General features: G+C 67.3%; 49 protein-coding genes and 2 pseudogenes (2 of these 51 running past the window's edge). 25 read left to right on the forward strand and 26 right to left on the reverse strand.

From position 1 onward, the window contains the following. The 3 genes from ACW175_RS06295 to ACW175_RS06305 form a co-directional block, all read right to left on the reverse strand. A protein-coding gene (locus ACW175_RS06295) for a UdgX family uracil-DNA binding protein (RefSeq protein WP_492103750.1) crosses the window boundary here: on the reverse strand, positions 1-830 show its 5' portion. The gene continues 604 nt to the left of window position 1, outside the view; 830 of the gene's 1,434 nt are visible here — the first part of the coding sequence; its start codon is at positions 828-830; the stop codon falls past the left edge of the window. Then, on the reverse strand, positions 830-2,059 hold the full coding sequence (locus ACW175_RS06300; protein ID WP_492103751.1) for a putative DNA modification/repair radical SAM protein: 1,230 nt from the start codon (positions 2,057-2,059) through the stop codon (positions 830-832). The genes ACW175_RS06295 and ACW175_RS06300 overlap by 1 nt, the downstream gene beginning before the upstream one ends. Positions 2,060-2,178: 119 nt before the next feature. Continuing rightward, the gene (locus ACW175_RS06305) at positions 2,179-2,460 is read right to left on the reverse strand and encodes an HU family DNA-binding protein (RefSeq protein ID WP_047409209.1); all 282 of its coding nucleotides are present in this window, start codon (positions 2,458-2,460) and stop codon (positions 2,179-2,181) included. Between the two features lie 330 nt (positions 2,461-2,790). Between ACW175_RS06305 and ACW175_RS06310 the strand changes: the two genes are divergently transcribed. The 3 genes from ACW175_RS06310 to ACW175_RS06320 all read left to right on the forward strand — a co-directional run bounded on the left by ACW175_RS06310 (position 2,791) and on the right by ACW175_RS06320 (position 6,250). After that, entirely contained in the window at positions 2,791-3,060 is a 270-nt protein-coding gene (locus ACW175_RS06310) for a hypothetical protein (RefSeq protein WP_492103752.1), read from the forward strand. A gap of 5 nt (positions 3,061-3,065) precedes the next feature. After that, positions 3,066-5,744: a DNA ligase D gene (gene ligD, locus ACW175_RS06315; protein ID WP_492103753.1), complete on the forward strand. Its 2,679-nt coding sequence runs from the start codon at positions 3,066-3,068 to the stop codon at positions 5,742-5,744. A gap of 80 nt (positions 5,745-5,824) precedes the next feature. Then, positions 5,825-6,250: a nuclear transport factor 2-like protein gene (locus ACW175_RS06320; protein ID WP_492103754.1), complete on the forward strand. Its 426-nt coding sequence runs from the start codon at positions 5,825-5,827 to the stop codon at positions 6,248-6,250. On the opposite strand, the gene ku is transcribed toward ACW175_RS06320, so the two are convergent. The 3 genes from ku to ACW175_RS06335 form a co-directional block, all read right to left on the reverse strand. Beyond that, the gene (gene ku / locus ACW175_RS06325; protein WP_492103755.1) at positions 6,247-7,098 is read right to left on the reverse strand and encodes a non-homologous end joining protein Ku; all 852 of its coding nucleotides are present in this window, start codon (positions 7,096-7,098) and stop codon (positions 6,247-6,249) included. The genes ACW175_RS06320 and ku overlap by 4 nt on opposite strands. Positions 7,099-7,151: 53 nt before the next feature. Then, positions 7,152-8,183, reverse strand: coding sequence for a DNA topoisomerase IB (locus tag ACW175_RS06330; RefSeq protein ID WP_492103756.1), 1,032 nt, complete (start codon positions 8,181-8,183; stop codon positions 7,152-7,154). A 126-nt stretch (positions 8,184-8,309) separates the two neighbouring features. Next, positions 8,310-8,717 (reverse strand): helix-turn-helix domain-containing protein, encoded by a 408-nt coding sequence (locus ACW175_RS06335; RefSeq protein WP_099576434.1) that lies wholly within the window; start codon positions 8,715-8,717, stop codon positions 8,310-8,312. A gap of 217 nt (positions 8,718-8,934) precedes the next feature. On the opposite strand from ACW175_RS06335, the gene ACW175_RS06340 reads away from it, so the two are divergent. Further along, positions 8,935-9,945, forward strand: coding sequence for an NAD(P)/FAD-dependent oxidoreductase (locus ACW175_RS06340; RefSeq protein WP_492103757.1), 1,011 nt, complete (start codon positions 8,935-8,937; stop codon positions 9,943-9,945). Between the two features lie 21 nt (positions 9,946-9,966). After that, complete coding sequence (locus ACW175_RS06345) at positions 9,967-11,130, forward strand: acyl-CoA dehydrogenase family protein (RefSeq protein ID WP_492103758.1); 1,164 nt, start codon at positions 9,967-9,969, stop codon at positions 11,128-11,130. A 122-nt stretch (positions 11,131-11,252) separates the two neighbouring features. Here ACW175_RS06345 and ACW175_RS06350 read toward each other — a convergent pair whose 3' ends face one another. Beyond that, complete coding sequence (locus tag ACW175_RS06350) at positions 11,253-11,969, reverse strand: energy transducer TonB (protein ID WP_492103759.1); 717 nt, start codon at positions 11,967-11,969, stop codon at positions 11,253-11,255. 193 nt (positions 11,970-12,162) lie between these two features. Between ACW175_RS06350 and ACW175_RS06355 the strand changes: the two genes are divergently transcribed. Then, a complete protein-coding gene (locus ACW175_RS06355) occupies positions 12,163-13,035 on the forward strand; it encodes a lytic transglycosylase domain-containing protein (RefSeq protein ID WP_492103760.1) in 873 nt (290 codons plus the stop codon). On the opposite strand, the gene ACW175_RS06360 is transcribed toward ACW175_RS06355, so the two are convergent. Both ACW175_RS06360 and ACW175_RS06365 read right to left on the reverse strand, forming a co-directional pair. Then, positions 13,022-14,212 carry a CaiB/BaiF CoA transferase family protein gene (locus tag ACW175_RS06360; protein WP_492103761.1) on the reverse strand — a complete coding sequence of 397 codons (1,191 nt, stop codon included), beginning with the start codon at positions 14,210-14,212 and terminating at the stop codon, positions 13,022-13,024. The genes ACW175_RS06355 and ACW175_RS06360 overlap by 14 nt on opposite strands. 80 nt (positions 14,213-14,292) lie before the next feature. Further along, positions 14,293-16,080 carry a hybrid sensor histidine kinase/response regulator gene (locus ACW175_RS06365; RefSeq protein ID WP_492103762.1) on the reverse strand — a complete coding sequence of 596 codons (1,788 nt, stop codon included), beginning with the start codon at positions 16,078-16,080 and terminating at the stop codon, positions 14,293-14,295. Between the two features lie 153 nt (positions 16,081-16,233). Here ACW175_RS06365 and spbR point away from each other — a divergent pair, with 153 nt between their 5' ends. Then, entirely contained in the window at positions 16,234-17,385 is a 1,152-nt protein-coding gene (gene spbR / locus ACW175_RS06370) for a pole-localized protein SpbR (RefSeq protein ID WP_492103763.1), read from the forward strand. 60 nt (positions 17,386-17,445) lie between these two features. Further along, positions 17,446-18,210 (forward strand): NUDIX hydrolase, encoded by a 765-nt coding sequence (locus ACW175_RS06375; protein WP_492103764.1) that lies wholly within the window; start codon positions 17,446-17,448, stop codon positions 18,208-18,210. Positions 18,211-18,219: 9 nt separating this feature from the next. Here ACW175_RS06375 and ACW175_RS06380 read toward each other — a convergent pair whose 3' ends face one another. The 4 genes and pseudogenes from ACW175_RS06380 to ACW175_RS06395 form a co-directional block, all read right to left on the reverse strand. Next, positions 18,220-18,849 carry an ABC-type transport auxiliary lipoprotein family protein gene (locus tag ACW175_RS06380; protein WP_492104912.1) on the reverse strand — a complete coding sequence of 210 codons (630 nt, stop codon included), beginning with the start codon at positions 18,847-18,849 and terminating at the stop codon, positions 18,220-18,222. Between the two features lie 5 nt (positions 18,850-18,854). After that, on the reverse strand, positions 18,855-19,793 hold the full coding sequence (locus ACW175_RS06385) for an MlaD family protein (protein ID WP_492103765.1): 939 nt from the start codon (positions 19,791-19,793) through the stop codon (positions 18,855-18,857). Beyond that, a pseudogene (locus ACW175_RS06390) lies at positions 19,792-20,605 on the reverse strand (ABC transporter ATP-binding protein); the annotation flags it as partial. The pseudogene ACW175_RS06390 and the gene ACW175_RS06385, both read right to left, overlap by 2 nt. Before the next feature lie 47 nt (positions 20,606-20,652). Beyond that, positions 20,653-21,768, reverse strand: coding sequence for an MlaE family ABC transporter permease (locus tag ACW175_RS06395; RefSeq protein ID WP_492103766.1), 1,116 nt, complete (start codon positions 21,766-21,768; stop codon positions 20,653-20,655). Positions 21,769-22,013: 245 nt separating this feature from the next. On the opposite strand from ACW175_RS06395, the gene ACW175_RS06400 reads away from it, so the two are divergent. Beyond that, entirely contained in the window at positions 22,014-23,570 is a 1,557-nt protein-coding gene (locus tag ACW175_RS06400) for a methyl-accepting chemotaxis protein (protein WP_492103767.1), read from the forward strand. A gap of 15 nt (positions 23,571-23,585) precedes the next feature. Here the strand turns inward: ACW175_RS06400 and ACW175_RS06405 are convergent, their stop codons facing one another. Then, positions 23,586-24,638 (reverse strand): LacI family DNA-binding transcriptional regulator, encoded by a 1,053-nt coding sequence (locus tag ACW175_RS06405; RefSeq protein ID WP_492103768.1) that lies wholly within the window; start codon positions 24,636-24,638, stop codon positions 23,586-23,588. Between the two features lie 214 nt (positions 24,639-24,852). On the opposite strand from ACW175_RS06405, the gene ACW175_RS06410 reads away from it, so the two are divergent. Genes ACW175_RS06410 through ACW175_RS06420 form a run of 3 tightly spaced genes read left to right on the forward strand, consistent with a single transcriptional unit; the run spans position 24,853 to position 27,968 of the window. Then, positions 24,853-26,109, forward strand: a complete 1,257-nt coding sequence (locus ACW175_RS06410; protein WP_492103769.1) for an MFS transporter — start codon at positions 24,853-24,855, stop codon at positions 26,107-26,109. 18 nt (positions 26,110-26,127) lie between these two features. Then, entirely contained in the window at positions 26,128-26,934 is an 807-nt protein-coding gene (locus ACW175_RS06415; protein ID WP_492103770.1) for a TrmH family RNA methyltransferase, read from the forward strand. A gap of 59 nt (positions 26,935-26,993) precedes the next feature. Next, positions 26,994-27,968 (forward strand): alpha/beta hydrolase, encoded by a 975-nt coding sequence (locus ACW175_RS06420; RefSeq protein ID WP_492103771.1) that lies wholly within the window; start codon positions 26,994-26,996, stop codon positions 27,966-27,968. Here ACW175_RS06420 and ACW175_RS06425 read toward each other — a convergent pair. Continuing rightward, entirely contained in the window at positions 27,965-28,684 is a 720-nt protein-coding gene (locus ACW175_RS06425; protein WP_492103772.1) for a helix-turn-helix transcriptional regulator, read from the reverse strand. The genes ACW175_RS06420 and ACW175_RS06425 overlap by 4 nt on opposite strands. Before the next feature lie 93 nt (positions 28,685-28,777). On the opposite strand from ACW175_RS06425, the gene ACW175_RS06430 reads away from it, so the two are divergent. Together ACW175_RS06430 and ACW175_RS06435 are read left to right on the forward strand one after the other, a co-directional pair. After that, positions 28,778-29,506 carry a glutathione S-transferase family protein gene (locus tag ACW175_RS06430; protein ID WP_492103773.1) on the forward strand — a complete coding sequence of 243 codons (729 nt, stop codon included), beginning with the start codon at positions 28,778-28,780 and terminating at the stop codon, positions 29,504-29,506. A 352-nt stretch (positions 29,507-29,858) separates the two neighbouring features. Next, positions 29,859-30,623, forward strand: a complete 765-nt coding sequence (locus ACW175_RS06435; RefSeq protein ID WP_492103774.1) for a FadR/GntR family transcriptional regulator — start codon at positions 29,859-29,861, stop codon at positions 30,621-30,623. A 118-nt stretch (positions 30,624-30,741) separates the two neighbouring features. Here ACW175_RS06435 and ACW175_RS06440 read toward each other — a convergent pair whose 3' ends face one another. Then, a complete protein-coding gene (locus ACW175_RS06440) occupies positions 30,742-33,135 on the reverse strand; it encodes a TonB-dependent receptor (RefSeq protein ID WP_492103775.1) in 2,394 nt (797 codons plus the stop codon). A 351-nt stretch (positions 33,136-33,486) separates the two neighbouring features. Here ACW175_RS06440 and kduI point away from each other — a divergent pair, with 351 nt between their 5' ends. The 4 genes from kduI to ACW175_RS06460 all read left to right on the forward strand — a co-directional run bounded on the left by kduI (position 33,487) and on the right by ACW175_RS06460 (position 36,833). After that, a complete protein-coding gene (kduI, locus tag ACW175_RS06445; protein ID WP_492103776.1) occupies positions 33,487-34,335 on the forward strand; it encodes a 5-dehydro-4-deoxy-D-glucuronate isomerase in 849 nt (282 codons plus the stop codon). A gap of 51 nt (positions 34,336-34,386) precedes the next feature. Further along, complete coding sequence (locus tag ACW175_RS06450; protein ID WP_492103777.1) at positions 34,387-35,610, forward strand: glycoside hydrolase family 88/105 protein; 1,224 nt, start codon at positions 34,387-34,389, stop codon at positions 35,608-35,610. A 30-nt stretch (positions 35,611-35,640) separates the two neighbouring features. Continuing rightward, positions 35,641-36,393, forward strand: a complete 753-nt coding sequence (locus ACW175_RS06455) for a FadR/GntR family transcriptional regulator (protein WP_492103778.1) — start codon at positions 35,641-35,643, stop codon at positions 36,391-36,393. A gap of 113 nt (positions 36,394-36,506) precedes the next feature. Then, positions 36,507-36,833, forward strand: coding sequence for a DUF8776 family protein (locus ACW175_RS06460; RefSeq protein ID WP_492103779.1), 327 nt, complete (start codon positions 36,507-36,509; stop codon positions 36,831-36,833). 25 nt (positions 36,834-36,858) lie between these two features. Here ACW175_RS06460 and ACW175_RS06465 read toward each other — a convergent pair whose 3' ends face one another. The 7 genes from ACW175_RS06465 to rhmD form a co-directional block, all read right to left on the reverse strand. Then, complete coding sequence (locus ACW175_RS06465; protein WP_492103780.1) at positions 36,859-37,284, reverse strand: VOC family protein; 426 nt, start codon at positions 37,282-37,284, stop codon at positions 36,859-36,861. Positions 37,285-37,367: 83 nt separating this feature from the next. Then, positions 37,368-38,462 (reverse strand): L-rhamnose/proton symporter RhaT, encoded by a 1,095-nt coding sequence (rhaT, locus tag ACW175_RS06470; protein ID WP_492103781.1) that lies wholly within the window; start codon positions 38,460-38,462, stop codon positions 37,368-37,370. Between the two features lie 34 nt (positions 38,463-38,496). Then, positions 38,497-38,811 carry an L-rhamnose mutarotase gene (locus ACW175_RS06475; RefSeq protein ID WP_492103782.1) on the reverse strand — a complete coding sequence of 105 codons (315 nt, stop codon included), beginning with the start codon at positions 38,809-38,811 and terminating at the stop codon, positions 38,497-38,499. Next, a complete protein-coding gene (locus ACW175_RS06480; protein WP_492103783.1) occupies positions 38,811-39,719 on the reverse strand; it encodes an amidohydrolase family protein in 909 nt (302 codons plus the stop codon). Before ACW175_RS06480 ends, ACW175_RS06475 begins: the two co-directional genes overlap by 1 nt. 47 nt (positions 39,720-39,766) lie before the next feature. Then, positions 39,767-40,519, reverse strand: coding sequence for an SDR family NAD(P)-dependent oxidoreductase (locus tag ACW175_RS06485; RefSeq protein WP_492103784.1), 753 nt, complete (start codon positions 40,517-40,519; stop codon positions 39,767-39,769). Next, positions 40,516-41,379, reverse strand: coding sequence for a 2,4-didehydro-3-deoxy-L-rhamnonate hydrolase (locus ACW175_RS06490; RefSeq protein ID WP_492103785.1), 864 nt, complete (start codon positions 41,377-41,379; stop codon positions 40,516-40,518). Before ACW175_RS06490 ends, ACW175_RS06485 begins: the two co-directional genes overlap by 4 nt. Before the next feature lie 21 nt (positions 41,380-41,400). Next, positions 41,401-42,579: an L-rhamnonate dehydratase gene (gene rhmD, locus ACW175_RS06495; RefSeq protein WP_492103786.1), complete on the reverse strand. Its 1,179-nt coding sequence runs from the start codon at positions 42,577-42,579 to the stop codon at positions 41,401-41,403. A gap of 161 nt (positions 42,580-42,740) precedes the next feature. Here rhmD and ACW175_RS06500 point away from each other — a divergent pair, with 161 nt between their 5' ends. The 5 genes and pseudogenes from ACW175_RS06500 to ACW175_RS06520 form a co-directional block, all read left to right on the forward strand. Then, positions 42,741-43,544, forward strand: a complete 804-nt coding sequence (locus ACW175_RS06500; protein ID WP_492103787.1) for an IclR family transcriptional regulator — start codon at positions 42,741-42,743, stop codon at positions 43,542-43,544. A gap of 33 nt (positions 43,545-43,577) precedes the next feature. Then, a complete protein-coding gene (gene lra1, locus ACW175_RS06505; protein WP_492103788.1) occupies positions 43,578-44,339 on the forward strand; it encodes an L-rhamnose 1-dehydrogenase Lra1 in 762 nt (253 codons plus the stop codon). A gap of 2 nt (positions 44,340-44,341) precedes the next feature. Then, positions 44,342-45,475 (forward strand): FMN-dependent L-lactate dehydrogenase LldD, encoded by a 1,134-nt coding sequence (gene lldD / locus ACW175_RS06510; RefSeq protein WP_492103789.1) that lies wholly within the window; start codon positions 44,342-44,344, stop codon positions 45,473-45,475. A 34-nt stretch (positions 45,476-45,509) separates the two neighbouring features. Further along, positions 45,510-47,780, forward strand: coding sequence for a hypothetical protein (locus ACW175_RS06515; RefSeq protein ID WP_492103790.1), 2,271 nt, complete (start codon positions 45,510-45,512; stop codon positions 47,778-47,780). Beyond that, positions 47,777-47,882: pseudogene (locus tag ACW175_RS06520) on the forward strand (hypothetical protein); the annotation flags it as partial. The gene ACW175_RS06515 and the pseudogene ACW175_RS06520, both read left to right, overlap by 4 nt. Before the next feature lie 12 nt (positions 47,883-47,894). On the opposite strand, the gene ACW175_RS06525 reads toward ACW175_RS06520, so the two are convergent. Next, complete coding sequence (locus tag ACW175_RS06525) at positions 47,895-49,337, reverse strand: pectate lyase (RefSeq protein ID WP_492103791.1); 1,443 nt, start codon at positions 49,335-49,337, stop codon at positions 47,895-47,897. Between the two features lie 174 nt (positions 49,338-49,511). Here ACW175_RS06525 and ACW175_RS06530 point away from each other — a divergent pair, with 174 nt between their 5' ends. Both ACW175_RS06530 and ACW175_RS06535 read left to right on the forward strand, forming a co-directional pair. Beyond that, positions 49,512-52,199, forward strand: a complete 2,688-nt coding sequence (locus ACW175_RS06530) for a TonB-dependent receptor (protein WP_492103792.1) — start codon at positions 49,512-49,514, stop codon at positions 52,197-52,199. An 83-nt stretch (positions 52,200-52,282) separates the two neighbouring features. Next, positions 52,283-53,623 (forward strand): oligogalacturonate lyase family protein, encoded by a 1,341-nt coding sequence (locus ACW175_RS06535; protein ID WP_492103793.1) that lies wholly within the window; start codon positions 52,283-52,285, stop codon positions 53,621-53,623. A 41-nt stretch (positions 53,624-53,664) separates the two neighbouring features. Here the strand turns inward: ACW175_RS06535 and ACW175_RS06540 are convergent, their stop codons facing one another. Both ACW175_RS06540 and ACW175_RS06545 read right to left on the reverse strand, forming a co-directional pair. After that, the gene (locus ACW175_RS06540) at positions 53,665-55,026 is read right to left on the reverse strand and encodes a glycoside hydrolase family 28 protein (RefSeq protein WP_492103794.1); all 1,362 of its coding nucleotides are present in this window, start codon (positions 55,024-55,026) and stop codon (positions 53,665-53,667) included. An 8-nt stretch (positions 55,027-55,034) separates the two neighbouring features. Next, a protein-coding gene (locus ACW175_RS06545; RefSeq protein ID WP_492103795.1) for an alpha-L-rhamnosidase crosses the window boundary here: on the reverse strand, positions 55,035-56,457 show its 3' end. 1,670 nt of this gene lie beyond the right edge of the window; 1,423 of the gene's 3,093 nt are visible here — the last part of the coding sequence; its start codon lies beyond the right edge, outside the window; its stop codon occupies positions 55,035-55,037.

The raw sequence follows: 56,457 nt of genomic DNA on the forward strand, positions 1-56,457 counted from the left end.
TCATACGAGGCGTCGCGCGCATGGAGCAGGGCGGCCTTCAGCTTGCGTTCGGTCGGCTTGGCGGGCTGGGCGGCGACCATGGCGGTGGCGCGGTCCTGGGCGGTTTCGATCAGCTCCGGAATGAGCGCCGCCTCGGGCAGGTTCCGCCAGTAGCGCTTGGGCATTTCCTGACGCATCTGTCTGGGGTTCAGGCGGGCCGGATTGAAGATCGAGGCGTAGTAGGTGCGCCAGAGCTCCTCCTGGGTGTCCTCGGACGGCGCGTCGGCCGGATCGGCGCCCTCGGACACCAACAGCCGCTCGCGATCCCAGGCCACGCAGGCGTCGGGCGTCAGGATCGTCCAGTCCATGTTGGTGAAGCGACGCACGAAGAACGGGGCGGTGGCCTCGGTCACCCGATGGGCGGGCTCGAACCAGGCGGCATAGGTTTCGGTGGCGGCCCCCTCGACCAGGCGGAAGCGGACAAAGGCCTTCATCTTGTGCGCCGCGCGGCTGACAGCCTTGGCCATGTCGCGAGCGCGGGCCATGTCGGGATCGGCCGGATTGTCGATCAGCCGAGGCTCTCGCTCCAGCCGCCAGAGGATGCGGTAGAGCAGGGCGAAGCGGTCGGCCGCGCGGTTCTGGATCACCTGCTCGGCCAGTTCGACGAAGACGGCGGGAACGGTGAAGTTGGCTGGCTTGTCGGATGGGGCTGGCTCGGCGTCGAGGCCGAACAGTTCCCGCTCCACGGTCCATACGACAGCCCGCGGCTCCATACCCTCGGCCCGCAGCGTCCTCGCGGCCGTGCGCCAGCCGGCGAAGTCGATCTCGGAGGCCAGCCGCACGACCCGCATCAGAAAAGGCTCAGCTGCTGGGGCTTCACCAGGGCGGCTTTCAGGTTCTCGCCGTCGGTCAAGGCGCCCGGCGTCCAGTCGGCGGTGACCACGAAGGCCCTGGCGCGCTTCAGGACGCCCCCCACGCGCTTGAGGTCATCCAGGGTCAGGCGCGTCACCTTGCGGGCCGTCAGGATGCGTCCCACGGCCTTGGCGCCGAGGCCGGGCACGCGCAGCAGTGTCTCCCTGTCGGCGGTCTGGACGTGGACCGGGAAAGAGGCCCGGTTGCGCAGCGCCCAACTGGTCTTGGGATCGACGGTCAGGTCCAGGTCCTCGCCCTCCGCGACGATTTCCGGGCGCTCGAAGCCGTAGAACCGCATCAGCCAGTCGGCCTGATACAGGCGATGCTCGCGCAGCAGAGGCGGCCGGGCCAGGGGCAGGCGATGGCTGGCGTCTGGGATCGGGCTGAAGGCCGAATAGTACACCCGGCTCAGGCGATAGGCGCCGTAGAGGCTGGCGCTGCGGGCCAGGATGTCGCCGTCCTTGGCCGCGTCGGCGCCGACGATCAGCTGGGTCGACTGGCTGCGGGCGAACGCGCGCCTCCCAGCCTTCTTGGCGGGCTCGGCGTGGTCGTCGATGGCCAGCCGCATGCGGCCCATGGCGCGCTTGATGTCGGTGGAGCTCTTTTCGGGCGCGAGTTTGGCCAGATCGTCGTCGCGCGGCAGCTCGATATTGATTGACACCCGGTCGGCATAGAGCCCCGCCTCGGCCGCCAGTTCCGGCGAAGCCTCGGGGATCAGCTTCAGGTGGATGTAGCCCCGGAAGTCGTGATCGAGCCGCAGCGACTTCGCCACCCGGACCATCTCCTCCATCGTGTAGTCACCCGTGCGGATGACGCCCGAGGACAGGAACAGCCCCTCGATATAGTTGCGCTTGTAGAAGTTCAGGGTGAGGTCGACGACCTCCTTCACCGTGAACCGCGCCCGAGGCGTGTTCGACGACACGCGGTTGATGCAATAGGCGCAGTCGTAGATGCAGAAGTTGGTCAGCAGGATCTTCAGCAGGCTGATGCAGCGCCCGTCTGGGGCATAGGCGTGGCAGATGCCCATCCCCTCGGTCGAGCCGATCCCCTGGCCGCCAACGGAGTTCCGCTTCTCCGCGCCGGACGACGCGCAGGACGCGTCGTACTTGGCGGCGTCGGCGAGGATAGCGAGTTTATGTCTGAGATCGAGAACGGCCATGCGAAGCACGTTATCGTTCTTATTTTGTTCTAGATAGTCTTCACGCGCGACAAGGGCGTGGAGCACAATGTCGCGCGTGAATAGCAACGTCGGGGAGCAGACTTTGCGGCGTGCTCCCCGCTGAAGGCTTAGCCGTTGACGGCGTCCTTCAGTTGCTTGGCCGGCGTGAAGGCGACCTTCTTGCTGGCGGCGATTTCGATGGTCGCGCCCGTGGCCGGGTTGCGGCCGGTGCGGGCCGGCTTGGCCTGGACCTTGAACTTGCCGAAGCCCGGGATCGAGACTTCTTCACCCTTTACGGCCGCATCCGAGATCGCCTTGAAGACGCCGTCGATGATGGCCTTGGCTTGGGTCTTGGTCAGCTTGTCGTCAGCGGCGACAGCGGCGTCGACCAGATCGGAAACGTTCGTCATCTCTAAGCTCATTCCTGTGAATCAGGGAAATGCGAGCCTGACGAGACGGATCGCGTTTGTCACCCGTTAGGGAAGGTTAAAACGCCGATTCATGGGGGCAAAACGCCCGTGGGACGGGGATTTTTTCGGAATCGTCGCCTCCGGAACGGTCAAGTTTGGGGCAAAGCGCTTAATGATGGTCTCGCAAGTAGACCATGTGGCGACTCGCGCACTCGGTGATTCCGCACGGGAAACGGGGTGGAAGCCCGCCGCTGCCCGCAACCGCACGGCGCGATTCCGGAACGGCGTTGGTCCAAAACCATTTCTCCTGCAGGCACAGGAGAGACAGCCATGACCGACATCGACAACGGCTATGACGAGCAGGACGGCGCGGAGGCCATGGACGATGACGTCATCGGCAAGGACGGCGAGTTCCGCACCTTCGAGGAACTGCCCGACGTGCTGGACGTCACCCAGGCCGAGGGCGACGAGGATGACGACGACGCCTTGATCGGCGAAGACCTCGACGACGAAGAGATCATCGACCTCGAGGACGAGGCCGACGCGGGCGATGGCGTCGACAAGGACGATGTGCGTCCGCAAGTCTTCGACGGCGAATAGCCGCCATGGCCGCGCCTAAGCTGGCCGCCTATCAGGCCAAACGCGACTTCAAGCTCACGGCCGAGCCCTCGGGTGAAGCCGAGGTCGCGGCTTCGGCGCGGGCGCGGTTCGTCATCCAGAAGCACGACGCCACCCGGCTGCACTACGACCTGCGGCTGGAGCACGAGGGCGTCTTTCTCTCATGGGCGGTGACCCGGGGGCCGTCGCGCGATCCGCACGACAAGCGCCTGGCCGTCCATGTCGAGGACCATCCGCTGGCCTATGGCGACTTCGAGGGCACGATCCCCGCGGGCCAGTATGGCGGCGGCACGGTGATGCTGTGGGATCGCGGCTGGTGGGCGCCCGAGCCGGGCTTCGACCTGGAGAAGGGGCTCAAGAAGGGTGAGATCAAGCTGGTCTTCGCCGGCGAGCGGATGAAGGGCGGCTGGGTCCTGGTCAGGATCAACAACGACAAGTTCGCCAAGGGGAAGTCTGGGGGCGGCAAGCGCGAGAACTGGTTGCTGATCAAGCATCGCGACGCCTTCGCCATGGAAGGCGACCCCGATTTCCTGGAGGACACGTCCTTCTCGATCGCCTCGGGTCGCAGGATGGAAGACATCGCGGCGGGCAAGGGCAAGGCTCCGACCCCGTTCATGACCAAGGCCGGCCCGACGCCGGACGCGGTCTGGAGCAGCACGAACGCGCCTGAAGCCAGCGCTGTGAAGGCCGCCGAGGAGACCGGCGCGCCCAAGGGAAAGACCGCCAAGGCCAAGACGAGCGCGAGGGCGACGAATACGGCAGCGCCCAGGGCGGCCATGCCGGACTTCGTCCCGCCGCAGCTGTGCAAGCTGGTCGATCGGCCGCCTAGCGGCGACGGCTGGGTCCACGAGATCAAGTTCGACGGCTACCGGATGCAGCTGCGCGTCGAGGGCGGCAAGGCGGCCCTGCGCACCCGGACGGGTCTCGACTGGAGCCAGCGCTTCCCGCGACTGATCAAGGACGCCAAGACACTGCCCGACGCCCTGATCGACGGCGAGGTGGTGGCCTTGGACGAGGCGGGCTCGCCCAGCTTCGCGGGCCTGCAGGCGGCGCTGTCGGAGGAGAAGACCGACGACCTGATCTTCTTCGGCTTCGACCTGCTGCACGCCGACGGCCAGGACCTGACCGCGCTGCCGCTATCAGACCGCAAGACCCGGCTGAAGACGCTTCTGCCATCGGATGGCGAGCGCATCCGCTATGTCGAGCACTTCACCAGCGGCGGACAGGCGGTCTTACAATCGGCCTGCCGGATGTCGTTGGAAGGTGTGGTCTCCAAGATGCTCGACGCGCCGTACCGATCGGGCAAGGGCGCGACCTGGACCAAGGCCAAGTGCCGGGCCGGGCATGAGGTGGTGATCGGCGGCTGGACGACGACGGGCGACGCGTTCCGCTCGTTGATCGTCGGCATCTACAACGACGAGGGTCAGTTGGCCCATGTCGGCCGGGTCGGCACGGGCTTTGGCCGTGACAAGCTCGCCAAGCTGCTGCCGGCCTTGAAGACGCTGGCGCGCAAGACCTCACCGTTCGGCGGTAAGGGCGCGCCGCGTGGCGGCGCCGACATCCACTGGGTGGAACCGGAACTGGTCGCCGAGATAGAGTTCGCCGGCTTCACGGGAGACGGCTCGGTGCGCCAGGCGTCGTTCAAGGGACTGCGCGAGGACAAGCCCGCCAAGGCGGTCGCGGCCGAGGCGCCGGCGCCGGTCGAGAGCGTGGAGCTGGCCCAGCCCCGGAACGCTTCCAAGACGTCGGCCGCGCAGAAACGCGCCGGCGGCAAGGCCTCGGTGCTGGGCGTGGCGATCTCCAATCCCGACAAGCCGTTGTGGCCGGACGCTGGCGACGGGACGCCGGGGACCAAGCTGGATCTGGCCAAGTATTTCGAAGCCGTCGGACCGCAGATGCTGGAGCACGTCAAGGGCAGGCCCTGCTCGGTGATCCGCATGCCGGACGGCATAGGCCAGGAAACCTTCTTCCAGCGCCATTCGGGCAAGGGGGTCTCGGCCCTGATCGACGAGGTCACGGTCAGCGGAGACCGTAAGCCCTATCTGGTGTTCAACACCGTCGAGAGCCTAGTCGCCGCCGCCCAATGGGGCGCGACCGAGCTTCACCCCTGGAACTGCCGGGAGGGGGCGCCGGATGTCCCGGGACGTCTGGTGTTCGATCTCGACCCGGCCCCGGACGTCTCGTTCGACGTCGTGGTCGAAGGGGCGCGCGAGATCCGCGACCGGCTGGAGGCCCTGGGGCTGGTCCCGTTCTGCAAGACCACCGGCGGCAAGGGACTGCACGTGGTCACGCCGCTGAAGGGAACAAAGCTGGATTGGCCCGCCGCCAAGGCCTTCGCCCGCGAAGTCTGCGCCCGCATGGCCGCCGACAGTCCAGACCAGTACCTGATCTCGATGGCCAAGAAGGACCGGGGCGGGAAGATCTTCCTCGACTACCTGCGCAATGACCGAATGAGCACGGCCGTGGCGCCGCTGTCGCCGCGCGGCCGTCCCGGCGCGCCCGTGTCGTGGCCGGTGGCTTGGACCCAGGTGAGGAAGGGGCTGGATCCGGCGCGGTTCAATGTCCGGACCGCGCCCGGGATGGTGAAGGATCTCGACGCCTGGGACGCCTATGCCGAGAGCGAGCGGGACTTGGCGGCGGCGGTCAGGAAGCTGGCGCGTGGCTAGCGGCGTTGACGGTGGCGTCTCTGATTTTACAGTGTCGCTATCGGGCGCATTCGAACGCCGGGATCATGGGAGGGGACGGCATGGCCCGCGAACAGGCGCTGCAAACGCTGGAAGTCTGGCACGACCTGCTGGAGAAGCGCGAGTTCGATCGCCTGCGACCGCTGGCCGCCGAAACGGTGGTCTTCCGCTCGCCCGCCTTCTTCAAGCCGTATCCGGGCGTGGAGCCGCTCGTGCACATCATCGCCACGGTCAACACCATCTTTGAGGACTTTGCCTATCACCGAGAATTCTGGTCCGAGGGCCATGAGTCGGTGGTGCTGGAGTTCAGCGCGCGCGTCGGCGACAAGAAGCTCAAGGGTATCGACATCATCTCCTTCGACGACGTCGGCAGGATCAAGGAGTTCGAGGTGATGATCCGCCCGGCCAACGCCGCCGCCGCCGTGGGCGAGGCCATGGCCGCCAAGGCCGGGCCGCGCCTGAACGAACTTTTGAGCAAGCCGGCCTAACCCGTCTTTTTCCTCGGCGCGGCCTTGTGCGTCGCGGTCTTTTTGGTCCCCGTCCCGGTCTTCGCCGGCGCCTTGCCCAGGCTGCTCCGCAGCGCCTCCATCAAGTCCACCACATTGGTGTCCTCGGGCTCGGTCGGCACGGAGACCTTGCGGCCCTTGCCCTTCTGCTTTTCCTTGATGAGCGCCCGCAGGGCGTCCTCGTAGCGGTCGTTGAACTGCTCGGGGTCGAAGGGGCCTTCCTTCTGCTCGATGATCTTCTGGGCGATCTGGATCATCGCAGGGTCGGGCTTCTTGTCGGGGATAGCGTCGAAATAGCTCGCCGCCTCGCGGACCTCGCGGCGGTTGCGCAAGCTCCAGGCGACCATGCCGTTGTCGCGCGGCTCGATGGCCAGCAGGCGCTCGCGCTGATGCATGACCACGCGTCCCAGAGCGACCTGGCCCTCCTTGGTCATGGCTTCACGTATGACGCCATAGGCCTCGGCGGCCAGCTTGCCGTCGGGGACCAGGAAGTAGGGATTGTCCCAGTACAGCCGGTCGATGTCGGCCGCCGGAACGAAGGTCTCGATGTCGATGGTGCGGGTGCTCTCCAGCCGCACGCTGTCGATCTCGTCCTGGGTGATGACGACGTATTCGCCCTTCTCGTACTCGTAGCCCTTGACGATGTCGGCGCGCTCGATCGGCCCCAGGTCCGGGTCGGTCGGGATCATCCGGATCCGATTGTGGGTCCTCTTGTGCAGCATGTTGAAGTGCACGTCGCCGCGCGCATCGGTGGCGGTGTACATCGCGACGGGGCAAGTCACGAGCGACAGGCGCAGGTGGCCCTGCCAAGTGGGACGGCCGGCGGCCATGGGCGTTTCTCCGTTCGAGCCGACTCAACGACGCTCGGCGCGGGGGCGTTCCGCTAAGCTTCGGCGCACGAGGCCTGGGCCGCTTCCAGGAACCGGATGGTGGCCAGTTCGAAGGCGCGTTCCGACCGGCCGGGCTTCAGCGGCAGGACACCTTGCTGATAGGATTCCAGCACTAGCGGGTGGATGTACGATCCCCGGCAGACGGCGGCGGTGTTGCCCAGCAGCCCGGCCACGGCCTTCACGCAGGTGTTGACGTTGCGCTTGGCCTCGGTGGCGCTGGTCGCCTTGGGGGTCAGGCACAGGGCGCGCGCCGCGGCCAGGGTGCCGGCCCAGGTGCGGAAGTCCTTGGCCGAGAAGTCCTGGCCCATCGCCGCGCGGATATAGGCGTTGACGTCGGCGCTCTCGACCGAGCGCCGCTGGCCGTCGTCGTCTAGATATTGGAAGAGCCGCTGACCCGGAACGTCCTGGCAGGCCTTGACGATGCGGGCCAGGCGCCGGTCGCGAAAGCCGGTCGTATGGACCACGCCGCTCTTGCCCTTGAACCGGAACGTGCCGCCGAGGCTGGACAGCTTGGCGTGCCGGTCGCGCAGGGTGGTCAGGCCGAAGGTCTTGTTTTCCTGGGCATAGGCTTCGTTGCCGATCCGGGTCAGGGTCAGCTCCATCAGCCGCACCACGGCGGCGATCACCTTGTCGCGGGGCAGGCCCCGCAGCACGAGGTCCTTCTCGACCTTTGCGCGCAGCTTGGGCAGGGCGCGGCCGAAGGCGATCATGCGGCCGAACTTCAGTCCGTCACGGTCGCGCCGCCAGCCGTCGTGATAGCGATACTGCTTGCGGCCCCGCTGGTCGCGGCCCGTGGCCTGGATGTGGCCGCGCGGCGAGGGACAGATCCAGACGTCGGTCCAGGCCGGCGGGATGGCCAGGGTGCGGATGCGATCGAGCGTTCCGGCGTCGTCGACCGGGTCGCCGTCTGGATCGCGATAGTCGAAGCCCGCGCCGCTCTTGATCCGCCGCAAGCCGGGATCGTCGTCGTTGACATAGAGAAGGCCGGGCGAGACCGGCTGAAGATCGACCGTGTCGCGTGGCATGTCCTTGGCCCCTTCACCGCTCCGTCGCCGGATCAACGGCGGGCGCGAGGGGCGGTTCCAGACGCGAAAAGGCCCGCGATTCGCACATCGCGGGCCTTTCGAAAGCGGTACTGAGCGGAAGCGGTCTTAGGGCGCGTCGTCATCCACCATGGCGCGGACCAGGTCGACGACCCGGCGGCGCAGGCGACGGTCCGAAAGGCGCGGGAAGAGGCTGGCCAGTTCCAGGCCCTCGGGCGTGGAGACGAACTCGGTCATGCGCTGGGCGAAACCGTCGTCGATGCCGCCGTCGGTGTCCTCGAGGCCCTCGAAGAAGTAGGAGACAGGCGCTTGCAGCAACTTGGCGGCATCGTAGAGCTTGCTGGCGCTGATGCGGTTGGCGCCACGCTCGTATTTCTGGATCTGCTGAAAGGTGATGCCCAGAGCGTCCGCGACTTGCGTCTGGGAAAGTCCCATCATCTTGCGGCGAATTCTCAGCCGGGCGCCCACATAGAGATCAACGGGGTGGGCTGGTTCGACTGCGGGTCGATCGTTCATCCGCCTCTATTCCATCTGCGCCGCTCGGCGGCCTTCATGCCAATGTTAACGGGTATAGACACAGCTTGGCTGCATCGTCACGTGCGGACGTGCACGGAACGGGTCTTCGCGCCAAAGTGTCGCGCTCGATTTACTATCGTTAATGATGAATAGATCGAGTAACCGGCATGGTCGTTCCGGACTTGACGTTCGCGCGTCTGGAAGGTGTTTGCGCGCCATGAAACTTCATTCTGGCGCGCGTGTCGCCGTGGCCGGGGCGGGCGCCTTGGGATCAGCCGTGGCGCTGCGCCTGGCGCGGGGCGGCTTCAAGGTCACCGTCTTCGATCCGGCCGCGCCGGGCGACAATGCTTCGGGCGTTGCCGCTGGCATGCTGGCGCCGGTCAGCGAGGCGCTGTTCGACCCCGCCTCGCGCGTACACCTCTCCATCATGCGCCGCGCCCGCGACCTCTGGCCGGCCTTCGCCGAGGGCCTGGGAATCGAACTGGTCTGCGCTGGCGTGCGTTTCGAGGGCTCCGACGCCTGGCGCGGCCAGGTCAGCGAGCGACTCGTGGCCCTTGGCCTCCCCACCGCCGATGAGACCGCCGAGGACTGGCGTCTTGAAGCGCAACCCGCCCTGGCGGCGATGCGTACGGCGGCGGAGGCGGCCGGCGCGCGGTTCGAGACCGGCTCCGTCGAGGCCTTCGCGCCGGGAGCCCTCGCGCTGGCCGACCGCCGCACCGAGGCCTTCGATGCTCTGGTGCTGGCCGCCGGTCCTGGCGCGCGCGACGGTCGTCTGGCGGCCGAGACCAGGGTCCTGTCGCCGATCAAGGGGCAGATCCTGCGAGTCTCCGCCGATGCCGTTGGCGCGGTGGTGCGGGGCGATGGCGTCTATCTGGCGCCGGGCGAGAACTTGGCGATCGGCGCCACCATGGAGGTTGGCCGCGACGACCTGGCGCCGGACGCCTCCGCGACTCAAGGGTTGCGCGCGGCGGCCTGGGCCTTGCGGCCGGCGCTGGATCTCGACGCGGCCAAGGTCGAGGTCGGCGTCCGGGTCACCACGCCCGACGGCCTGCCGCTGGTGGGCTGGAGCCAGACCCCCGGCGTCATGCTGGCCGTCGGCGCGCGGCGTAACGGCTGGCTGTTCGCGCCGCTTGTGGCCGACATGGTCGCGGCGTATCTGAATGGCGATAACCCGGGCCCGGACGCCGCCACCATGGACGCACGTCGTTTCGAGAAGTCCGGGGGCTAGCAACGCAGGGGAGGAGGACCGATGTCCGGATTCTGGTTGACCGAAGAGCAGGAAGCCATCCGCGAGGGCGTCGCCAAGGTGTGCGCCGCTTTCGACGACGAATACTGGCGCCGCACGGACGAGACCGGGATCTTCCCCGAAGACTTTGTCGCCGCCATCGCTCAAGGGGGATGGCTGGGCGTGGCCATGCCGGAAAGCGTCGGCGGCGCGGGCCTGGGCCTGACCGAGGCCGCCGTGATGATGCAGACCGTGGCCCAGTCGGGCGCGGGCTTCTCGGGCGCCTCGGCCATACACCTCAACATCTTCGGTCCGATGCCGCTGGTGAAGTTCGGCTCTGACGCTCAGCGCGAGCGCCTGCTGCCCCGGATCATCTCTGGCGAGGACAAGATGTGCTTCGCGGTGACCGAGCCGAACTCAGGCCTGGACACCGCGAGCCTTGAGACTCGCGCCGAGAAGGTCGACGGTGGCTATCGCCTGAACGGCCGCAAGATCTGGACCACCGGCGCACAGCGCGCCAACAAGATCCTGATCATCGCCCGCACCACGCCCAAGGACCAGTGCGCCAAGCCGCACCAGGGCCTGTCGCTGTTCTACACCGACGCCGAGAAGATCGAGGCCAAGCCGATCCCGAAGATGGGCCGCAAGGCCGTCGAATGTAACATGCTCTTCATCGAGGACCTGTTTGTCCCGGCCGAGGATCTGGTCGGCGAGGAGGGCAAGGGCTTCGCCTACCTGCTGCACGGACTCAATCCCGAACGGGTGCTGTTCGCCGTCGAGGCCATCGGCCTGGGCCGCGCGGCGCTGGCCAAGGCCACCACCTACGCCAATGAGCGGATCGTGTTCGGTCGGCCGATCGGCAAGAACCAGGGCGTGGCCCATCCGCTGGCCAAGTCGTGGGCCGAACTGGAGGCGGCCAACCTGCTAGCCTTCAAGGCCGCCGCCCTCTACGACCAGGGCAAGGATTGCGGGGCCGAGGCCAACGCCGCCAAGTACCTGGGCGCCGAGGCCGGCTTCCACGCCTGCGAGAACGCGGTCCTGGCCCATGGCGGCATGGGCTACGCCAAGGAATACGATGTCGAGCGCTACTTCCGCGAGGCGATGATCGCCCGCATCGCGCCGGTCAGCCGCGAGATGATCCTGAACTTCATCGCCGAGCGCGTGCTGGGACTGCCGAAGAGCTATTGAGGCCGCGAGCGCGTCAGGCGAAGTGCGCGCGGCTCGCCGCCCGGATGCGCGACAAGCAAGGAAAAAGCCGGGTCGCGGAAGGCTGGCGACCCGGCCGCTGGTTCAGCGCCGGAGGGTGGGCTTCAAGCGCCCGCGCTGAACCGGATCGGGATGCGGACGGTGGCGCCGTCCACCGCCTGGCCGTCCTCCATCTGCGGCTTCATCCTGAAGAAGCGCGAAACCTTGATGGCCGCAGCGCCGAAGCCTTCGTCGGCCGGGGTTTCCGACAGGACCGAGCAGTCGCGGACCGCGCCGTTGATCGCCACCACGCAGTTCAGGGTGGCCGAACCGGAGAGGCCCCGACGCTGGGCGCTCTCCGGATAGTAGCGGGCCATGTCGTCAGCCGAGGGCAGCTTCAGCCAGTTCGGACGGGTGATCATCTTGGCCTGCGGAGCGGGGGGAGCCGGAGGCGCGGGCGGAGTCGGCGCCAGGGTGGTGACCGGGCCGGTGGCCGGCGGCGCTTCGACGGTCGGGTCCGCTTGTAGAGGCGGGGGCGTTTCGAACGGTGTCTGCAGCGGGATGTGCAGCTTGGGCGCGCTCGCCCGGGGCGGCGGCTGGTCCGTCGGCGGGGGAGGGGGCGGCGGCTTCGGCGGCGTGTAGGGCAATTCCAGCCTGAAGCCCGGATCCTCCTGCGCCATCGGCAGCGGCGTGACGTACTTTGTGTAGGCCAGGTAGCCGATCAGGCCGAGATGCGCCGCGGCCGAGACCGCGATGCCGATGACCAGCGCCTTCGAGGGTTTGCGCGGGGTGTCGTCAAGGCCGGGAATGCCGGAGCCGCTGGGATGGAGAGCCAGGTTCATGTCGATCTCCTACGCTGAATTACATTTGTAGGATCAGGTCAGCACGAACCCATGAAGCTGTAAATTGACAATCGTAATCCGGGCGACGATTTGTCTTACGCTTGTAAGAATGGGTGCGGCATGTCGTCATCTGGGGACGGCTTGCTAACGTGGTTAATCGCGAATTAACCATAGTCGCCGACTCCTGAGACCCATGCCCGCCGTCAGTTCCATCCGCAGCGTCGTCGAGTCGGCGATCCAGCGCGCGTCCAGCGCGACGGGGGTCGACTTCACGTTCCTGATGGGCACGGCCAAGCGTGAAAGCGGATTCAATCCGGCTGCCAGGGCCCGAACCTCTTCGGCGTCGGGTCTGTTCCAGTTCGTCGACCAGACCTGGTTGTCCACGCTGAAGAAGCACGGCTCGAAGTATGGCTACGCCCGCTACGCCGATCTGATCTCGCAGGGACCCGACGGCCGCTATCGGGTCGATGGCGACGAGGCTCGCAAAGCCGTGCTGGGCCTCAAGGCCGATCCGCACGCCGCTTCGCTGATGGCCGGTGAACTGACCTCTGACCACGCTTCGTATCTGCGGGGCCGGGTGGGGCGCGACCCGACCGCTGGCGAGCTCTACGCCGCCCACTTCCTGGGGCCGGCGGGCTCGGCTAGGCTGATCCAGGCCGCGACCGCTTCGCCCGGCGCCAGCGCCGCCGCCATGTTCCCGGACGCGGCCCAGGCCAACAAGTCGATCTTCTACAAGGAAGGCCGCGCCGCCACGGTCGGCGAGGTCTACGCCAACCTGACCAGGACCGGCGGCGCGACTCGCGTCACCGAGCAGCCGGATACGGTGCGTCTGCCGGAAGGCGACCAAGGCTTCACGCAATATGCCGGTGGTCGCCGTCTGGAGCGGATCCGCCAGCAGGAGGCGATGGTCGACCTGATCCTGCGTGGTTCACAGGACGTCGGCAATCCGTTCGGCGGCTCGGACAATTCGAGCATGGGCGGCGGTCAGCGCCTGGCCAGCTCGATGTTCTCGGCCGAGATGCTGCGCGTGCTGGCCGAGGCCAACGACAAGGTCAAGCAGCGCTGATTTTGCTCAGCTCGGCGATCCGATCGTCTGACCACCCCAGTTCCCTGAATACAGCCTCGGTATCCGCGCCCAGCTTCGGCGCGGGACCGCGCGGGCCATCCCGCGCGCCTGGAAAGCGGGCCGGGGCGGCGGGAGCCTTGAATGTGCCGCCCGCGCCGTCGGGGGTGTCGACGAAGCAGCCCGCAGCTTCGGCCTGGGCGTCTTGGACCAGTTCTCGCGGCGTCTGGTAGGGGGCCCAGGTGATGTCGCCGGCGTCCAGGGCCTCGGCGGCGTCGTCATAGGCCATGGCGCCGAAGGCCTCATCCAGAATATCGACCAGCGCCTGGCCGTTCTCTCGCCGGGCCTTGGCGTTGGCGAAGCGCGGATCCTCGACCAGTTCGGGTCGGCCGGCGGCGGCGGCGATGCGCGGCCAGTCGACCGAGCCCTGGCGAGGAAGCAGGCAGATCCAGCGGCCGTCGGCGGTCTTGTAGAAGTTGGCCAGCGGCTGCAGCGCCTCGCGTCGCCCCCGCGTGGAGGCCAGCTTCCCGAAGCGCAGCTGGATCGCCATGTCCGAGCCGATCGCATAGACGCCCGCGCGCAACAGCGAGGTCTCGACCAGACGACCTACGCCCGTGACCGTCCGCTCGTGAACCGCCGCCAGGATCGCCGACACCGTGGCCAGGGACGTGACGTGGTCGCCCATGCCGGTGCGGATCGGAAAGGGCTCGGTGCCCTTCGGCGCGGTGATCGAACCTACCCCGGCCCGTGACCAGAAGGCCGCCACGTCCATGCCGGGCTTGTCGCGGTCCGGACCGGTCAGGCCGTAGCCCGTCAGGCTGCAATAGATCAGCCGCGGATTGATCGCCTTCAGCGTTTCGTAGTCGACGCCGGCGCGCGCCAGGGCGGCGGGGCGGACATTGGTCAGGAAGATGTCGGCGGTGGCCGCCAGAGCCTTCAGGGCGTCGCGGCCCAGGTCGGAACGGATGTCCAGCACCACGGCCTTCTTGCCGCGGTTATCGAGTTCGAAGATCGGGTTGGCGTCCTGGTCCGAGCCGATGGTGTCGAAGAACCGCCGCATCGGGTCGCCTTCTGGCGACTCGACCTTGATCACCTCGGCGCCCCAGTCGGCCATGATCCCGGCCGCGCCGGGGGCGGCGATATAGGTCGCCAGCTCGACGACCCGCAGTCCCTCCAGCATCGCTCTCTCCCTTTTTCTCGTTGGGAGGAGCATGGGCGAGGGCGAGGGCTGGGGGAAGGCTTACCTTGGGGTAGACGCCGTTAGGCGGCGGCGCGATCGGCGCGTCGGTCCAGCGCCGCGGCGTCGGCCAGGGCGCGGGCGACGCCGGCCACGGAGACCGGCTTGCGCAGCATGATGTCGGCGCCGGCCTCCAGGAAGCCAGTGGTCTCCTCGCCATCGCCATCGATGATGGCGATGATCGGGGCGTGGCGGTTGGGGCCTTCGCTCTCGCGCAGGCTGGCGGTGGCGGCGGGGCCGTCCATGACCGGCATGCGATGGTCGAACATCAGCAGGTCGAACTCGGCGATCCTGGCGAGATCGGCGGCGCGGCGGCCGTTCTGGGCGTGGACCACCTGATGGCCCAACTGTTCGAGAATGGCGCGCAACATCGCCGCGTTCAGGGCGTCGTCCTCGGCGATCAGGATGCGCAGGGCGCGCGGCGCGCCGGAGGTGTCGGAGACGGCGGCGTCCATCTCTCCGGCGTCGAACGCGCACTGGGCGTCCTGATCGAACGGTAGGGTCAGGGTGAAGCAACTGCCGACGCCCACGGCGCTGCGCGCCTCGAGGGCGCCGCCCATCAGACGGGCCAGCTGACGCGACAAGGAAAGGCCCAGACCCGCGCCATTGACGCCGGCGCCGGTGCGCTCGATGCGACGGAAGGGCTCGAAGGCTTGCTCCATCTCCTCGGCCGACAGGCCAGGGCCGGTGTCGGCGATCTCGATCGCGATATGGCCTTCGCGCAGCTCCAGGCGAACCTCGATGCGGCCGCGCACGGTATATTTGACCGCGTTGCCCAGCAGGTTGGTGATGATCTGGCGGGTGCGCAGGGCGTCGGCGACGATCGCGCCCCTGTCGCGGAAGCGCAGCAGAGGATCGACGTGAACGGACAGTTCCAGGCCCTTGGTCGCGGCGTTGGGCTTGTCCAGCAGGGCCAGGTCCTGGACCAGGCGGACAGGATCGAAAGGTTGAGCCTCGACGCTGAGGCGGCCGGATTCGGCGGTCTCGGAATCGAGCGTGGCGTTCAGCACGGCGATCAAGTCCTGGGCCGCGTCGAGGGCGGCGTTCAGTTGCTCGCGAGACGGCGCGGCGCGACCGCCCTTGCCGGCGGCGGCGGCCAGTACGTGGGTGACGCCGGTCAGACCGTTACGGATCTCGTGGCTCAAGGTGGCGACGATGTCGGACTTGGAGCGGGCGGTGCGCTCGGCCGCCTCCAGCACTCGCAGTCGCTCGTCGACCAGGTGCTCGTGCTGAACGGCCAAGTCGTGCTGACGGCGGAACATGCGGTTCAGGATCAGGGCCAGGGTCAGAGCCAGGGCGGTCGCGCCCCAGGTCAGTTCGCCCAACTCGCGGTCGCCGGAGAAGGACGCGATCAGCGGACCGGCCGCCGCGATCGGCGCGACGATCAGTAGGCCCACCAGATAGGGCGCGGCGAAGAACGCGCACAGCACAGCGCCCGCCGTGGCCAACAGGAGCAGGGGCTCGCGCGCCGGGCCCGCGCCCAAGGCGAAGATCGAGACCTGCACCGCGGCCAGAGCCCAGAGCACGCCGCCCATCACCTGGACCCGGGCTCTACGGTTAAGATCTTGCGACCCTTGGTCGCGCAACCAGTTCACCACCGCGTAAAAAGCGCCCCAGTTGATCGCGAACACCGCGAAGCTGGCGGTCATCCATACACGGTTGGCGGCGAACGATCCGATCCACACGAAAAGCGGCAGGCTGACCGCGAAAACACCAAGCGCGTAAGGCAATAGCGCGGCCTGGGCGTCCAGCGCCTTGGCGAGGTGCGCGCCGTCCGTCGAGATATCTTTAGGGCGGCGCTCGGCGAGCAAGATCGCACTCCTCGTAATTGAGGGCGCACCTTAGGGCGGCGTGGTTTGTACCCGGTTACGGGGTATCGTTAATCCACAGGTACGATATTCAAACAATCATTAAGCCTAACCGTCGAGGATAGGGCTCCAAGCACCAGGTCCCGGCAAGCGAACATGGCCACCACACGCGCCGCACTCACCGATTCCGACATCCGCATGCTTGTGAAGGGCGCGACGCCTGACGAGCGCGCGCTGGCCGCGCACAAGCTCTGCCGAAGCATCGACCGTGGAGCGCTGAGCGACGAGGATCGCCAGGTCGCGCACGAGATCTTGCGGGTGATGGCCGCCGACGCCGCCGAGCTGGTCCGCCGGGCGATGGCGGTGACGCTGAAGAATTCCACCGCTCTGCCGCCGGACGTCGCGAACCGCCTGGCCCGCGACGTCGAGAGCGTCAGCCTGCCGATCATCAGCTTCTCGCCGGTGTTCACCGACATCGACCTGGCCGAGATCGTCCGCGTTGGCGGCTCGGTACGCCAGAAGGCGGTGGCCAAGCGCCCCAAGCTCTCCAGCCGCATCACCACCCTCCTGGTCGAGCAGGGCGACGAGGACGTGGTCGCCACCGCCTGCGCCAACGACAACGCCCGCTTCTCTGAAGTCGCGCTGCAGAAGGCGCTGGACCGCTTCTCCAAGTCGGAAAGCGTGCTGCAGGCTGTCGCGTATCGCACGGCCCTGCCGCTCTCTGTCAGCGAACGCCTGATCGACATGGTCGGCGAGCAGCTGCGCGATCATATCCTGACCAGCCACGCCCTGTCGGCCGAGCGCACGATGGAGCTCATCCTGGGCGCCAAGGAGCGCGCGACGATCGATCTGGTCGACCAGGCCGGCCGCGCCGCCGATCCCAAGGCCTTCGTGGCACATCTGAGCAAAGTCGGCCGCCTGTCGCCGTCGCTGCTCCTGCGGGCCCTGGCTCACGGGCACATGACCTTCTTCGAGTGGGCCGTGGCCGAACTGGCCGGGATTCCGCACCATCGCACCTGGCTGATGATCCACGACGCCGGCCCTCTGGGGCTGAAGGCGATCTGCGAGCGAGCTGGTCTGCCGCCGCGCCTCTATTCGGCTTTCCGAGCGGGCGTCGACGCCTTCCACGGCCTGGACTTCGACGGCGGCGCCCACGATCGCGAGCGTTTCCAGGAGCACATGATCCAACGCTTCCTGACCTCGTCGCACACGGTCTCCCGCGAGGACAGCGAGTACTTGATGGAGCGCATGGACCGCAGCAGCGGGCGCCGCCGCGCCGATCGCACCAGGGGCCAGGGCGCGGCCTAGCCGAACGATTGTTCGAAAGAGGTCTGGGCAAGGCCGCGAGCCTGCGCCAGACTTCAAGCCATGTCTGACTCTCCGTCGGGCGAGACCCGTCTCGCCGCCACCGTACTGCTGCTTCGAGATGCGCCTTCGTTCGAGGTGCTTATGGTCAAGCGGCATCATCAGATCGACTTCGCCGCGGGCGCCTTGGTGTTCCCGGGCGGCAAGAGCCACCAGGGCGACAGCGACCCGCGTTGGCGCGAACTGGCCATCGGCTTCGACGAGGTTGGCCAGGATGGCGTGGCCCTTCGCATCGCCGCGATTCGCGAGGCCTATGAAGAAGCGGGCATATTGCTGGCTCGCGACCGGGATGGGGCCTTCTACGCCGGCGAGGCGGCCAAGGATGTCCGGGCGGCGGTGGCGGAGGACAAGGTAGCCTTTCTCGATGTGGTCCAGGACCTGGGCCTCAAGCTGGATCTCTCGGCCCTGACGGTGTTCGCCCGTTGGATCACACCCAAGCTGATGACCAAGCGCTTCGATACCTGGTTCTACGTCGCCCACGCGCCCTTGGCTCAGCAGGCGATCTGCGACGGCCATGAGGCGGTCGACGCAGAATGGATCGCTCCAAGCCTGGCCCTGGACCTGGCGGCCTCGGGCGAGCGCAAGGTGATCTTCCCGACCCGCATGAACCTTCAGATGCTGGCCGAGAGCGCCAGCCCGGCCGACGCGGTGGCGCGGGCCGTCGGGCGTGAGCTGGTCACCGTCGAGCCCTGGGTCGACGGCAAGGTCCTGCGGATCCAGGAGAACGCGGGCTATGGGCCAGTGACGGAACCCCTGGAAGCGCTTTGAACAGACCCCTTAGTTCTTGATGCCTGGCCCGGCTGCGTTGACCCAGGCCACCACCTCGCTGAGCACCTTGGCGTTGGCTTGGTCGAACGCCGGAACGATGGCCGAGACGCGATTGTCGGCGGTCTTGACCTTGGCCTCGAAGGTCTGGTCTCCGACCAAGGCGCGATCGCTATTGCGGTTCAGGACGCCGCGGACGCGGACCACCACCTCGGGCGCGGATTTGGGACCGTTGACATAGTCGGCCTCGAAGGTGCGCACCTCAAGGCGCAACACGAGGTCGGCCTTCGCCACCTCGCCCCGACCGATCAGGCGAGCGCGGCCCGGATCGTTCTCGAACGCGCGGGCGACGGCCTCCTCGAACAGGATGAAGGCCGGGGACACCCAGCGCGCGTTGGCGATATAGGCGACCTCACCATTGGTCACGGTCAGGATGCGGTCGCCCGCCGCGGCGCGGGTGAAGGCGGACGGGGCCTTCTGTACGCCGAACATCGCGCCGGCCGGGGCCTTGGTCACACTGATGTCGGCGTCGCCAAAGCGATACATCGTCGCCGGCTTGGTCTTCGGGAAGACGCTGATACAGCCGCAGAGGGCGATGGCCAGGGTCGCGACGGCCAGGCCTCGGGCAACATTGCGCATCATCGGGCTCACGGCTTGACCTCCAGTTCCTTGGCGGGGGCCTTGTTGACCACGCCACGGGGGTTCTGTTCGACATCGCCGACCAGGCGATCCAGGGATTCGGCTGCCGACTGCAGGGTGACGATGGCCGCCGACAGCTGCGGCAGGCCGGTGCTGGCGAAGTCGCTTGTCGGACCTTCCAGTTTCGAGATCATCGAGCGGGCGTCCTTGGCGGCGGCCTTCAGTTCGGCGGCGGCGTCGCCGGCCTCCTTCAGGGTGCGCTTGGCGTCGCCCTCGACGAGGCCGTTGGCGTTGTTGGTCAGATTGGTGATCGACTGGGCGGTCGCATCGATGCTCTGCAAAGCCTTCTGGGCGTCGGCGATGATCTCCTTGCGCTCGCGCAGTTCGGCGGTGACCGCCTGTACATCGCTGAGCGAGGCGCTGAAGGTCTTGATGTTCTGGTCGGACAAGACGCGGTTGACGCGGTCCAGCGCTTCGATGGTGCGGGTCAGCACGGTGCCGCCGCCTTCCAGCAGGTCGGATAGGGCGCTGCGCTGGCTGCGCAGGACGGGGACCTTGCCGTTCTTGACGGTGTCCTTCAGCAGCTCCTTGTTCGGCGAGCCGGCGGTGATCTGCACGTAGTTGACGCCCGTGATGCCCTGCGGCTCCAGGGTCGCGTAGCTGTCGACCTTGACCGGCACGTCCGAGGTCATGCGCACGCGGGCGATGACGCGGTTCGGATCGCTCTTGTCCAACTCAATACGGGCGACCTCGCCGACCTTGATGCCGTTGAAGTGGACTTCGCCACCCGTTGACAGACCGCGCACCGGACCGATGAACAGGATATCGTACAGGTCGTAGTCCTTGTTGAAGCTGACCTTGGCCAGCCAGACGACGAAGATCACCAGGCCCATGAACAGGGCGAGGGATATGGCCCCGACCAGGGCGTAGTTGGCGTTTCTTTCCATCAGAAGTCCGTCCTTTAGGCCGGATCCTCGGCGGTCGCGGCGGCGCGACCCCGGGGGCCCAGGAAGTATTGCTTGATCCAGGGATGATCCGAACGCTCAAGTTCGCGAACGGGCGCCACCGCGACGACCTTTTTGTCGGCCAGGACGGCGACACGGTCGGTGATGGCGTAGAGGCTGTCCAGGTCGTGGGTGATCATGAACACCGTCAGGTCCAGGCTGTCCGACAGGTCCTTGATCAGGGCGTCGAAGGCCTCGGCCGCGATCGGGTCGAGGCCGGCGGTGGGCTCGTCCAGGAACAGCAATTCGGGGTCCATCGCCAGGGCCCGGGCGAGGCCGGCGCGCTTGCGCATCCCGCCCGACAGCTCGGCCGGCTTCAGAAGCGCGGCGCGGGCGGGCAGGCCGACCATGGCGATCTTCAGATCGGCGATCTCGTCGATCTCGCGGCGCGGCAGCCTAGTGTGTTCATGCAGCGGCGCGGCGACGTTCTCGCGCACCGTCAGGTTGGAAAACAGGGCGCCTTGCTGGAAGAGAACGCCCCAGCGGCGCTCGACGGACGACCAGCGCCGGCGCGAGGCCACGCGCATGTCGCCGCCGAACAGCCTCACCTGGCCGCCGTCGGGCGTCTTCAGGCCGATGATGGTGTTCAGCAGCACCGACTTGCCGGTGCCCGAACCGCCGACCACGCCCAGGACCTCGCCGCGCTCGACCTTCAGGTCCAGGCCGTCATGGATGATGTTGTCGCCGAAACTGGAGACCAGGCCCCGGACATCGATCGGATGCTTCTCGGCCTCGGCGTTGTCCTCGGCCGGCAAGGGCGCGACCTCAAGTTCATGTTGCTTCTTGGTCGTCGGAGCGCGGGTCAAATGTCCAGCTCCATGTAGACCAGGGCGAAGACCGCATCGATCAGGATGATGGCGAAGATGGCGTGGACCACCGACGCGGTCACCCGACGGCCCAGGGACTCGACGTCGTTGCCGACCTCCATGCCCTGGCGACAGCCGATCGCGGCGATGACCGCGGCCATGACGGGCGCCTTGGACATGCCGATCCAGAAATGGGTGGCGCCGACGAAGTCGATGATCCGCTGCAGGAAGAATGTCGGCGACAGGTCCAGCACGACCCAGACCACCAGCATGCCGCCAGCCAGGCCCGCGATCGTCGCCACGAACACCAGCAGCGGGATGGTGAACAGCAGGGCGGCGAAGCGGGGCAGAACCAGCGCTTCATAAGGATCCACGCCCATGACCTGCATGGCGTCGATCTCCTGGTTCATCTTCATCGAGCCGATCTCGGCCGCGAAGCTGGAGGCCGAGCGGCCGGCCAGAAGGATGGCCGTGATCAGGATGTTGAACTCGCGCATCACCGAGATGCCGATCAGCTCCACCGAATAGACCTGGGCGCCGAATTCAGTGAGCATGTTGGCGCCCAGCAGGGCCACCACCGCGCCGATGAAAAAGGTCGTGGTCGCTACGATCGGCAGGGCGTCCAGACCGGCGCGCTCGCACAGGGCCACGACCGGCGCCCAGCGGATGCGGCGTGGATCGGCGACGCAGCGAGCCACGGCGACCAGCAGATGGCCCAGGAAGACCAGGGTGCCGTAGGCGTCCTGGAACAGGCCAAAGACGCCTCGGCCGATCCGCTCCAGCAGGGCGTGGAAGCCGCCGGGACGAATCTCCGGCTCGGGCTCGACCTGGATGGCGGCGCGGACCAGTTCCAGCAGGCGCAGCACTTCTCGGCGCGCCTGGACGTTCTCCGGCTCGAGGTTTTCGCCGCCCGCCCGCAGAATCGCATAGGCGCCGGCGGTGTCGCAGCGATTGATCCCAGTCAGGTCCATATCGAGCGCGCGTTTGCCGGAGAGGTCGGTGTCGAGGCGCAGGCCCGCGTCGAACAGCCCCCGCGCGGTCCAGTCCCCCGTCAGCACAGCCGTCGTGCGGCCGTCCTGATCGGTCAAGGTGAAGTCCGCCGGTAAAGCCATGAAGTCCTGGGGGCTCGTTTCCTGGTTATATCCAAGCCCCGCCATGGGCCTGACAAGCCCAAAACGCGCCAAGGCGCAGCTTGTTGCCGAATAACGCTCCGCGCCCCGAAAACGCGTGCGACGCGGCGCCTCGACATTGTGGTGCGGCGGGTGCGCGCAGGCATCCAACTTTCAGTCTTGGTTAACGGATTCCCGTCACGAACATGGTCAACGAAATCTTATCGTCATGACCGGAGCACGAACGCATGAGCGCGCACGCCAAGCTTGATCAGCGGATGGCCTTCATGCGTTTCGACGAGCGCTCGCGGTCGGCGCTGCGCGCCCTCAAGCCGTTGATCGACGCCGAGATCAAGGGCGCGCTGAACAAGTTCTACAGCCAGGTCCGCACGTTCCCCGAGACACGCGTCAAGTTTGGCGACGACGCCCACATGGCTGGCGCCGAGCGCGCCCAGGCGGCCCATTGGAGCCGGATCGCCCAGGCGGATTATAGCGACACCTATGTCCGCGACGTCGAGCGGATCGGGCGCGCCCACGTCCACGCCGACATCCAGCCGCGGTGGTACATCGGCGGCTACGCCCTTGTGGCCGAGGAGTTGATCCGCGCCGTCGTCGCCAAGCGCGCCAAGGGCCTGTTCAACAACGCCGCCAAGTCGGACGCCGACCTGGCCGACGGTCTCTCCGCCCTGACCAAGGCCGTGTTCCTCGACATGGAGTTGGCCATCTCGAGTTATCTGTCGGTAATGCAGGAAGAGCGCGAAGCGCTTGAAGCCGAACGCCGGGCCGCCGAGCATGGCCAGGCCCAGGCCGTGAAGGCGGTCGGCGAGGCTCTGTCGCGACTGGCCGCCGGCGATCTGTCGGCCCGCGTCGAGGGCGATCTGGCGCCCGAATTCCACAGCCTGAAGGTCGATTTCGAGCAGGCCGTCAGCGCCCTGGCCGAAGCCATGCGCTCGGTCGAGCATTCGGCCGGGGGCATCCGATCGGGCGTCGACGAGATCGCCCGCAGCGCCGAGGACCTGTCGCAGCGCACCGAACAACAGGCCGCCACGCTGGAGCAGACGGCCGCCGCCGTCGAGGAGCTGACCAGCGCCGTAAGCAAGACCGCGCAGGGCGCCCGCGAGGTCTCCTCGCGCGTCAGCGAAGCCTCGACCGAGGCCCAGCGCTCGGGCGAGATCGTCACCCGCGCCGCGGAGGCGATGACCAAGATCGAGGCGCAATCCTCGCAGGTGAACCAAATCCTGGGCATGATCGACGAGATCGCCTTCCAGACCAACCTGCTGGCTCTGAACGCCGGGGTCGAAGCCGCCCGCGCCGGCGATAGCGGCAAGGGCTTCGCCGTCGTGGCGCAGGAAGTGCGGGCTCTGGCCCAGCGCTCGTCTAGCGCCGCCAGCGAGATCAAGTCGCTGATCACCGAATCCAGCCGCCAGGTCAGCGAAGGCGTCGACCTGGTGGGCCAGACGGGCGAGGCGCTGCGAGGCATCCACGAGAAGGTCGGTGGCATCGACGAGCTGGTCAACGCCATCGCCGCCTCCGCCAGCGAACAGGCGACGGCCTTGGGCCAGGTCAATTCGGCCGTGAACCAGCTCGATCAGGTGACCCAGCGCAACGCCGCCATGGTCTCGCGGTCGACCGAGGCCACCCACGCCCTGCGCGTCGAGGCCGCCGACCTCTCGAACCGCGTCGGGGCGTTCCGCCTGGGCGGGCGTGCGCAGAGCTTCCAGCCGACCGAGCGCGAGCAACCGGCCGAGAACCCCGTCCACGCCGCCCGCGCCCGCGTCGCCGCCTTCGCCCGCCCAGGCCGATAGGCGGGCCGGTAAGATCTATTTCGGCGGCGGCGCCGTCGAGGCGCGGTGGATCAGGTCGAACGGCAGGAGCTCATCCACCGGCCGTTCGGGCGGATCGTTGCTCTTGGCCTGGGCGATCAGCAACTTGGCCGCCACCGAGGACATCTCCGCGACCGGCTGGCGCACGGTCGTGAGCTGGGGGCGGCTGAAGCGTGAGCTGGGGCTGTCGTCGAAGCCCGCCACCGACACGTCGCCGGGCGTCATCAGTCCGGCCTCGGCGATCGCCGCGATGCAGCCCAGGGCCATGTCGTCATTGCTGGCGAAGATGGCCGTCGGGCGATCGGGCAGGGCCAGCAGCGCCTTGGCCTGCTCCAGGCCGGACTGGAAGGTGAAGTCGCCCTGGCGCACCCAGTCGCCGGCGACGGACAGGCCGCGCGCCTTCATGGCCTCCAGATAGCCCTGACGTCGCGCCTGGCTGGCGCCGTAGCGCGGCTCGCCGACGATGAAGCCGATGCGCTTGTGACCCAGCTCGGCCAGATGCTCGGTCATCTCGCGGGCGGCCGCGACATCGTCCATGTGCACGCGGGAACCCGGTCCGTCCGCGCGCTCGGGCCCGACGCGGACATAGGGCGTGGCGGTCTTGTCCAGTATCTCCAGCACGCCGGGATTGTCGGAGGAGGGCGGCGTCAGGATCACGCCGTCCGGCTTCAGCGCCGCGATGAAGGCGGCCACGTCCTGGCGCACATTCGCGCCGTCATTGTCGATCAGCTCGATCAGCAGGTGATAGCCGGCCTCGCGGCACACCAGGGTCGCGCCCAGCTGGATGCGGCTGAGATAGTCGGCGCCGCGCTCGCTCCGCCAGTGGTCGATGGTCAGGGCGGCGTCGACGAAGACGGCGATCACGAACGAGCGCGAGCCGGCCAGGCTGCGCGCCGACAGGTTCGGACTGTAGCCGAGGTCGCCGGCCGCCTCGAGCACGCGATCGCGCATGGCGGGGCGGACGTTCGGCTCCTTGTTCATCACCCGCGAAACGGTCTTGATCGAGACGCCGGCCCGCGCGGCGACATCGTAGATCGTCACCGAGGCCATCAGATCGTCCCGACGCTGTTCTGACTCATGTTCATCTAGCCAACCTAGAGCGTCCGCGGGGGATAGGGAAACTCCCCCTTGTCTCGCAAGGAAGGCGCGGCCACTGTCGCCCTTCGACGCGGCGTAAGACCGCGCCGAGCCCGTTCGCGAAACGGGCTCAATCTAAAAGTCTTAGAGCGGGGCGCTCGCCATGCTCTTGGGGGAGGTGAGTAGAGTGCGGCCTGACGACGGAGCGCGGCCAAAGGAGCCGGTGCGCGCGAACTTCATCGCCGCCTATACCCTGGCCCAGGTCGGGGCCTTCGTCTCGTTCCAACCGCTTCTGCAAGTCCTGCTGCCGTTGAAGGCCGAGTCGATCGACGCGGCCTCCAAGGCGGTGGTGCTGAGCCAGGTCGCCTTCTATGGCGCCATCGCCGCCAGCATCGCCAACCTGCTGGCCGGGGCGATCAGCGACCGCACCACCTCGCGCTTCGGCCGTCGTCGGCCCTGGATGGTGGTCGGCGCGCTGGGGGCGTCCCTGGCCTATCTCGCCATCATGCACGCCAAGACCCCGCTGGCCCTGATCGGCGGGGTGATCCTGTTCCAGCTGACCTTCAACCTGTGTTTCTCGGCCCTGGTCGCGGTGATGCCCGACCGGGTGCCTGATACGCAGAAGGGGCTGGTGGCTGCGTTCCTCAGTCTGGGCAATCCCATCGGCACGGCGGTCGGCGCGGTCGTGATCGGCGGACTGCTGGTGGTCGAGTGGCAACGCTATGCCGCGATCTCGGCCGCGCTTCTGCTCGGCCTGGCGCCGTTCGTGATCCGCCTGCGCGATCCCCCGCTGCCCAAGTCGGACGCGCCGCCGTTCCATCTGATGGAGTTCGTCCGAGGGCTCTGGGTCAGTCCCCGCAAGCACCCGGACTTCGCCTTCGCGTGGGCCGGGCGCTTCATGGTGCTGGTCGCCTTGAGCTTGGTGCAGAGCTACATGCTCTATTTCCTGCAGGACGTGGTCGACTATCCCAGCCTGTTCCCCGGCCATCGCTCCGAGGAGGGGCTGGCGATCCTGGCGACCATTTCGACCGTGTTCAACGTGGCCTGCGCCATGCTGGGCGGCGTGCTTTCGGACCGGCTGAAGCGGCGCAAGCTGTTCGCTTTCGGCGCCGCCCTGACCATCGCTTCGTCGATGATCGTCTTCTCGCTGTCGCCAGCCTGGCCGGTGCTGGTCGGGGCCTATATCGTTTATGGCTGCGGCGCGGGCTGCTTTTCCGCCGTCGACATCGCCCTGGTAACCCAGGTGCTGCCGTCGCAGCGCGACGCGGGCAAGGACCTGGGCGTCATCAACCTGGCCAACACCTTGCCGCAGGCTCTGGCTCCGGCGCTCGCGGTGTGGAGCCTTGGTTCGACCCACGAGAACTTCCAGGTCTTCTTCTGGATGGCCGCAGGTCTCGCCCTGGCTGGCGGTCTGGCGATCCTGCCGATACGAGGGGTGCGTTAAGCCGCTTCGAGATTTGCCGTGCCCGCGTTCCGCATTGTCACCGATCCCGACGATCCCGCCGTCGCCCCGTTCCGGGCGATCAAGGAGCGCGACCTCGTTGGGCGGGAAGGGCTGTTCATCGCCGAGGGAGAGACGGTGTTGCGCGCCTTCGTTCGCGATGCGCCGGAACGGGTGGTCTCGCTGCTGATCGATCCGAAGCGCAAGGATAAGCTGGCCGACGTCTTCGCCGGCCTGCCGGACGACGTCCCCGTCCACCTCGCGGATCAGGCCGTGGTCGACGCCATCGCCGGCTTTCACCTGCATCGCGGCGTGCTGGCGGTGGGGAAGAAGCCCGACCCGATCCCGGCGCGCGACCTGCTGACCGGCCTGCCGGCGCGAGCGATCGTGCTGGTGCTGTGCGGCATCGCCAATCACGACAATATGGGCGGCATCTATCGCAATGCCGCCGCCTTCGGGGTCGACGCGATGATCCTGGACGCCGACTGCTGCGATCCGCTCTATCGCAAGGCCATCCGAGTCTCGGTCGGGGCGGCGTTGTCGCTCCCGACGGCGAGGCTGGAGCGCGGCGAGGACATCGCCAGCCTGTTGGCCTCGACGAATTTCGAAGGCCTGGCGCTGAGTCCCTCGGCGACGGAGATCCTGGCGCGTCTGAAGCCCGCGGCTCGAACGGCGGTGCTGCTGGGCGCGGAAGGTCCCGGCCTGACGCCCGAGGTGATGGCCCGCGCGCGGACGATCGGCATCCCGATGGCGGGCGGCTTTGATTCGCTGAACGTCGCCACCACCAGTGGGATCGTGCTGCATCACCTTCGGTTCGCCCAGGGCTAGGAAACCGGTTTCCTAGGCCTTAGGCTCCCGCCACAACATCCCGTTAGAAGGCTAGATCCATGCTGAACCGTCGCGGCGCCCTGGCGACCTTTGTCACCGGCTTCCTGGCTTCGCTGGCGGCCAAGAGCGTCGAGGCCGCGCCGATGGAGCCCCTAGCCGATCCCACCGAGTCCATCGTCCTTTGGCCCGCCGGCCCCCCCGGCGGCGCGAAGGTCACTGTCGAGGAAGTGATCCTCGAGCGCGGCGATCCCAACGGCGTGCGCGACCGGGCCATGGCCCACACTCGCAAGCCGGTGCTGCGGGTGTTCCGTCCCAAGACCCCGAACGGCGCGGCGGTGATGCTGATTCCCGGCGGCGGCTATGTGCGGGCGGTGCTGGACAAGGAGGGTTACGAGATGGCCCGCTGGCTGAACCAGCAGGGCTACACCTGTTTCGTCCTGTTCTACCGCATGCCCGGCGACGGCTGGGCGGCTGGCGCCGACACGCCGCTGCAGGACGCCCAGCGCGGCATTCGTCAGATCCGGGCGCGCGCGGTCGAGATGGGCTTCAGCCCCGACCGTGTGGCGATCATGGGCTTCTCGGCCGGCGGCCACCTGGCGGCCAGCTTGACGACACGCTTCGCCGACAAGACCTACGATCGGATCGACGCCGCCGACGACCTGCCGGCCAAGCCCAGTCTGTCGGGCCTGATCTATCCGGTGATCAGCATGGATCCGGCCATCGCCCACGGCGGCTCGCGCAAGGAGCTGCTGACCGCCGACGCCTCGCCCGAGCGGGCCGCGGCGATCTCGCCCGAGCGCCTGGTGACTGCGGGCCTGTCGCCAGTGTTCCAGCTGCACGCCGCCGACGACAAGTCGGTGCCGGTCGAGAACAGCCTGGTGATGTTCGCCGCGCTGAAGGCCAAGGCCGTGCCGACCGAACTGCATATCTTCGAGGAGGGCGGCCACGGCTTTGGCCTGCGCGGCACGCCGGGCAAGCCGGTGGCGGCCTGGCCCAGCCTGTTCGAGACCTTCGCCAAGCGGCACGGGATCTAGCAGTCAGCGCGTTCTTTCAGCTTCCAGGCGGCGATCTCGGCGTCGCGGAACTTGATCCACTCGCCGCGCAGCACCGCCGGCCGCTTGCCGTGGCGTTCTTCCAGGAACTCCGCGCCGACCACGCGATCGGTGCGGAAGGTTCGGAACGCCTCGCGCAGTTCGCACCACGCGACGATCATCCGGATCGTCTCTCGATAGCCGACGGTCACCGGCCAGATGACCCGCGCGCTGACCGCGCCCGCGCCGTCGCTGTAGTCCAGGCGGATCTTGCGGCCGGCGTGGATCCAGGCGCGGACCTGGGCGACGTCGATGCGGTCGGTCTCGGGCTTCCAGGCCGGTGCTGCGCCGATCGCTGGCTCCAGCACGTAGGGCCTCAGGCGGTCGGGCACGGCGGCGGCGATCTTGCTGATCAGGTCGTTGGCGGCCTTGGCCAGGACCGGATCGCCTCGCCCGGCCACCCACTGGGCGCCCAGCACCGCCGCCTCGATCTCGTCGGGCGTCAACATCAGGGGCGGCATGTCGAAGCCGGCCTCCAGCACGTAGCCGATCCCGGCCTCGCCCCGGATCGGCGCGCGCTGGCCGACCAGGGCGGCGATGTCGCGATAGACGCTGCGCTTGGAGGTCTCCAGCTCGACGGCGATGGCGTCGGCGGTCACCGGCGCGCGGCTGCGGCGCAGGATCTGGATGATCTGGAAAAGGCGTTCGGCGCGTCTCATGGCCTCGAATATCGCTGATCGCTACTGACAGCATGCTGGCAGTAGCCTGGCGGTAGCAAGTCGTCACCACGACATTCGTGATGGAGAGGGACGATGATCACGCTATTCGCCGCCGGAGCCGGATTCGGGCTGCCCGAGATCAGCCCCTATGTGACCAAGACCGAGGTCCAGCTGATGATGGCTGGCCTCGACTACAAGAAAACCACGGGCAGCCGCGAGACCGCGCCCAAGGGCCAGTTGCCGTGGATCGAGGACGCCGCCCAGGCGATAGGCGACTCGACCTTCATCCGCGCCCACATCGAGCGGAAGTACGACATCGATCTCGACATCGGCCTTTCGGGCAAGGAACGCGCCCAGGCCTGGGCGATCGAGCGCATGATCGAGAACCAGCTAGGCTGGGTGTCGGCCTATTTCCGCCACCTCGACCCGGCCAACTTCGCCAAGGGGGCCGCGCGGTGGTTCGACCAAGCGCCGGAGCCCGTGCGTGACGAGCTAAGGCGTGGTCTGCGGGAAGCGATCGCGGCCAATGTCCGCGCGGTCGGCGTCGGCCGGCACCTGCGCGAGGAGGTCGCCTGGCTGGGCGGGCTGTCGCTGCGCTCGCTGGACGAGCTGCTGGAGGACAAGGCCTATCTGATGCGCGACAGCCATCCGGTCGGCGTCGACGCCACGGCCTTCGCCATGCTGGCGGGGATCATGACGCCGCACTTCGACTCGCCGCTACGTCGTGAGGCCGAAGGCTATCCGCGGCTCGTCGACTATGTCGGCCGGATGATGGCCCAATTCTATCCGGCTCATCCTTGGGGGCTGAAGCAGGCGGCGTGAGGCAAGATAACGCTGTCAAATTGGTCGTATGAGTTCACCTGGTCGCGAGATGATTGGTAAGGCCATTTTCAATTGCATGGCTGGCCAATTTCGTTAGGCTAGGGGCGCGCGACGGACGGGGTTTTACCCTTGTTCGTTCGCTTGCTCGTCGACCAAGGCGCTGCGTACCTTGCGCCAACCTCCTCCCGGGGCGGACGACGATGGCGGCCGGAGTCCTCCCTCCGGTCGCTTCGCCGGGACTTCATGGTAAGGCCACTCCAAGGGAGGTTGGCCCGCGAGTGCTTGTGAGCCGGCGGGACGCAGGCTAGTCCTGTGACGCGCCGATCGTGGCGCCTGTCCGTGGCCGCTCTTGATGTCGACCCCTTCGCCGGATTCCAGGCTCTACCAGCAGGTGGCCGCGACGATCAGCGGCGCGATCGCCGAAGGCGTCTATCAGCCGGGCCATCGCCTGCCGTCCGAGCGCGACCTGGCCGACGAGTTCGGCGTTTCCCGTCCCACCGTCCGCCGCGCCGTCATCGCGCTGGAGATGCGCGGGCTGCTGGAGGCCCGCCAGGGCTCGGGCGTCTATGTGCGTCTCGACCAGCCGCCGCCACCGGTGAAGGACCTCGACATCGGGGCGTTCGAGCAGGCCGAGGCCCGTCGCCTGTTCGAGGGCGAGGCCGCCGCCCTGGCCGCCACCCTGATCACCGACGAGGAACTGGCCTATCTCGAGACCCTGGTCGCCGAGATGAACAGCGACGCCTCGACCAAGGAGCAGTCGGAACTGGCCGACCGCCAGTTCCACATCTCCATCGCCCAGGCCACCCGCAACAACGCCGTGGTGCGGATCATCGAGGGCGCCTGGGACCTGCGCTACCGCTCGCGCCTGTGCATGCAGATGCTGGAAAAGGCACGCCACGTGCGCAAGCGGCCGCTGAACGACGAGCACCAGGAAATCATCGAGGCCCTGCGGACGCGCGATCCCAAGGCCGCGCGCGCGGCGATGCAGACCCACCTGGGCGGCCTGATCGAGAACCTGCTGCTGACCGCCGAGCTGGAGGCTATCGAGCGCACCCGCGAGAGCCTGGCGGCAAAGCGCGAAGAGATCGCCATCCGCGCGGCCAGCGCCGCGAAGTAGGCGAGAGCGCGGCCAGCGCCGCGAAGCAGGCCCTCCGCTATCAGCAAAAAAGAGGCCGGATCCGCAGGTGGGATCCGGCCGCGGGAGGGGGACTCGGAGGAGGGGCTAGGCCCGGCCTCTAGAAGTTCACGTCCAGGCGAGCGCCCACGTAGCGGAAGGCGTCGCGACCAGGGAACCACGTCTTGCCGAGGGCGGTCGGGATGGCCGGGTTGCTGTAGCCCGACGTGCCGTTGCCCAAGCCCTGGGCGTAGCGCTTGTCGAACAGGTTGTTGGCGAAGACCGAGATCTTGTAGCGATCGCTCAAGGCGGTGACGCCCAGCTTCAGGTCGACGATGCCATAGGCCTTCTGGATCGTGCGCGGATCCTGGCTGAGCGAGAAGTTGACGTCGTCCTGCCAGCGATAGGTCGCGCCGACGAAGCCCTTGAACGGCATGCCGGGCAGGTCGATATCGTACTGGCCGCCGATGTTGAACTTGAACTTCGGCGTGTTGTTGAGGCGCTTGCCGTGCAGGTTCTGCACCCGGCCGTTGGTCGTCGGCGTGCGGTAGCACTCGCCCGGCTTGCCGACATAGCCCGCGGGCTGCAGCGGCAGGTCGCCGGTGGCGGGCTGGGCGTTGTTGCAAGGGCCGTTGGCGAAGTCGACGACCGTCGCGTCGGTATAGGCGAAGGCGCCGTTGATCCTGAAGTTCGAGCTCAGGCGCGCCACCCCGTCCAGTTCCAGGCCCTGGGTGCGCAGCTGACCCACGCTGTTCAGGAAGGTCAGGAAGGTGCCGTCCGGCAGGAACGACGTCACCGAGGTCTGGAAGCCCTTGTAGTCGGCCCGGAAGAGGGTGGCGTTGAAGTAGGCGCGGCGGTTGAACAGGCTGCTCTTGAAGCCCAGCTCGTAGTTCTTGGCCGTTTCGGGCGGCACCGGCATCTGGGCGGCGATCCGGGCGTCGAAGGTGCTGACCAGATCATAGGCCTGGCCCTTGTAGCCGGTCGAGAAGGTCGCGAACGTCATGATGTCCGGCGTCACCTTGTACTGCGCGCCGATCTTGCCGGTGAAGGCGTCGTCCTGGTCGGACTTGCCGAACAGCTGGTGCGTCGTCGCCGCGCCGATGGCGGTGCTGGCGAAGATGGTCTTGTCGAACTTGTAGCTGATCTTCTGGCGATTGATCCGACCGCCGCCGGTCAGGCTGAGCCGATCGGTGAGGTCCCAGGTGGCGTTGGCGTAGGCCGAGTAGTTCTCGTTGGTGCTCTGCGCCAGGTAGCGGGCCAGCTGCAGCACCGGGCCGCGATTCAGGAAGCGGTCCAGGTCGTTCTTGGCGTACCAGAGGCCGGCCACGTAGCGCAGCCGCGTGTCCCCCGGCGAGGTCAGGCGGAACTCCTGGGTCCAGCTGTCGGCGTGGAAATAGCCGTTGATGACCGCGCCGCTGTTGACGCCCGAGGGGTTGGCGACCGGGAAGCCCAGCAGGAACGGTACGTCGGTGCCGTCGATGTCCTGGAAGTCGGTCATCTTCCAGCGATCGTGCGAGGTGATCGACGATAGGGTGTGGCCCTTCAGCGCCGAGCCGTCGCCGAAGGCGTAGTCGAGGCGGGCGGTCGTGCCGAACACATCCGAATTCCCGCCGCCGATACGGTCGTCGGCGCGCAGGAAGTGGTTGTTCTTGTCGATCGTGATCCCGCGCAGGGTGGTGCTGGCGGGGAAGCCCGGCTCCCCCTGATAGAAAAGGCCCGGCGTCAGTTCACTGATCACGCTGGCGCAGCAACTGCTGACATTGTGGTTGTAGCGTGGGGCCAGGCTGAGGGTCAGGTTCTCGGTCGGCGTCCAGACCAGCTTGGCGGTGGCGGTGAAGCCGGAGCTTCCGTTCACGTTCTTGCCGGCGGTCAGGTTCTTGACGTTGCCGTCGTAGTCGCTCTTGGCGGCCGTGAGGCGAAACAGCAGGTTGTCGCGGATCGGGCCGGAGACGGTAAAGGCCAGGCGGCGCTCGGCGTCATCGGTCGCCAGCGCCATGGCCTTGCCGGAGAATTCCTTGGTCGGGGCGGCGGTGACGATGTTCAGCACGCCGGCGATGGCGCTCTTGCCGAACAGGGTGCTTTGCGGGCCGCGCAGCACCTCCACGCGCTCGACGTCGATCAGGTCCTTGAAGGCGGCGGCCTGAAAGCCGACCGGCACGTCGTCGATGACCACCGCGACATCCGACTCGACGGCGATGCCGTTCGAGAAGGTGCCAATGCCGCGCATGTTGATGCTGAAATTGCCCGGCTGGCTGCCGTAGTTGATCACCAGACCCGGCGACAGTTTCACCAGGTCTCCCAGTTCGCGGACGTTGTTGCGGTCCAGTACGTCGGCGGTGACGGCGGTCACCGACACCGGCACGTCCTGCAGGCGCTCGGCGCGCTTGGTCGAGGTGACGATGACCTCTTCGAGCTGGGCGGAGTCGGTGTTGGTCTGCTGAGCCAGAGCCGCGACGGGGGCGGCGAGCAAGGCCGTCGCAGTGGAGGCGAGCAGCAGCAATCGGATGCTGGTCATGGTCCTGGTGTTCCTGCGCCTGCCGCTGGCTCACTGTCCGACGGCTAATTGGTATGCCCAACTGATGGCTTATGGTCAGACCAGTTGTCAAGTAGCGTCGTTCGGCGAGTGGATATGGTCTGGGCGGTTGTTTTCACTGTTCAATTGGACAAACAGCTTGGCGAACAACGACTAGTGACAACGTTAGACATGCAGTCGGCGCGCGTTCGGCCTTTACGGCGTCACCATCGGATTGGTAATGTCGGTTTCGCAACCAGCGAAAAATGGGGGATGGATGCGCGCCACGGAGCGGCCGCCGGTGAATGCCGCGGCTGGCCAGCGCCCTCCCCGAAGTGGAGGCCAACTCGGCCGATGAGCGTTCAGATGGACTATCGTGAGAGCACCGATCGCGCGGGCATTAGCCGCATGACGGGGCGCGAACTGCGCGACACCTTCGTCATCGACAAGCTGTTCCGGCCCGGCGAGCTGTCGCTGAGCTATCTGGAGATCGAGCGGGCGGTGGTCGGCTCGGCCGCGCCGACCGATACGGCCCTGACCCTGCCGACCCACAAGGAACTGGCCTCGCGGTTCTTCTGCGAGCGCCGCGAGGTGGGCGTGATCAACATCGGCGGTCCTGGCGTCGTGACCCTGGATGGCGAGGGTTTCGACCTGGCGCGCCACGACAGCCTCTATGTTGGCCGTGGGACGCAGGTCGTCAGCTTCGCGAGCGACGATCCGGCCAACCCGGCCAAGTTCTACTTCGTCAGCTATCCGGCTCACGCCAGCCACCCCAGCAAGCGGGTGCGGCGCGACGAGGCCAGGACGATCCAGGCCGGGGAGGCGACGACCGCTAATCGCCGGGTGATCCGTCAGGCCATCCGCCCCGGCATCGTCGAGACCTGCCAGCTGGTGATGGGCTTCACCGAGCTGGCCGACGGCAATGTCTGGAACACCATGCCGCCGCATACCCATCGCCGGCGCAGCGAAATCTACATGTACTTCGACACCGACCCCGGCCGGGTCATGCACTTGATGGGGGAGCCGTCCGAGCCGCGCGCGGTGTTCATGGACGAGGGCGAGGCGGTGTTCTCGCCCAGCTGGTCGATCCACAGCGGCGTCGGCACCTCGAACTACACCTTCGTCTGGTCGATGGGCGGGGAGAACCTGGAATTCGACGACATGGACGTGCTGGCGGTCTCACAGCTCGGCCCCAACACCTAAGCCAGGCGGCTACACGAAACGCATAAGAACAAGACGGGAGGAAACGCACTCATGACCTTCAAGACGCTCCTGAAGGCGGCCGTGGCCGCCGCGATCCTGGCCGGCGGCGCGGCGCCGGCCACCGCCGCCCCCCGCATGGCAGGGAAGGCCGCCGTCGTCAGTGTCCCGGCCGCTTCGGTCGACGCGGCGGGCCGCAAGGTGGCGGCCTGGCAATTGGCCCACATGGACAACTTCGACTACGTGCCGGTCGCCGCTTTCCGAAAGGACACCGAGGCGCCCCGCGACTGGATCCAAGCGGCCTTCTATATCGGCCTCTACACCTTCGCCGACGCGACCCAGGATCCGTACCTGACCACCGCGATCCTCAAGCACGGCGAGGCGGAAGCCTGGGGCTTCGATCATCGTCCGCGCCACGCCGACGCCGACGCCACCGGCGCGGTGTGGGTCTGGGCCGCCGGTCGCACCAAGGATCAGGGCAAGCTCACGCCGATCCGCGCGCGCTTCGACGCCGTGCTCGCCGATCCCTCGACGGTGTCGCTGGACTTCGCGCCGAAGCCGGCCAAGGGAGACCCTTACTGCCAGGTCCGCTGGTGCTGGAGCGACGCCATCTTCATGGCCCCGCCGGCCTGGGTGAGCCTGTCGAAGGTCACCGGCGACAAGCGCTACCTGGACCACGCCGACAGCGAGTTCTGGGCGACGACCGACTATCTCTACGACAAGACCGACCACCTCTATTTCCGCGACAGCCGCTTCATCACACGGCGCAGCGACGCGGGCGCGAAGATCTTCTGGGGGCGCGGCAATGGCTGGGCCTATGCGGGCATCGCGCGGATCCTGCAGGACCTGCCGGCCAATCATCCCAGCCGTCCGAAGTATGAGGCGATCTTCAAGCAGATGTCGGCCAAGATCGTCACCCTGCAGGGCCCCGAGGGCTACTGGCCCGTCTCGCTGCTGGAGCCGCAGAAGACGCCGGAGACCAGCGGCACGGGCTTCTTCGTCTATGGCCTGGCCTGGGGCGTGAACCACGGCCTCTTGCCGCGCGCCAAGTACGGCCCGGCCATCGACAAGGGCTGGAAGGCCTTGGAAGCGGCGATCGAGCCTGACGGCCGTCTGGGCTGGGTGCAGCGCGTCGGCGTCGCCCCTGACCAGGTGGGCCGCGATGATACTCAGCTCTATGGCGTCGGCGCGTTCCTGCTATCGGCCAGCGAAGTTCGCAAGCTGGCCGTCCAAGAATCTAACGCGGGCTCTGCTTCCCAAGGCCCGACCTCGCGCTAAGATAGATTCTCTCCGTTCAAGCGAGGTTTGATGCGCACGGCGCAGGATCCCCAGAAGCTGTACCAGCAGGTGGCCCGTTCGATCGCTGCCTCGATCGCCGAGGGGCGCTATGTCCCCGGCGACCGCCTGCCGTCCGAGCGGGGACTGGCCGACTCGTTCGGCGTCAGCCGGCCGACGATTCGTGACGCGATGATCGCCCTGGAATTCCAGGGACTGGTCGAGGCCCGTCAGGGCTCTGGTGTCTACGTCACCACCCGGGGCAAGCCCGAGGAGGACGTCACCGAGGCCGAGGTGAGCGCTCTGGAGCTGACCGAGGCTCGCCGCCTGTTCGAGGGCGAGGCCTGCGCCCTGGCCGCCGCGGTCAGCGACGAGCACATCGCCGGGCTGGAGCGAATCGCTCGCGACCTGACCAACCTGGCCGCCACCGAGGACGGCGAGCGGCTGGAGCACGATTTCCACCTGGCCGTGGCCCACGCCACCCGCAACGCCGCCATCGTCGCGGCGGTCGAGGAGATCTGGACGCTGCGTCGGCAGTTTCCCGACTGCTCCAGCCAGTTGCGCCGCGTGCGCCTGGCCGATCCTAAGAGCTTCGCCGAGGATCACCACCGCATCGTCGCCGCCTTGCGCGACCGCGATCCCAAGGAAGCGCGCCGCGCGATCCATGATCACCTGAACCGGACGGTCGAGACTCTGTTGTCGATGGCCGAGCGCGATGCGCTGGAACGGACCCGCCGCGAGATGGCCGAGCGCCGCGACGAACTGCTGCGCCGCACCACCATCTGACGTTGTTGCTGGCTTGCTCCGATCCAGCCGCGATAATTCGCCGCACAAATCAAGGGCTTGCCGTCACGGGTCCGCGCGTGCTGACCTCGCCTTAGGGAATCAGGGGGTTACTGATGTCGGATAAACTCGCGCCTGCGAGCGTTGAAACGGTGCTGAAGGCGATCTCGACCGAGATGTCGATCGCGGCGGTGGCGTGCGGGCATCTGGACGTCGCCCTCGGCAAGATCCTGGAGGTCGTTCCGGACGAGCACCGCCTGTCGGTGATGCAGGAGCTGCACACGGTCGACCTGTTGGCTCAGCACATCACGGCGCTGACCGACTTCACGGGGAACCTGTCACAACAGCATGGCCAAGGCGTGCTCGAGGTCAACGACTCCCTCGGCGCCATCACCCTGGGCGACGTCGCCGGCCGCCTGCGCGCCTCGATCTCGGGCGCGTAGAAGGCCGGCGGACCAAGCCGATCGATCAGGGCTGGGCGGGGATGGTGTTGATCATCCACGGAATGCCGAACTTGTCGGTGAAGCTGCCGTAGCCCGGCGACCAGAAGGTCTCGGCGAAATCCATGCCGACCTTGCCGCCTTCCGACAGCGCGTCGAACACCCGCTTGGCCTCGGCCGCATTATCGGCGTGATAGGTGACGTCGAAGCCATTCTTGGGCTTATCGATGTTCGGGGCGAACTCTGGCGGCATGTCCGCGCCCATGATCGCCTGGTCGCCGACCTCCAGCCACGCGTGCATCAGCCAGTCCTTGTACTTCGCATCGACCGGCATGTCGGGCGGGCCGTCGCCGAACGGGTAGGCGGCGGTGACCTTGCCGCCCAGGACCTGGGCGTAGAAGTCGAACGCCTGGCGGCACTCGCCCTTGAAGCTGAGGCTGGTGACGATCTTCACGGTAGTCTCCTCGCTGGATCCGGGCGCTAGGGCGGCCCAGTGTGGGCGACCCTAGCGCAGGACCGTGACGGGAGACAGACCGGCTACGCGGCCCCGATCTTGTTGCCGTAGCCGATGACGATGGTGGCCAGGATCAGCAGAGCGATGCCGCTCCAGACGGTGGCCTTCACGCCGGGGCGGGCGTCCTTCCATTCGCGCAGGGCAAAGCCCCAGACGGTGCCGAAGATGATGATGCTGGCCATGTGCAGCGTCCAGCTGGAGAAGCCGAACTTCCCCATCTGGCTCTCGCCCATCGTGTAGAAGAAGAACTGGAAGTACCAGGCCGTGCCCGCCAGGGCGCAGAGCAGGTAGTTGGCCAGCAGCGGCGGCTTGGCTTCGCCAACCCCTTTGGAAGCCGCGTCCTCGGCGGGCGCCGCGCCGCCCAGCCACTGGCCGGCGCTCTTGTTACGGACGATCAGGAAGCCGCACCAGACGCCGTTGGTCAGCAGGCCGCCGAACATGACGAGGCACAGCACCGGCAGGCCGGTCCACAGCGGGCCGGTGCCCGCCGAGGCCGACAGCGCCTTGATCGGTTCGCCCGCCGCCAGACCGAAGGCGAAGCAGGCCGACATGATCCCGGAGAAGATCGCCACGGCGACGCCCTTCTTGAAGTCGAACTCGGCGATGACCGCCTTCTTGGCGTCTTCGGAGAGGGCCGCGTCCTTGCGCGCCCCGGCCAGGGCCACCACGACGATGCCGGCCAAGGTGATGACGAGGCCCAGCAGGATGATCCGGCCCGAGGCGTTGTTCAGCAGCTTCTCGGCGAAGTCGCCCTGGACGATCGGCGGGATCAGGGTCCCGAACACCGTGCAGAGACCCAGCACCACCGCCATGCCCAGCGACAGGCCAAGATAGCGCATGGTCAGGCCGTAGGTCAGGCCGCCAAAGCCCCAGAGCATGCCGAACAGGATGCAGAGGCCGGCGATGTTGCCGGGAACCTGGCTCATCACGCCCATCAGGTCGCGGGTCTGGATCGCGGCGAAGAACCATGGCGCCAGCAGCCAGGAGAAGATCCCCCCGGTCAGCCAGAAGATCTCCCACGACCAGCGACGCACGCCGCGATAGGGCACGTAGAAGCTGGCCGAGGCCAGGCCGCCCAGCCAGTGGAACAGCACGCCAAGCAACGGATTGGGCGTCATGGTCTTCTCCCTTTTCTTCTTGTCTTGGATGCTGTCAGGCGAGGTGGAACAGGGTGTCCAGCGCAACGCTGACCGGCGATTTGTCAGGATTGACTTCCATCAGCGGCGCCATGGACTCCCACCAGCGCCGCATCACCGGATGGGCGGGCAGGTCGTCGAGCCGCTCGGGCGTGGCGCACCACATCACGGCGAACAGGGCGTTCGTCTCGGGATCGTGGTGGATGGAATAGTCGGTGATGCCGCGGCTCTTCAGCAGCTCGGCGAGTTCCGGCCACAGGGCGTCGTGCCGGCGGCGGTACTCGTCCAACCGGCCGGGTTTGAGCCGCATGCGGGTGGCGATCTTGCGCATCAGATGTCTAGGCCCAGGCGATAGAGGCGGTTGGCGTTGCGGCCGAACAGGTCGCGGCGCTCGTCGTCGCTGAAGCCGGCGGTGATGGCGGCGTAGGCGGTCAGATGTTTGTCGAGGCTGCCGAACAACATGTCGGTCGGCGCGTCGCTGGCGAACATGCAGCGGTCCGTGCCGAAGATGTCGATGGCCTCCAGGATGTAGGGGCGGATCTGATCCTCGGTCCACCGGCGGTGGACGAAGCCGAAGCCCGACAGCTTTGTCGAGACCTGGGGCAGGGCGGCCAGGGCCCTCATGCCTTCGCGCCACCGCGTCTTGCCGGCCTCGTCCGTGTCCACCGGCATGCCAGCGTGGTTGATCATCACCGGCGTGTCGGGATGGGCGGCGAACAGGTCCACGAGGCCCAGCATCTGGCCGGGATAGCACTGCAGGTCGAACGACAGGCCGTGCTTGGCCAGCAGGCCAAATCCCGCGCGCCAGGCCGGATCGCCGGTCACGTCGCGCGGGGTGTAGGTGCGCTTGGGATCGGCGTGCCAGTTGACGATGTGGCGGATGCCCCGGACGCTGCGATAGGCTGCGTGAGCCTCAAGCAAGGGCTCGACGTCAGGCGCGTCCAGAGCGGCGAAGGCGACTAGGCCGCTGGGCAGGCCACGCTCATCCGACAGCGCCTGCAGCCAGCGAGTCTCCTCCAGCGCCGACGCGCCCTCCGCGCCCGCGTCCACATGCACCGCGCCGACGACGTTCCAGGCCTTGGCGTCGGCCAGGTAGTCGTCCAGCAGATAGGTGTGCGCGATCGCCTCGACGCTACCGTTCGGACCATCTTCGTTGAACGGCGGCGTCAGCCAGGGATAGCGGATGCGCGTGAGGTCCCACAGATGGATGTGCGCATCGACGAAGGGCGGGCCGGCCATGGGTTTGTTCCTCTCCTAGACGCCCGGTGTTCCGGGTCGTTCCGCGATCAGAAGGTGGTCCGGCCGCCGGAAGTGTCGAAGGTGGCGGCGGTGGTGAAGCTGCATTCCTCGCTGGCCATGAAGCAGACCATCGCGGCGCTCTCGTGGACCTCGCCCAGGCGACCCATGGGGATCTTGCCGCGCATGTAGTCGACCTGGCTCTTGGGCAACTGGTCCAGGATCGGGCTCTCGAAGGTGGCGGGGGTGAGGGCGTTGGCGATCACGCCCTTGGTGGCCAGCTCCTTGCCCAGCGACTTGGTCAGGCCGATGACCCCGGCCTTCGAAGCCGAATAGGCGCTGGCGTTGGGGTTGCCTTCCTTGCCAGCTACGGAGGCGACGTTGACGATCCGGCCGTAGCCGCCCGCCAGCATGTACGGCACCGTCTCGCGGCAGCAGTAGAAGATGCCGTTCAGGTTGATGTCGATCACGCGCTTCCAGCTGTCGACCGGGAACTCGTGCACCGGGACGGTGGCGCCGGTGATGCCGGCCGAAGCGACCAGGATGTCGATCTTGCCCAGGGCTTCGTTCGAGCTCTTGGCGGCCTCGGCGACGGCGGCCTGGTCGGAGACGTCGAGCGCCACGCTGTGGCTGGCGCCGATCTCAAGGGCGACAGATTCGAGGCTCGTCGCGTCGAGGTCCCACAGGGCGACCTTGCCGCCTTCCGCGACGATGCGCGCGGCGACCGCCTTGCCGAGGCCCGAGGCCCCGCCGGTCACGACCGCGCAGCGGCCGGCGAAGCGATTAGCGTAGATGCCGCTCACTGCACGCCTTCCTGGGTCCAGGCCACGACGATCTGGCGCTGCTCGCCCAGCTTCTCGATGCCGAGGCGGATCTCGTCGCCGGCCTTCAGATAGACGGGCTCGGGCTTCTGACCCATGCCGACGCCGGGCGGGGTGCCGGTGGTGATGAGATCACCAGGCTCCAGCGTCATGAACTCGCTGATGTATGAGACCAGCTTGCTGATCGGGAAGATCATGGTCTTCGACGAGCCGTCCTGCTTGCGCTGACCGTTGACGTCCAGCCACATGCCCAGATTCTGCGGGTCGCCGACCTCGTCCGAGGTGACGATCCACGGGCCGACCGGGCCGAAGGTGTCGCAACCCTTGCCCTTGTCCCAGGTGCCGCCGCGCTCGATCTGGAAGGCGCGCTCGGAGACGTCGTTGATCAGGACGTAGCCGGCCACATAGTCCAGGGCCGCGGCTTCCGAGACGTAGCGGGCGCGCGTGCCGATCACGACGCCCAGCTCGACTTCCCAGTCGGTCTTCAGCGAGCCCTTGGGGATCATCACCGGATCGTTCGGACCGGTCAGGCAGCTGACGGCCTTGGTGAACAGCACCGGCTCTTCCGGGATCGGCAGGTTCGACTCGGCGGCGTGGTCGGCGAAGTTCAGGCCCACGGCGATGAACTTGGAAACGCCGTTGACCGGCACGCCGTAGCGGGGTGAGCCCTCGACGGGCGGCAGCGAGGCGGGGTCGATCGCGGCCAGGGCCTTCAGGCTGGCCGGCGACAACTGGGCGCCGGTGATGTCGGCCACGTGGCCCGACAGGTCGCGGATCTTGCCCTCGGCGTCGAGGAGGCCGGGCTTTTCGGCGCCCTTGGGGCCGTAGCGGAGGAGTTTCATGGCTCTAGTCTTTCGAGAGGATCAGCGGGCGTAAGGCCGGTGCAAGCCGACCTCGCGATTGAGTTCGACGCCGAAGCCCGGCGCGTCGGAGAGCTTGAGCTTGCCGTTGACCGGCACGGGCTCGCCGATCAGCTGCGGGTGGAACATCGGGACCACCTCGTCGGCCTTCGGGGCCATCATCAGGAACTCGGCGAACGGGCTGTTATGGCGCGTGATGACGAAGTGGTAGCTGTAGACCGACGAGCCGTGCGGGATGCAGAGCACGCCCCGGCTGTCGGCCAGATTCGAGATCTTGATGATCTCGGTCATGCCGCCGCACCAGCCCACGTCCGGCTGGATGATGTCGCAGCACTCCATCTCCAGCAGCATGCGGAAGCCCCAGCGGGTGGCTTCGTGTTCGCCGGTGGTGACCAGCATGCCCTTGGGGGCGTTCTTCTTCAGGTCACGATAGCCCCAGTAGTCGTCGGGGCTCAGGGCCTCCTCGATCCACTTCAGGCCATACTCATGGGCCTTGTGAGCCAGCTTGGTGGCGTAGTTGAGGTCCAGCGCCATCCAGCAGTCGAACATCAGCCAGAAGTCCTCGCCACAGCGCTCGCGCATCGTCGCCAGCTCTTCGAGGTTCTTGCGTAGGCCTTCCTCGCCCTCGGCCGGACCGTGGTGCAGGGGCATCTTGCCGCCGATGAAGCCCATCTGCTTGGCCAGGTCCGGGCGCGCGCCCGTGGCGTAGAAGGTCAGCTCGTCGCGAACCTTGCCGCCCAGCAGGTGATAAACGGGCTCCTGGCGTAGCTTGCCCAGCAGGTCCCACAGCGCCAGGTCGACGCCGGAGAGGGCGTTCACGACCAGGCCCTTGCGGCCGTAGTACTGGGTGGAGAAGTACATCTGGTCCCAGATCTTCTCGACCTCGGTGGGATCGCGGCCTTCCAGGAAGCGGGCCAGGTGCTTCTCGACGATATAGGCGGCCGGCTCGCCACCCGTGGTCACCGCGAAGCCGATCGTGCCGTCCATGGCCTCGATCTCGACGACCAGCGTGCCCAGCACGTTGATGCCGAAGCTCTGGCGGCTCTGGCGATATTCCGGATAGCGCGACATCGGCGTGGCGATGTGATCGTCGATCCAGTGGCCGTCACCCTGGTCGTGATAGTCGGCCCCGCCGCCCCGGACGACGTAGGCCCGAACGGCTCGGATCTTCGGAAAACTCATCGGCGTCGACTCCCCGAGGCAGGCTCTGTTTTGGCCCAAATGCACGCTAGTCCCATATTTCGGGAACGCTCTGGCTATTCGCGGCCGTGATCTGCAAACTGACGTCCAAAATGAAGGTCCTAAGCAGTGGACTTTCACAATGTGAGAGGTATGTCTAGAGAATGGAACAAGAGGCGTCAATCAAGCGCGGCGATGCGGATGGGGACGGAAAACCGTCGGGCAGCCAGACCCTGCTGCGCGGCCTGGACGTGATCGAGGCCGTCGCCAACGGCCCGATCGCCCTGACCGAACTGGCCGAGACGCTGGGCCTGACCCGCAGCACCACGCACCGCCTGGCCGCCGCCCTGGTCGATCGCCGGATGCTGACCTTCCGTCCGCGCGAGGGTTATGCGCTGGGGCCCAAGCTGCTGGAACTGGGCTATGCCGCGCGGGAGCAGATGCACCTGCCGCAGGTCGCCCGTCCGCACCTGGAGCTGCTGTCCAACACGACCAGCGACACCGTCCACCTTGGCATACTGGAGGGCGATCTAGCCCTCTATCTCGACAAGGTGCCGGGCCGTCGGCGGGTCGAGATCGGCTCGCGGATCGGCGAGCGCCAGCCGCTGTCATCGACGGGCCTCGGCAAGGCGCTGATCCTCGACCTTGGCGAAGAGCGCTGGAAGCAGTTGTTCACGGCCGAAACCGGTCCGCGCGCCCTGGGCCTGCCCGTCTGGCTGGAGCGGATGCGCGGCTACGCCGCCGCCGGCCGCGCCTTCGACCTTGAAGAGAACGAAGACCAGATCCGCTGCGTCGCCGCGCCCATTCGGGGTGTCGACGGCCAGACGGTCGGCGCCATCAGCCTCTCCAGCGCCGCCCAATACATGGACGACGCCCGCATGGAGGCGCTGTCGGACGATGTCCGCAACACCGCCAACGCCATCAGCCGCGAACTGGGCTGGAGCGAGCGGTCCACACGCAAGAAGTAACGCGTAAACGGGCCAGCCCCGGGAAGGAAGCCTATGCTGTTGAAGGATAAGGTCGTGCTGGTCACCGGCGCCTCTGGGGGCATCGGCAAGGCCGCGGCCATCGGCTGCGCCCAGCACGGGGCGGACGTCGCGATCAACTACCACTCGGACGAGGCGGGCGCGGCGGACGCGGTGCGCGAGATCGAGGCGCTGGGCCGTCGCGCGATCGCCGTGAAGGGCGACGTGGCCGAGGCTGCTTCCGCGCCCGCCTTCGTCCAGGCGGCGGTCGAGGCGTTCGGCAAGGTCGACGTGTTCGTCAACAACGCCGGCATCTGCCCCTTCCACGGCTTCCTCGACATGCCGGCCGAGGTGATGGAGCGCACCATGCGGGTCAACCTGCACGGCGCCTACTACATGGTCCAGGCGGCGGCCAACCAGATGGTCAAGCAGGGTCACGGCGGCGCGATCATCGCCGTCAGCTCGATCAGCGCCCTGGTCGGCGGTGGCATGCAGACGCACTACACCCCCACCAAGGCCGGCGTGAACTCGCTGATGCAGTCGACCGCTATCGCGCTCGGCCCCTACGGCATCCGCTGCAACGCGGTGCTGCCGGGTACGATCGAGACGGCGATCAACAAGGAAGACCTCGCCGACCAGAAGAAGCGTGACTACATGGCCGGGCGCATCCCGTTGGGCCGTCTGGGTCAGCCCGACGACCTGGCCGGGCCGATCGTGTTCCTGGCCTCGGACCTGGCCAAGTATGTCACCGGCGCGGCCCTGCTGGTCGACGGCGGCGCCTTCGTGAACCTGCAGTAGCGATGACCATCGTCTCCTCGACCACGGACTTTCGGGAGGCGGCGCGTCGTCGCCTGCCAAGGTTCCTGTTCGACTATATCGACGGCGGCGCCTATGCCGAGCGGACCCTGGCGCGCAACGTCGCCGACCTCGCGGATCTGTCCCTGCGCCAACGAGTGCTGAAGGACGTCTCCCGGGTCTCGACCAAGGCGACCTTGTTTGGCGTCGAGCAGGCCATGCCGATCGCCCTGGCCCCGGTCGGTCTGACGGGCATGTACGCTCGGCGCGGCGAGTGCCAGGCGGCGCGCGCGGCGGCCAAGAAGGGCGTGCCGTTCTGTCTGTCCACCGTCGGCGTCTGCGATGTCGACGAGGTGGCCGAGGCGTCCAGCGCGCCGATCTGGTTCCAGCTCTATGTGCTGCGCGACCGGGCCTTCATGCGTGACCTGCTGGCCCGCGCGGCGAATGCGGGCGCGACGACCCTCGTCTTTACCGTCGACATGCCCGTGCCCGGCGCCCGCTATCGCGACGCCCACTCCGGCATGAGCGGCCCGAGCGCCGCCGCCCGGCGCATGCTGCAGGCGATGTTCAAGCCCAGCTGGGCTTGGGACGTCGGCGTCATGGGCCGTCCGCACACCCTGGGCAATGTCGCGCCGGTGCTGGGCGACAACTCCGGGCTGGAAGACTTCATGGGCTGGCTGGGGGCGAACTTCGATCCGTCCATCCAGTGGAAGGACCTGGAGTGGATCCGCGAGGTCTGGAAGGGCCCGCTGGTCATCAAGGGTGTGCTGGATCCCGAGGACGCCAAGGCCGCCGCCGATATCGGCGCGGACGGCATCGTGGTCTCCAACCACGGCGGACGGCAGCTGGACGGCGTGCTGTCCTCGGCCCGCGCCCTGCCGGCCATCGCCGAGGCGGTGGGCGACCGGTTGACGGTGCTGGCCGACAGCGGCGTGCGCTCGGGCCTCGATGTCGTGCGGATGCTGGCCCTGGGCGCGCATGGCGTGCTGCTGGGCCGGGCCTGGGTCTACGCCCTGGCCGCTCGCGGCGAGACTGGCGTGACCCAGCTTCTGGACCTCTTCGAAAAGGAAATGCGCGTGGCCATGGCCCTGACCGGGGTCAACAGCGTGGCCGAGATCGACCGTTCGATCCTGGCCTGAGCGCCCGCGACAACAAGACGATTGGGAGTAGACGATGAAGCATGTTCTGATGGCCGGCCTCGCGGTCGCCTGCCTGGCTACATCAGCGTTCGGTCAGCCGATCGACCGCCACGCCCTGGTCAGCCGGCATGACGTCAAGCTGACCGCTGTCGATCCCAGCTCGCCGCTGATGGTCGGCAACGGCCAGATCGGTTTCACCGCCGACATCACCGGCCTGCAGACCTTCCCCGAGGCCTACAGCAAGATCGCGCCGCTGCTGACCGAGGCCCAATGGGCCTGGCACGCCTTCCCCAATCCGAACCACTACACCTATGCCGACGGAACCGTGCCGATCGACGTGAGGGGCAGCAAGCAGCCCTACGCCTATATGGCCGATTGGAACGAGGGCGAGACGCGGCCGGCCCTGCTGTGGCTGCGCGAGAACCCGCACCGCTTCTCGCTGGGCCGGGTGGCCCTGGATCTGCGGGACAGGGCCGGCAAGCCCGCCAAGTTCACGGACCTCAAGCAGGCCGAGCAGACGCTGGACCTGTGGACCGGCGTGCTGACCAGCCGCTTCACCTATGACGGCGAGACCGTGACGGTGCGGACGCGCGTGCATCCGACGCTGGACATGATCGTGGTCGACGTCGACTCCGCGCTGGTCGAGCAAGGCCGCCTGAAGCTGTCCGTGAAGTTCCCGGGCGTCTCGAAGAACCTCAATCCAGACCCATCGGATTGGGAGCACCCGGAGCTGCACACCACCAGGGTGACGGGGGAGGGGAAGACCCGCCTGGACCTCTCGCGTCAGCTGGATGAAACCCGCTACGTCGCCGCCCTGCAGGCGGACCGCGCGGTCGACTTCACCGCCGCCGGTCCGCATGCCTTCGTCGTCGCGCCCAGGGCCAAGGGCCGGACCCTGGGCCTTGAAGTCGCCTTCTCGCGCGCGGCCCTGCCGAAGCAACTGCCGACCGTCACCGTCGCCGACCAGGCCACGCGCGCGCACTGGAAGTCCTATTGGACGCAGGGCGCGGCCGTCGACTTCTCGGGCAGCACCGACCCGCGCGCCGCCGAACTGGAGCGCCGCGTGGTGCTCTCCCAGTACCTGATGGCCCTCAACGGCGCCGGCGAGGTCCCGCCGCAGGAGGAGGGGCTTTTCTCCAACAGCTGGAACGGCAAGTTCCATCTCGAGATGCACGCCTGGCACGCGGGCCATTTCGCCCTCTGGAACAAGCCCGAATACCTGGAGCGCAGCCTGCCCTGGTATGTGAGCCACCTGAAGGACGCCAAGGCCCGCGCCGCCAGCCACGGCCTGAAGGGCGCCTGGTGGCCCAAGATGGTCGGACCCGACGGCGTCGACAGCCCCAGCAAGGTCTCGCCCTTCATCATGTGGCAGCAGCCGCATCCGATCTGGATGTCCGAGCTGATCTGGCGCGACAAGCCGACCAAGGCGACCCTTGCCAAGTACGGCCAGTTGGTCTCCGAGACCGCCGACCTGCTGGCCAGCTTCCCGCACAAGGACGACAAGGGTCGCTTCATCCTGGGGCCGCCGATCATCCCGGTGCAGGAGAACTACGACCCGCTGACCACCTTCAACCCGGCCTTCGAGTTGGAGTATTACCGCTGGGGGCTGGAGACGGCGCAGCAGTGGCGGACCCGCGCCGGCCTGGCGCGCAAGCCCGAGTGGGACGCGGTGATCAAGGGCCTGGCCCCGCTGGCGACCAAGGACGGCCTCTACCTGCCGGCGGAGTCCGTGCCGGACTTCTGGGACGTGGCGAGAAGCGCCGCCTGCTCCAAGCACGCCGTCGATCCCAAGTGCATGAACCGCGACCACCCCTCGTTCCTGATGGCCTACGGCCTGATCCCGGGAAAGGCCGACCCGGAGACCATGCGGCGCACCCTGCGGGCCGTGGAGACCGACTGGGACCTGCGCCAGACCTGGGGCTGGGATTATCCGATGGTGGCGATGACCGCCGCGCGCCTGGGTGAGCCGGACAAGGCCGTCGACTGGCTGTTCTACGAGGCCAAGAACAACAAGTTCGGCGTCTCGGGCATGACGCCGCGGGTGCACCTGGACGAACATGCCCAGGCCTTCGTGCCCAAGACGGTTGTGTCTGGCGGCCAGATCGTGCCGGCCGACGAGCCGGTCGGCCCCGACGGCCCGGGTTATCGCCGCGCTGCCGAGACCTATTTCCCGTCGAACGGCTCGCTGCTGGCGGCCGTGGCGATGATGGCGGGCGGCTGGGACGGCTCGAAGGGGCCGACCCCGGGTTTCCCTAAGGACGGCAAGTGGACGGTGAAGGCCGAGGGCTTCAAGCCGTTGCCGTGACGCGTGTGAAAGCCGTCCTCGCCCTTCGACAGGCTCAGGGTGAGGACGACTTCAGCGTTCGAGTAGAAACCTCACCCTGAGCTTGTCGAAGGGCGAGGTTTCGGCTTCGCAAGCCTACTTCACCAGCCCGTTCACATACTCTTCGATGTTCGTGTAGCCGTCGCCGTCCCGATCCTTGGCCGCATCCGAGGCGTCCTTCGGGTTCAGCTTGTGGGCCGTCTCCCAGGCGTCCGGCATGCCATCGCCGTCAGTGTCCTTCGGCGCGGCGGTCGAGGACGCTTCGAACCAGCCGCCGACCTCTTTCTGGCTGTTGATGATCTTGCCGGTGCGGTCGACCACGCTCTTGACCACGCGAGCGTCGATCGGGTCGCGCTTGCGCGAGGCGCCGGCCTTGGCCAGCACCGCCTTGTAGGCGTCGGGCGCGGACTGGGTGACCACGGCGCCGAACGGGAAGGGCGTGTCGACCACGTGCTCGCCCGGCGCGTTGGACGAGGCCAGGACCAGGCTCTTCTGGTCGTCCACCATCTTGTCGTCCATGTAGTTGCCGGCGAAGTGGGTCAGGCCGCTCTTGTTGCGGATGTAGAGCGCCAGCGGGCCGCCGGTGTTGGCGCCCTGGATGTAGTAGTTGCCCACGAAGTTGGAGTGGGTCGTCGAGTTGGTGTTGAGGTCCTCGCCCGCCGCGAACTTCGAGGCGTTGTCGGGACGACCGTAGAACGGGTCCATCGAGTAGCCGCGGCTGACGCCCGGCTCCCAGTTGTAGAAGTCCGTCGTGGCGCCCTGGCCCCAGTTGTAGAAGACGTTGTTGCGGAAATCCAAGGTGATGCCCTCGGCGTCGTCCTTCGCGCCGGCGTAGTTGCCGATGCGGGGCATCCGCGCCTCGTGGTGAGCCCACAGATTGTGGTGGAAGCTGTACTTGGCCCCGAACGAGCCCTGGATCAGGCTGCCATAGCCATGCTCGCCCTTCTCATGGAGCGAGTGGTTCAGGCTTTCGGCGATCAGCGACCACTGGACCGTGACATTGGTCAGGTGCTTGACCTCGGGCGTGACCTTCTGGGTGACCGACAGGCTCTCGTCGATCGACCAGCCCGACGAGATGTGGTCGAGGATGATGTCCGATCCGCCGCCCAGCGAGATCGAGTCATACTCCTTGCCGGCGACGTCGCCGACCCGGACGTGCAGGTAGCGGACGATCACGTGGTTGGCGTGGATCAGGAACTGGGCGTCGCGCAGGGTGATCCCATAGCCGGGCGCCGTCTGGCCGGCGATGGTGATGTGGTCGTTGGCGATCTTCAGGTCGCTCTTCAGGCGGATCACGCCGCCAACGTCGAAGACCACGATGCGCGGACCGTCGGCCTCGACGGCGGCGCGCAGGGAGCCGGGGCCTGAGTCATTCAGGTTGGTCACCTTGATCACCTTGCCGCCACGGCCGCCCTCGGCGAAACGGCCGAAGCCTTCCGCGCCTGGAAACGCCAGCGGCTTACTCGCCTCCGCCGCCACCGCTGAATTGGTAACTCCAGCGATAAGGCCAGCAAAAACAAACGCTTTTTGCCAGTTCATGGTCGTTTCCTCATTTAACCTAGTTAGCCGAAGACGCTGAAGACGCATCGGATTGGTAATACCAGAGTTGCAGGCTTTCGCGTTCTGTTGCAAGGTGTGAGCAACAGTTCCACATTATGATATTTTGTGGAGCATTAAACGACACCGGTATCAAACCGGTTGAGGGGAGAAACCATGACCTCGGCCAAATTTCGCAAAAACCTGATGGCCAGCGGCGCTTTCGCCGCGTCGCTGCTCGCCGCCGCCGGTGCGCACGCCCAGACCGCGCCCGCCGCCGAAGCGGCCTCTGAAGTCGAGCAGATCGTCGTCACCGGCTACCGCTCCAGCTTGAGCAAGGCCCTGGGCGTCAAGCGCACCAGCATCGGCGCCGTCGACGCCATCCTGGCCGAGGATATCGCCGCCTTCCCGGACCAGAACCTGGCCGAAGCCATCCAGCGTCTGCCGGGGGTGACCATCGACCGCGTCGGCGGTGAAGGTCACCAGATCACCGTACGTGGCCTGAACGCCGACTTCACCCGCGTGCGCATCAACGGCGTGGAGGCCATCGCCACGGGCGGCGGCAACCGCAGCCGCGGCTTCGACTTCAATGTTTTCGCCTCGGAACTGTTCAACAGCATCACGGTGCGCAAGACCCAGTCGGCCGACATCTCGGAAGGCTCGCTAGGCGCCACGGTCGATCTGCAGAGCGGTCGCCCGTTCGACTACAAGGGCTTCAAGGCCGCCGCCTCGGCCGAGGGCAGCCTCAACAGCATCACCGATCGCGTCCTGCCGCGCGTCGCCGGCCTGCTGAGCTGGTCCAATCCCGACCAGACCTTCGGCGTCCTGGCCTCGGTAGCCTATTCGAAGCGCCAGCCGGTGGCCGAGGGCTTCAACACCACGCGCTGGCAAGGCGCCGATGCGACCGACAACTTCGCCAGCTGCAGCAAGTGCGCGACGCCGGACGAGTTGGCCAAGGTGCAGAACGCCTTCTACCCGCGCATCCCGCGCTACACGGCCTCGAAAATCGACTCCGAGCGCCTAGGCGTCACCTTCTCGACCCAGTGGCGTCCGAACGCGAAGTCGGAGCTGTCGCTGGACGTCCTGTATTCGGACCTCAACCAGTTCACCGAAAGCCCGAACCTGGAGGCCATCTCGTTCAGCCGATCCAACGCCGCCGGCGTCGGCTCGACGATCGTCCGCGACTACGCGCTCAACGACCGCAACACCTTCACCTACGGCGTGTTCGACAAGGTCGACGTCCGTTCGGAGAACGGCACCCAGCGCGACCACACGACCTTCACCCAGGTGACCCTGGCCGGGAAGTACGCGTTCACCGATCGCCTGCGCGGCCAGATCCGCGTCGGCGTGGCCAATTCCGACTACCGCATGCCCGAGCAGATCTCGTTCCAGCTCGATCGCAACGACGTCAACGGCTACGTCTATGACGCTCGCGCCAACGATCGCACACCGATCATCACCTACGGCTTCGACGTCGCCAATCCGGCCAACTTCACCCTGACCGAGATGCGCTCGCGCGAGAGCACGGCGCTGAACATCGTGCGCACCGTCAATGGCGCGCTGGAGTTCGACATCGATGAGCACCTGAAGCTGCGGGGCGGCGTCGACGCCCAGCAGTACGTGGTCAAGTATCGCGACGCGAGCCGCAACCAGACCTTGACCGGCGCCAACCAGATCGTCGGCGTCGGCGCGTTCTCGAAGGTCGTCTCGTTCGGCCGCGATTTCCCGTTCCCGGGCGGCGACCGCAGCTACGTGGTGGCCGACATCGACAAGGCCGTCGCCTACACTAAGCTGCTCAGCTATCCGCTGATCGTGCAGACGGGCGACACCCGCGACGTGTCGGAGGACGACCTGAGCGGCTTCGGCCAGGCGGTCGTCGACGCGACCATCTTCGGCGGCACCCCGCTGCGCTCGGACTTCGGCTTCCGTGTGGCCCACACCCAGGTCACGGCCGGCGGCTTCGTGAATAACAACACCAATTACGTCACGATGAAGAACGACTACACGGACGTTTTGCCATCGATGAACATCACGCTGGAGCCGCGCGACAACTTCATCCTGCGGGGCGGCATCGCCAAGGTCATGGCCCGCCCGACCCTGGGCAGCCTGACTCCGGGTGGTTCGGTCAGCGCCACGACCCGCACTGTCAACTTCGGCAATCCGGACCTGGAGCCGTTCCGCGCGACCAATTTCGACCTGGCGGCCGAGTGGTACTTCGCGTCGGAGTCGCTGCTGTCCGTGGCGGTCTTCTACAAGAAGATCGACAGCTTCATCGCCAGCCAGACCAGCCGCGCCGTCTACAACACGCTGGGCCTGCCGGAGAGCATCATCACCAGCGCCGGGGCCGTGGGCTCGGACATCTTCGACGTGACCCGTCCGTACAACGGCGACGGCGGTTGGCTGAAGGGCGTCGAGTTCCAGTACCAGCAGCCGTTCAACTTCCTGCCCGACTATCTGCGGGGCTTCGGCTTCATCGGCAACTTCACCTATGTCGACTCCGAGGTGAACTACGGCACCAAGGCCGCGCCGAAGTACAACACCCTGACCGGCCAGTCGAAGACGACGGCCAACGCCACGATCTATTTCGAGCGCGGCAAGTTCAGCGCCCGCACCTCGCTGGCGAAGCGGTCGAAGTTCCTGACGGCCTTCCCGGGCTCGAACGGCAACAACATGGGCGGCACCCACGGCAGCACGTACTACGACTTCTCGTCGAGCTATAAGCTGCGCGACAACTTCGTCATCACCCTGGAAGGCATCAACCTGGGCGACAAGTTCACCGACGCCTATGTCGACACCGCCGACCGGGTCAGCGACTACCGTCACACCGGCCGCGAGATCCTGCTCGGCGTCCGCTGGACCTACTGACCGCTTTCTTCTTTCTAGGCCTCCTCCTAGGGCCTGGGGTGGTCCTTTCCCCGCCCCAGGCCCATCTTTTTGGAGCATTCGACGTGATCGATCGCAGAAGTATCCTGGGCCTGGCGGCGGCCGCTTTGGCCACGCCGGCTCTGGCCGGGCAAACGGATGAGGCGCCGACGCCCGCCGGGCCGATAGCCACCCCTCCCGAGGACTGGATCGACCCGAAGACCGGCCACCGCATCGTGCGGCTTTCGGAGGAGGCGGGCAGCAAGAACCTCTATTTCCACCAGAATGGCTACACGCCCCGGGGCGACAAGCTGGCGATCACAACGCCGGCCGGCATCGCCCTCGTGGACCTGAAGACCTTCAAGCTGACGCCGCTAGCCAACAGCAAGGGCGCCGACCTGCTGTTCTTCGCCCGCAAATCGCGGCGGCTCTACTATTCGGTAACCGCCCCGGGCGAAGGCCAGCCGGTGGATCGCGCCAAGACGATCCACGCCCTCGACATCGACAGCGGTAAGGCCAAGGTCGTCGGCAATTTGGCCCAGGGCCAGATCGTCTCGATCAACGCCGACGAGACCCAACTGCTGGGCGTCGTCACCTACGGCGGCAAGCCGCTGCAGCCCAAGACCGCGGACGATCTCAAGCGCTTTGGCCAGGCCGAGTACGCGGCCAACGGCCCGGACGGCAAGCCGCTCTCCTTCGCCAAGGCCAAGGGCGTGCGGATGACCGAACGCTTCGAGACGCCGACGCCGATGGAGATCTTCACGCTCGACCTGAAGACCGGCGAGCGAAAAGTCGTCCACGCCTCGGACAAGTGGCTGGGCCATGCCCAGTTCTCGCCGACCGACCCGACCCTGGTAATGTTCTGCCACGAGGGACCCTGGCACCGCGTGGACCGCATCTGGACCATCCGCTCCGACGGCTCGGCCCTGACCAAGATCCACACCCGGACCATGAACTTCGAGATCGCCGGCCATGAGTTCTTCGGCGCCGACGGCAAGTGGATCTGGTACGATCTGCAGACCCCGCGCGGCCAGGTGTTCTGGATCGGCGGCTACGAGATCGCCACCGGCAAGCGCCTGTGGCGCCGGGTCGAGCAGAACGAGTGGTCGGTGCACTACAACGTCTCGGCCGACGGGACGCTGTTCGCCGGCGACGGCGGCGACGCCGACATGGTCGCCCATGCGCCGGACGGGAAGTGGATCTACGTCTTCAAGCCGGAGACCCCGCGTGACGCGGCCACCCAGTACTACACCGACGACCTGATCACGCCCGAGAAGATGGCTTCGGAGCGTCTGGTCGACATGTCGGCCCACGACTACCGCTTGGAGCCGAACCTGACCTTCACGCCGGACCAGAAGTGGATCGTGTTCACCTCGAACATGCATGGCGCGAACCATGTTTATGCGGTCGAAGTGGCCAAGCACTAGGATTCAGGCCCCGGCGCTCCAGCGCTGGGGCCTTTTCCCTCTTACAGCCCCACCACGCCCGAGGACTCGACCACCTCGGGCTTCTTGCCGTCGAGCGTGTCGATCCGGCAACGGGTGAAGCGCCAGTCCTTGGCGTCGGCGATCTTGCCGGCGGCCTGGACGTCCAGATCAAGATCCTCGAACGCGAAGCGCTCCAGCGGCGCCTCGACGAAGGCGGCGACCTCGAAGGCGGTCTTGGCGCCGACCGACTTGACCTTGCTGACCCGTACGTCACTGAGGCGGCACAGGCCCTGCGCGCGCGGCACGGGTTGGGTCATGACCCTCCAGTAGGACGGAACGTCCGTCATGCCCGCCGGGATCTCGGCGTAGCTGTAGGACGGGTTCCAATTCAGGTTCACGCGAAAGACGGTGGGCACGTCCTGTAGCTGCATGTCGCTGATGTCGATGTTCGAGATCTGGCCGCCCCGCGTATGGGCCGACTTGAACAGGATGCCGACCGGCGTGGGGTGATGCACCTTCAGGCCCGAGACCTTGATGTCGTGGAAGCCGCCGGAAGTCTCGCTGCCGAAGGTGATCCCGGCCGAGGCGTCGCGGATCACGCAGTCGCGGATGACGATGTCGCGGGTCGGCCGGGCTACCCGCAGGCCGTCGGCGTCGCGGCCGGCCTTGATGCACAGGGCGTCGTCGTTGCAGGCCACGTCGACCCGCTCAACCAGCACGTCGTGCGAGGAGTCGATGTCGACGCCGTCGGTCGACGGCCCGCGCCCGCCCTCGTTGTTGCGGATCTCCAGGTCGGCGATGTGGATGTAGTGCGAGTAGCAGACATGCACCGTCCAGAAGCCGGCGCGGCGCAGGCGCGGGCCGGCCAGCTCGATCTCCTGGCTGTCGAAGATCTGGATCAGGCGCGGGCGCTTGCAGTCGTAGTCGGCGGCCCAGCGCAGGCCCTTGGGATCGTACTTCCGGCGTAGGGCCCAGTAGCTGTCCCAGAACACCTTGCCGTCGCCGTCCACCGTGCCGTCGCCGACGATGCGGACGTTCTTCTGCTTGTAGACATTGATCAGCGCCGCCGGCCAGGTCAGCTCGATGCCGGCCACGCGGGTGGGGAGTTCGGGATAGTCGGCGAGGTTCTGAGAGCCCAACAGGGTGACGCCCTTGTCGAGACGCAGGGTGACGCCGGACTTCAGGAAGATCGAACCGGTGCGATAGGCGCCGGGCTTGAAGGCGATCGTCGCGCCGGTCTTGGCGGCCTCGTCGATTGCGGCCTGGATGGCCTTGGTGTTCAGCGTCTTGCCGTCGCCGACCGCGCCATGGGCGTTGGCCAGGATCGCCTTGCCGGCGGCCAGCGCCAGGGTGGGCGCGGAGGCGGCGACCAGACCGAGCTGGAGGAGGGCGCGTCTCTGCATGGGAAGCCTCAGGCGCTGAAGGTGAAGGTGTGCGAGCCCGAGCCAATCTCGACGACGCGGGTCGGCAGCTCGACGCGAGCCGTGGTGTTGGGCGGGATGATGACGTCGAGCCGGACGCCTGCGCTCGTTCGCTTCCAGGCGCTGGAGATCCGGCCAACCACGGACTCGTAGTCGCCGCCGGCGGCGGGGAGGCGCGGATCGGTCAGCGGGCGGATGGCGATCTTGCGGAAGCCGGGCTCCAGCGCGTCGATGCCGATGATCCGTCGCCAGATGAAGCCGCAGACCGCGCCGAAAGCATAGTGGTTCAGCGAGCCCGTGACGACGCCGTCCTTCAGCCCGTCCCAGCGCTCGAACACCGTCGTCGCCCCCTGGCCGACTTGGTAGCCCCACGAGGGCAGGTCGGTCTGTAGCAAGAGGCCATAGGCGAGGTCGGCGTGGCCGTGGTCGGCCAGAGCGTCCAGGATGTAGGGCGTGCCCACAAAGCCAGTCGACAGCTTGGTCCCGCGCCGGCGGATGTCGGCGGCCAGGCGACCGGCCGAGGCTTGGCGCAGGGCGGCCGGCATGAGGCCGAAGCGCAAGGCCAGGATGTGGCTGGTCTGGCTGTCATTGCCGACCCCGCCATCCGGCCGCACGAATTCGCGAGCGAAGGCCTCGCCGATTCTGGCGCGCAGGGCGGTCAGGCGTGCGGCGTCGGCGTCACGACCGGTGGCCTTGGCCATCTGGGCCAGCAGGTCGGTCGAGTGGGCCCAATAGGCGGTCGAGACCAGCGCCTTGGGCGTGGTGATGTCCGAGCGGCTCTTGGCGTCGACCGACAGCCAGTCGCCGTAGTCCATGCCCCGCGCGTTGCGCCAGACGTGGTCGGGATTGAGCGCGAGGAGCCGTCGGCTCCAGCGGTCCATGGCGTCCCAGTTCTCGCTGATGATGCCGGTGTCGCCGTAACGCCGCCAGACCGTCCAGGGCAGGATCACCGCCGCGTCCGCCCAGCCGGGGGTGTTTTGGCCCAGGGCCCAGAAGGGCGCGGTGTCGGGCATCTCGCCGGTCGGCGCCTGACCGGCCCGCACGTCGCCCATGAACCGGCGGGTGAAGGCGTCGAGGTCCATGTTGAAGGCCGCCGCGTCCCAGAAGATCTGGGCGTCGCCGGTCCAGCCCATTCGCTCGTCGCGTTGCGGGCAGTCGGTGGGAATGCCGAGGAAGTTGCCGCGCTGGCTCCACAGGGTGTTGTTGACGATCGACCGCACCAGCGGATGGTCGATCCGCGCCGCGCCGGTCAGGGCCGCGTCACTGTGCAGGACGACGCCCTCGATGTCGGTCAGCGGGCCGGTGACCTCGACATAGCGGAAGCCGTGGAAGGTGAAGCGCGGCTGCCACGTCTCGCCGGCCGAGTCTCCACGCAGGATGTAGGTGTCGGCTTGCAGCGCCCGGCGGTTGGAG

The sequence above is a fragment of the Caulobacter sp. FV1ye6ST genome, assembly GCF_058681225.1.

What these genes read in the sequence shown, in the direction of transcription:
- ACW175_RS06530 (WP_492103792.1), top strand. Translation starts at nt 49,512, where the DNA reads ATGACCTCGGCCAAATTTCGCAAAAACCTGATGGCCAGCGGCGCTTTC.
- lldD (WP_492103789.1), top strand. Translation starts at nt 44,342, where the DNA reads ATGACCATCGTCTCCTCGACCACGGACTTTCGGGAGGCGGCGCGTCGT.
- ACW175_RS06355 (WP_492103760.1), top strand. Translation starts at nt 12,163, where the DNA reads ATGCCCGCCGTCAGTTCCATCCGCAGCGTCGTCGAGTCGGCGATCCAG.
- ACW175_RS06460 (WP_492103779.1), top strand. Translation starts at nt 36,507, where the DNA reads ATGTCGGATAAACTCGCGCCTGCGAGCGTTGAAACGGTGCTGAAGGCG.
- ACW175_RS06400 (WP_492103767.1), top strand. Translation starts at nt 22,014, where the DNA reads ATGAGCGCGCACGCCAAGCTTGATCAGCGGATGGCCTTCATGCGTTTC.
- ku (WP_492103755.1), bottom strand. Translation starts at nt 7,098, where the DNA reads ATGGCCGCCGGCCGTCCCACTTGGCAGGGCCACCTGCGCCTGTCGCTC.
- spbR (WP_492103763.1), top strand. Translation starts at nt 16,234, where the DNA reads ATGGCCACCACACGCGCCGCACTCACCGATTCCGACATCCGCATGCTT.
- ACW175_RS06450 (WP_492103777.1), top strand. Translation starts at nt 34,387, where the DNA reads ATGACCTTCAAGACGCTCCTGAAGGCGGCCGTGGCCGCCGCGATCCTG.
- ACW175_RS06515 (WP_492103790.1), top strand. Translation starts at nt 45,510, where the DNA reads ATGAAGCATGTTCTGATGGCCGGCCTCGCGGTCGCCTGCCTGGCTACA.
- ACW175_RS06360 (WP_492103761.1), bottom strand. Translation starts at nt 14,212, where the DNA reads ATGCTGGAGGGACTGCGGGTCGTCGAGCTGGCGACCTATATCGCCGCC.
- rhaT (WP_492103781.1), bottom strand. Translation starts at nt 38,462, where the DNA reads ATGACGCCCAATCCGTTGCTTGGCGTGCTGTTCCACTGGCTGGGCGGC.
- kduI (WP_492103776.1), top strand. Translation starts at nt 33,487, where the DNA reads ATGAGCGTTCAGATGGACTATCGTGAGAGCACCGATCGCGCGGGCATT.
- ACW175_RS06395 (WP_492103766.1), bottom strand. Translation starts at nt 21,768, where the DNA reads ATGGCTTTACCGGCGGACTTCACCTTGACCGATCAGGACGGCCGCACG.
- ACW175_RS06375 (WP_492103764.1), top strand. Translation starts at nt 17,446, where the DNA reads ATGTCTGACTCTCCGTCGGGCGAGACCCGTCTCGCCGCCACCGTACTG.
- rhmD (WP_492103786.1), bottom strand. Translation starts at nt 42,579, where the DNA reads ATGAGTTTTCCGAAGATCCGAGCCGTTCGGGCCTACGTCGTCCGGGGC.
- ACW175_RS06430 (WP_492103773.1), top strand. Translation starts at nt 28,778, where the DNA reads ATGATCACGCTATTCGCCGCCGGAGCCGGATTCGGGCTGCCCGAGATC.
- ACW175_RS06385 (WP_492103765.1), bottom strand. Translation starts at nt 19,793, where the DNA reads ATGGAAAGAAACGCCAACTACGCCCTGGTCGGGGCCATATCCCTCGCC.
- ACW175_RS06335 (WP_099576434.1), bottom strand. Translation starts at nt 8,717, where the DNA reads ATGAACGATCGACCCGCAGTCGAACCAGCCCACCCCGTTGATCTCTAT.
- ACW175_RS06500 (WP_492103787.1), top strand. Translation starts at nt 42,741, where the DNA reads ATGGAACAAGAGGCGTCAATCAAGCGCGGCGATGCGGATGGGGACGGA.
- ACW175_RS06440 (WP_492103775.1), bottom strand. Translation starts at nt 33,135, where the DNA reads ATGACCAGCATCCGATTGCTGCTGCTCGCCTCCACTGCGACGGCCTTG.
- ACW175_RS06490 (WP_492103785.1), bottom strand. Translation starts at nt 41,379, where the DNA reads ATGAAACTCCTCCGCTACGGCCCCAAGGGCGCCGAAAAGCCCGGCCTC.
- lra1 (WP_492103788.1), top strand. Translation starts at nt 43,578, where the DNA reads ATGCTGTTGAAGGATAAGGTCGTGCTGGTCACCGGCGCCTCTGGGGGC.
- ACW175_RS06330 (WP_492103756.1), bottom strand. Translation starts at nt 8,183, where the DNA reads ATGCCACGCGACACGGTCGATCTTCAGCCGGTCTCGCCCGGCCTTCTC.
- ACW175_RS06420 (WP_492103771.1), top strand. Translation starts at nt 26,994, where the DNA reads ATGCTGAACCGTCGCGGCGCCCTGGCGACCTTTGTCACCGGCTTCCTG.
- ACW175_RS06480 (WP_492103783.1), bottom strand. Translation starts at nt 39,719, where the DNA reads ATGGCCGGCCCGCCCTTCGTCGATGCGCACATCCATCTGTGGGACCTC.
- ACW175_RS06435 (WP_492103774.1), top strand. Translation starts at nt 29,859, where the DNA reads ATGTCGACCCCTTCGCCGGATTCCAGGCTCTACCAGCAGGTGGCCGCG.
- ACW175_RS06380 (WP_492104912.1), bottom strand. Translation starts at nt 18,849, where the DNA reads ATGATGCGCAATGTTGCCCGAGGCCTGGCCGTCGCGACCCTGGCCATC.
- ACW175_RS06305 (WP_047409209.1), bottom strand. Translation starts at nt 2,460, where the DNA reads ATGACGAACGTTTCCGATCTGGTCGACGCCGCTGTCGCCGCTGACGAC.
- ligD (WP_492103753.1), top strand. Translation starts at nt 3,066, where the DNA reads ATGGCCGCGCCTAAGCTGGCCGCCTATCAGGCCAAACGCGACTTCAAG.
- ACW175_RS06310 (WP_492103752.1), top strand. Translation starts at nt 2,791, where the DNA reads ATGACCGACATCGACAACGGCTATGACGAGCAGGACGGCGCGGAGGCC.
- ACW175_RS06350 (WP_492103759.1), bottom strand. Translation starts at nt 11,969, where the DNA reads ATGAACCTGGCTCTCCATCCCAGCGGCTCCGGCATTCCCGGCCTTGAC.
- ACW175_RS06345 (WP_492103758.1), top strand. Translation starts at nt 9,967, where the DNA reads ATGTCCGGATTCTGGTTGACCGAAGAGCAGGAAGCCATCCGCGAGGGC.
- ACW175_RS06425 (WP_492103772.1), bottom strand. Translation starts at nt 28,684, where the DNA reads ATGAGACGCGCCGAACGCCTTTTCCAGATCATCCAGATCCTGCGCCGC.
- ACW175_RS06525 (WP_492103791.1), bottom strand. Translation starts at nt 49,337, where the DNA reads ATGAACTGGCAAAAAGCGTTTGTTTTTGCTGGCCTTATCGCTGGAGTT.
- ACW175_RS06340 (WP_492103757.1), top strand. Translation starts at nt 8,935, where the DNA reads ATGAAACTTCATTCTGGCGCGCGTGTCGCCGTGGCCGGGGCGGGCGCC.
- ACW175_RS06320 (WP_492103754.1), top strand. Translation starts at nt 5,825, where the DNA reads ATGGCCCGCGAACAGGCGCTGCAAACGCTGGAAGTCTGGCACGACCTG.
- ACW175_RS06405 (WP_492103768.1), bottom strand. Translation starts at nt 24,638, where the DNA reads ATGGCCTCGGTGACGATCTACGATGTCGCCGCGCGGGCCGGCGTCTCG.
- ACW175_RS06455 (WP_492103778.1), top strand. Translation starts at nt 35,641, where the DNA reads ATGCGCACGGCGCAGGATCCCCAGAAGCTGTACCAGCAGGTGGCCCGT.
- ACW175_RS06540 (WP_492103794.1), bottom strand. Translation starts at nt 55,026, where the DNA reads ATGCAGAGACGCGCCCTCCTCCAGCTCGGTCTGGTCGCCGCCTCCGCG.
- ACW175_RS06475 (WP_492103782.1), bottom strand. Translation starts at nt 38,811, where the DNA reads ATGCGCAAGATCGCCACCCGCATGCGGCTCAAACCCGGCCGGTTGGAC.